The sequence below is a fragment of the Streptomyces sp. NBC_00019 genome, from assembly GCF_045041015.1.
Taxonomy (GTDB): Bacteria; Actinomycetota; Actinomycetes; order Streptomycetales; family Streptomycetaceae; genus Streptomyces.
The window spans coordinates 172347-230017 of sequence record NZ_CP108303.1 but is presented as its reverse complement, the minus strand read 5'-3'; the positions used below and the strand labels follow the sequence as shown (position 1 = coordinate 230017).

Annotated in this window: 34 protein-coding genes (2 of these 34 cut by a window edge); 16 read left to right on the top strand and 18 right to left on the bottom strand. The window is 70.5% G+C overall.

The features are described 5' to 3' along the window. A protein-coding gene (locus OHU89_RS53640; RefSeq protein ID WP_405655263.1) for a BTAD domain-containing putative transcriptional regulator crosses the window boundary here: on the bottom strand, window positions 1–1338 show its 5' portion. Its footprint begins 741 nt before the window's first position; 1338 of the gene's 2079 nt are visible here — the first part of the coding sequence; its start codon is at window positions 1336–1338; its stop codon lies off the left edge, out of view. Between the two features lie 655 nt (window positions 1339–1993). Between OHU89_RS53640 and OHU89_RS53635 the strand changes: the two genes are divergently transcribed. Together OHU89_RS53635 and OHU89_RS53630 are read left to right on the top strand one after the other, a co-directional pair. Beyond that, the gene (locus OHU89_RS53635) at window positions 1994–2620 is read left to right on the top strand and encodes a hypothetical protein (protein ID WP_331737582.1); all 627 of its coding nucleotides are present in this window, start codon (window positions 1994–1996) and stop codon (window positions 2618–2620) included. A 427-nt stretch (window positions 2621–3047) separates the two neighbouring features. Beyond that, window positions 3048–3734, top strand: coding sequence for a hemerythrin domain-containing protein (locus tag OHU89_RS53630; protein WP_331737580.1), 687 nt, complete (start codon window positions 3048–3050; stop codon window positions 3732–3734). A 42-nt stretch (window positions 3735–3776) separates the two neighbouring features. Here the strand turns inward: OHU89_RS53630 and OHU89_RS53625 are convergent, their stop codons facing one another. The 3 genes from OHU89_RS53625 to abc-f form a co-directional block, all read right to left on the bottom strand. Further along, entirely contained in the window at window positions 3777–4340 is a 564-nt protein-coding gene (locus OHU89_RS53625; RefSeq protein WP_331737579.1) for a CGNR zinc finger domain-containing protein, read from the bottom strand. A 42-nt stretch (window positions 4341–4382) separates the two neighbouring features. Continuing rightward, window positions 4383–6074 carry an ABC-F family ATP-binding cassette domain-containing protein gene (locus tag OHU89_RS53620; protein WP_331737578.1) on the bottom strand — a complete coding sequence of 564 codons (1692 nt, stop codon included), beginning with the start codon at window positions 6072–6074 and terminating at the stop codon, window positions 4383–4385. 79 nt (window positions 6075–6153) lie between these two features. Continuing rightward, the gene (abc-f, locus tag OHU89_RS53615) at window positions 6154–7788 is read right to left on the bottom strand and encodes a ribosomal protection-like ABC-F family protein (RefSeq protein WP_331737577.1); all 1635 of its coding nucleotides are present in this window, start codon (window positions 7786–7788) and stop codon (window positions 6154–6156) included. Window positions 7789–8158: 370 nt separating this feature from the next. Between abc-f and OHU89_RS53610 the strand changes: the two genes are divergently transcribed. The 4 genes from OHU89_RS53610 (at window position 8159) to OHU89_RS53595 (ending at window position 12032) form a co-directional block, all read left to right on the top strand. Next, on the top strand, window positions 8159–8881 hold the full coding sequence (locus OHU89_RS53610; RefSeq protein ID WP_331737576.1) for a molybdopterin-dependent oxidoreductase: 723 nt from the start codon (window positions 8159–8161) through the stop codon (window positions 8879–8881). Further along, a complete protein-coding gene (locus OHU89_RS53605) occupies window positions 8829–9521 on the top strand; it encodes a cytochrome b/b6 domain-containing protein (RefSeq protein WP_331737575.1) in 693 nt (230 codons plus the stop codon). Before OHU89_RS53610 ends, OHU89_RS53605 begins: the two co-directional genes overlap by 53 nt. A gap of 259 nt (window positions 9522–9780) precedes the next feature. Then, complete coding sequence (locus OHU89_RS53600) at window positions 9781–11394, top strand: tannase/feruloyl esterase family alpha/beta hydrolase (RefSeq protein WP_331737574.1); 1614 nt, start codon at window positions 9781–9783, stop codon at window positions 11392–11394. Between the two features lie 44 nt (window positions 11395–11438). Further along, window positions 11439–12032: a DUF308 domain-containing protein gene (locus tag OHU89_RS53595; RefSeq protein ID WP_331737573.1), complete on the top strand. Its 594-nt coding sequence runs from the start codon at window positions 11439–11441 to the stop codon at window positions 12030–12032. A 92-nt stretch (window positions 12033–12124) separates the two neighbouring features. Here OHU89_RS53595 and OHU89_RS53590 read toward each other — a convergent pair whose 3' ends face one another. Together OHU89_RS53590 and OHU89_RS53585 are read right to left on the bottom strand one after the other, a co-directional pair. Continuing rightward, entirely contained in the window at window positions 12125–12628 is a 504-nt protein-coding gene (locus OHU89_RS53590) for a flavin reductase family protein (RefSeq protein WP_331737572.1), read from the bottom strand. A 47-nt stretch (window positions 12629–12675) separates the two neighbouring features. After that, window positions 12676–13878, bottom strand: coding sequence for an acyl-CoA dehydrogenase family protein (locus tag OHU89_RS53585; RefSeq protein ID WP_331737571.1), 1203 nt, complete (start codon window positions 13876–13878; stop codon window positions 12676–12678). 210 nt (window positions 13879–14088) lie between these two features. Here OHU89_RS53585 and OHU89_RS53580 point away from each other — a divergent pair, with 210 nt between their 5' ends. After that, entirely contained in the window at window positions 14089–14658 is a 570-nt protein-coding gene (locus tag OHU89_RS53580) for a helix-turn-helix domain-containing protein (RefSeq protein ID WP_331737569.1), read from the top strand. 101 nt (window positions 14659–14759) lie between these two features. On the opposite strand, the gene OHU89_RS53575 is transcribed toward OHU89_RS53580, so the two are convergent. From OHU89_RS53575 to OHU89_RS53560, 4 genes are all read right to left on the bottom strand, one after another. Continuing rightward, the gene (locus OHU89_RS53575; RefSeq protein ID WP_331737567.1) at window positions 14760–15614 is read right to left on the bottom strand and encodes a Bax inhibitor-1/YccA family protein; all 855 of its coding nucleotides are present in this window, start codon (window positions 15612–15614) and stop codon (window positions 14760–14762) included. 181 nt (window positions 15615–15795) lie between these two features. Next, window positions 15796–16263: an SsgA family sporulation/cell division regulator gene (locus OHU89_RS53570; RefSeq protein WP_331737566.1), complete on the bottom strand. Its 468-nt coding sequence runs from the start codon at window positions 16261–16263 to the stop codon at window positions 15796–15798. Between the two features lie 225 nt (window positions 16264–16488). Further along, window positions 16489–18186, bottom strand: a complete 1698-nt coding sequence (locus OHU89_RS53565) for a peptidase dimerization domain-containing protein (protein WP_331737565.1) — start codon at window positions 18184–18186, stop codon at window positions 16489–16491. A 120-nt stretch (window positions 18187–18306) separates the two neighbouring features. Beyond that, window positions 18307–19041 carry a pyrimidine reductase family protein gene (locus tag OHU89_RS53560; protein WP_331737564.1) on the bottom strand — a complete coding sequence of 245 codons (735 nt, stop codon included), beginning with the start codon at window positions 19039–19041 and terminating at the stop codon, window positions 18307–18309. A gap of 202 nt (window positions 19042–19243) precedes the next feature. Here OHU89_RS53560 and OHU89_RS53555 point away from each other — a divergent pair, with 202 nt between their 5' ends. Next, on the top strand, window positions 19244–20761 hold the full coding sequence (locus tag OHU89_RS53555; protein WP_405655255.1) for a hypothetical protein: 1518 nt from the start codon (window positions 19244–19246) through the stop codon (window positions 20759–20761). Continuing rightward, on the top strand, window positions 20758–25413 hold the full coding sequence (locus OHU89_RS53550; RefSeq protein WP_331737561.1) for an FtsK/SpoIIIE domain-containing protein: 4656 nt from the start codon (window positions 20758–20760) through the stop codon (window positions 25411–25413). Before OHU89_RS53555 ends, OHU89_RS53550 begins: the two co-directional genes overlap by 4 nt. 95 nt (window positions 25414–25508) lie before the next feature. Here the strand turns inward: OHU89_RS53550 and OHU89_RS53545 are convergent, their stop codons facing one another. Then, window positions 25509–25817, bottom strand: a complete 309-nt coding sequence (locus OHU89_RS53545) for a WXG100 family type VII secretion target (protein WP_331737560.1) — start codon at window positions 25815–25817, stop codon at window positions 25509–25511. Window positions 25818–25887: 70 nt separating this feature from the next. Continuing rightward, entirely contained in the window at window positions 25888–26802 is a 915-nt protein-coding gene (locus OHU89_RS53540) for a hypothetical protein (protein ID WP_405655252.1), read from the bottom strand. Between the two features lie 183 nt (window positions 26803–26985). On the opposite strand from OHU89_RS53540, the gene OHU89_RS53535 reads away from it, so the two are divergent. The 3 genes from OHU89_RS53535 to OHU89_RS53525 are packed head-to-tail and all read left to right on the top strand — an operon-like array spanning window position 26986 to window position 49832. Then, the gene (locus OHU89_RS53535; protein ID WP_331737557.1) at window positions 26986–46023 is read left to right on the top strand and encodes a hypothetical protein; all 19038 of its coding nucleotides are present in this window, start codon (window positions 26986–26988) and stop codon (window positions 46021–46023) included. After that, the gene (locus tag OHU89_RS53530) at window positions 46020–48707 is read left to right on the top strand and encodes a right-handed parallel beta-helix repeat-containing protein (RefSeq protein WP_331737556.1); all 2688 of its coding nucleotides are present in this window, start codon (window positions 46020–46022) and stop codon (window positions 48705–48707) included. Before OHU89_RS53535 ends, OHU89_RS53530 begins: the two co-directional genes overlap by 4 nt. A gap of 54 nt (window positions 48708–48761) precedes the next feature. Continuing rightward, a complete protein-coding gene (locus tag OHU89_RS53525; protein WP_331737555.1) occupies window positions 48762–49832 on the top strand; it encodes an RICIN domain-containing protein in 1071 nt (356 codons plus the stop codon). A 71-nt stretch (window positions 49833–49903) separates the two neighbouring features. Here OHU89_RS53525 and OHU89_RS53520 read toward each other — a convergent pair whose 3' ends face one another. Next, window positions 49904–51310, bottom strand: coding sequence for a hypothetical protein (locus OHU89_RS53520; protein ID WP_331737554.1), 1407 nt, complete (start codon window positions 51308–51310; stop codon window positions 49904–49906). 226 nt (window positions 51311–51536) lie between these two features. Here OHU89_RS53520 and OHU89_RS53515 point away from each other — a divergent pair, with 226 nt between their 5' ends. Genes OHU89_RS53515 through OHU89_RS53505 form a run of 3 tightly spaced genes read left to right on the top strand, consistent with a single transcriptional unit; the run spans window position 51537 to window position 53121 of the window. Continuing rightward, window positions 51537–51914, top strand: a complete 378-nt coding sequence (locus tag OHU89_RS53515; protein WP_331737552.1) for a nuclear transport factor 2 family protein — start codon at window positions 51537–51539, stop codon at window positions 51912–51914. Between the two features lie 24 nt (window positions 51915–51938). Continuing rightward, the gene (locus tag OHU89_RS53510; protein WP_331737549.1) at window positions 51939–52487 is read left to right on the top strand and encodes a hypothetical protein; all 549 of its coding nucleotides are present in this window, start codon (window positions 51939–51941) and stop codon (window positions 52485–52487) included. 7 nt (window positions 52488–52494) lie between these two features. After that, complete coding sequence (locus tag OHU89_RS53505) at window positions 52495–53121, top strand: alpha/beta hydrolase (RefSeq protein WP_331737801.1); 627 nt, start codon at window positions 52495–52497, stop codon at window positions 53119–53121. A 118-nt stretch (window positions 53122–53239) separates the two neighbouring features. On the opposite strand, the gene OHU89_RS53500 is transcribed toward OHU89_RS53505, so the two are convergent. Further along, a complete protein-coding gene (locus OHU89_RS53500) occupies window positions 53240–53668 on the bottom strand; it encodes a hypothetical protein (protein WP_331737548.1) in 429 nt (142 codons plus the stop codon). Window positions 53669–53786: 118 nt separating this feature from the next. Here OHU89_RS53500 and OHU89_RS53495 point away from each other — a divergent pair, with 118 nt between their 5' ends. Then, window positions 53787–54326 carry an ABATE domain-containing protein gene (locus tag OHU89_RS53495; protein ID WP_331737546.1) on the top strand — a complete coding sequence of 180 codons (540 nt, stop codon included), beginning with the start codon at window positions 53787–53789 and terminating at the stop codon, window positions 54324–54326. Between the two features lie 76 nt (window positions 54327–54402). On the opposite strand, the gene OHU89_RS53490 is transcribed toward OHU89_RS53495, so the two are convergent. The 4 genes from OHU89_RS53490 to OHU89_RS53475 all read right to left on the bottom strand — a co-directional run. Beyond that, entirely contained in the window at window positions 54403–54876 is a 474-nt protein-coding gene (locus tag OHU89_RS53490) for a DNA starvation/stationary phase protection protein (RefSeq protein ID WP_331737543.1), read from the bottom strand. Window positions 54877–55112: 236 nt separating this feature from the next. Next, window positions 55113–56267, bottom strand: coding sequence for an acyl-CoA dehydrogenase family protein (locus OHU89_RS53485; protein WP_331737541.1), 1155 nt, complete (start codon window positions 56265–56267; stop codon window positions 55113–55115). Window positions 56268–56381: 114 nt separating this feature from the next. Then, window positions 56382–57365, bottom strand: coding sequence for a transcriptional regulator (locus OHU89_RS53480; RefSeq protein ID WP_331737538.1), 984 nt, complete (start codon window positions 57363–57365; stop codon window positions 56382–56384). A 59-nt stretch (window positions 57366–57424) separates the two neighbouring features. Then, window positions 57425–57671: the end of an RICIN domain-containing protein gene (locus OHU89_RS53475; RefSeq protein ID WP_331737535.1), read on the bottom strand. 734 nt of this gene lie beyond the right edge of the window; 247 of the gene's 981 nt are visible here — the last part of the coding sequence; its start codon lies beyond the right edge, outside the window; the stop codon is at window positions 57425–57427.

Genomic DNA, 57671 nt, shown 5'->3' with positions numbered 1-57671 from the left:
CCGGTCGGTGCCCAGGCGCCGGTCGAGCAGTTCGAGGCCCTCCTCGCGGGTCATGGGATCCAGCGTGATGATCCGGGCGTTGTCCGTGACGGCCAGGCCCTCCAGCTGCCGTCGGCTCGTGACGATGGCGAGGCAGCCCGGCGCGGCGGGGAGCAGGGGACGTACCTGTTCGCTGTCCTCGGCGTCGTCCAGGACGAGGAGCAGCCGACGCCCGTCCAGGGCACTGCGGTAGGCGGCGGCGAGTGCGGCGTCGCTCGCGTGCGAACGGTCGTGCTCCACGCCCAGCGCGCCGAGCACCTCGGCGATGGCCTCGGCTGGGTCGAGCGGAGGGCGGGAGGTGTGGTGGCCCTGGAGGTCGATGTGGATCTGTCCGTCGGGGAAGTGGTCGGCGACCAGGTGGCCCCAGTGCACGGCCAGCGTCGTCTTGCCGACTCCCGCCATGCCGCAGATGGCCGCGGTCATCGTCGCGGGCCGGCTCTCGTCCTTGAGTGGCAGCAGCTCCAGGCACTGGCTCAGTGTCTGCCGACGGCCGGCGAAGGAGGCGCAGTCCGCAGGAAGTTGGGCCGGTCTGCCGACTTCCACGAGACGGCGCGGGCGAGCGTCCGGGGCCCGGGAGACCCTGCGCTGGAGCAGGTGCTGCTGGGCGGCGCGCAGTTCGGGGCCGGGCTCGACGCCCAGCTCCTCGGTCAGCGCCCCGCGGATGGTCTCGAACTGCTGCAAGGCCTCGGCCTGTCGGCCGGTGGCGGCCAGGGCGGCGATCACCCGGGAGTGCAGTGCCTCGTCGAAAGGGTGGCACTCCACGGCGCGCCGCAGCACGGTGAGCATCTCCTCCGTCAGCGCGGGCGCCGCAGTCAGGACGGCGTCGGCGGCTTCCTTCACCGTCGCGACGAACTCGTGGCCGACCGAGGTGAACACCGGATGCCGGGCCACCGAGGTGCCGGCGGCGACGACGGGACCGCGCCACAGCCGGAGTGCTTCGACGAAGTCCTCCGCGGCCTGTGCGGAAGCGCCGCCCCTGACGGCCAGCTGTGCCTGGGCGCGCAGGTCGCGAAAGCGGAGCAGATCCGAGGTCGAGGTGTCGGCCAGCAGGCGGTAGCCGTCGGCGGCGCGGACGAGGTGTTCGGCGTGGGTGCGGCTGCGCAGTTCTGGTTCGAGGGTCCTGCGCAGCGCGCCGATGTGCCGGTGCACCACGTTGACGGCGCTGGCCGGCGGTTCCTCGTCCCACAGGATGTCGACCGCCTCGCTCAGGGTGAGCGGGCCGGGGGCGCGGAGCAGCAGCAGGGCGAGCAGGGCCAGTCTCTTCGGGGGCCCCAGGTCGATCTCGGTGTCCCCGCGCATCGCCCGCACGGTACCGAGGATTGAGTAGCGCACTGTCGCGTCCATCTCGCGGCTGACCTCGCCATTTCTCATGAGGTGCTGTTGGTCGCCTGTCGTCACCGCGCCGCCGGGGGACCCAAGCCGTCTCCGCCCGAGGGGCTTGCGGCCAAGACCGCGAAGTGTAGCCACGATTTGTGACACGTTTGCGCAGCCGCGGAGGGCTCGAGGTGTGTCATCGCGGCGGTGGTGTCCGGATGGAACCGTCTCTCCTGGGCGGTCGCAGCCAGGGCGACTCCCCAGGGTGTCGGGTGCCGCATCGAGCCTGGCAGCCGGCGACGGTCGGCGGATCCGTCAACTGATTCCTCCTGCCGTGCCCGCAAGCACGTCGCACGACCGACATGTGTGCCTCCGAGGGATGGGAAGTAACCGGCTTGACAGGTGACGACATTTTCATGAAGTTGCGTCACCTGTCAAGATGGTTACTATCGATGAACCTCGTGATGGCCCGTTCCGTTCGTTTTCATGGCAGGCTCCTGTCCGGCTGGGCGAGTGCTGTGAAAGCCTGTTCACTGGCGGGCCGGTCCGAGCGGTGCCGCCGGGCGGTGGCACATGTGTCCCGCACGACGGCCGTACCGCTGTCGGCTTCGAGTCGTCATGCTGGTGAGAGGAGCAGCTCTTGTACGCCCTGGTCCCTGACGATGCCGTGTTCTTCGCGAAGTTCCAGAGCCTGGAAGAACCGCTTCTGCGCCACCTCTACCGACTGCACAGCGCAGGCCTGGAGTCCGACGACGAGCGGGTCGTCTCGGATGCCTACGACAGCTGGGTGCAGGTGCTGCTGAAGCTGCCGCTGTGGTCCCGGTGGCACAGCGAAGAGGCGTCCGCCGACCCCGCTCCGGCCGAGCAGCGGTACATCCTGCACAGCGTGGGCGGCGACCAGTTGACGAGTCTGTACCCGATCGAGCTGACCGCGGTCGACCTCGGGCATCTGGCGGCCGGCCTCGACCTGTTCGTCGAGGCCGACAGGGTCTGGCGTCCGGTGCCGGAACAGGCGTGTGCCGAACCGCCGGATCGGGAGGAGATCCTCACCGATGTCTTCCGACGCGTCATGGACGTGCTGCTGCTGCCGCCCCCGCAAGGCCTTCTGGGCACCCTGCGGCATATCGTGCCCCAAGGGCCCGCCGTCTCCGTGACCCTGCCGGCCGAGCAGGAGGCGGAGTACCGGCGCTACTGCGAGGAGATCGTGACCATCCTCAGCTCGGGTGACACGTTCGCCCTCTGCAGCCACCGAGCCATGTATCTCTGAGACACCTCGAAGTGGCGACCGGACGCGCATGCCGAGGTGAACCTTTTCGGCCGTCGGCTGCGTTCTTCAGATGGAAGGCCCTGCCGCCGGACGCGCGGGCGGCGGAGCCGTGACGGGACATTCGGAGTCCACCCACGATCCCGTGGTCCGTTCCCGTCCCCGCACTGGCGGCCGAGTCCCGTTTGAGGCCGCCAGTGCGCACCTGCCGCGAGGACGGCTGTGGGTTCAGGCCCTCGTCCCAAGGGCCCGTTCCGACAGCACGCTGAGCACCGCGTTCAAATGTGTCATGAGGACTTCACCACGGATGCGCTAACACGTGTGCCTCGTGATACATTCCGTGATCCGCCGGCCCGCGGACGCCTTTCGGCGGTCCGCCCGGTCGTCGTCTTCGCCTCGCGGCACGGAAACAGGGATGAGGGGTCCACGGATGTCCGCCACGCAGGCGTCGGAAACGGAAGGCGCCCCTCTCTTCAAGGAATTCCTCGCCGTCCACGCCGTCATGACCCGGGGCGCGGAACTCGTCGTCAGGTCCTTCACCGAACTGGCGGGCGGTGCGGCCGTCGACACGAGGACCCTGGTGACGACCGTGCAGTGGTTTGTCGACTTCGTACGCCATCACCGCCTCAGCGAGGACGAGCTGCTCTGGCCGGTGCTGCGGGAGCGGTGTCCCGAGGCGGTCCGCAGCCTCGACCTGCTAGCCGAAGCGGACGACGCGCTGGCCGACGGGCTCGACGAGCTGGAGAGCGTCATCGCGCGGATCGCCGAGGAGCGCCGGGCCGGCGGATCGGTGAGCTGGGGGCACGCGATGAAGGAGGGGACGCTCGCCTCCCGCCGGATCCGGGACGGGCTGGCCGAGCGCTTCGCCGTCATGGAACCGCTGCTCAGGGGGATGCTCCGCAAGGCTCTGGACGAGGATGTCCCGAAGCTCCGCGAGGCGGTGGCCGACGGAGTCCGGCGCGGTGAGCCGCACCTGGTCCTCGGCCTCCTGGAGCACCCCGAGCCCGTTCCTGGCCGGGAACGGGTCCACGCCGCCTTCCCGCTGCCCGTGCGCTGGGCACGGGGCATGCTGCTGAGCAGGTTCCGCAAGACCCTCAAGGACCTCGCCGCCGACTGAGCCCCGCGTTCGCCGGGACCGTGCGCCGCCCGGGTGAGGGGGTCAGTGTGTGGTCGCGGCGGGCGCGGTCTTCTTCCGTGCGCGGTATGCGGCCGCCTTGATCTTGTTGCCGCAGGACTCCATGCCGCACCACTGGCGCCGCATGCCCCGGGAGCGGTCGATGTAGACCCGGGTGCACTCGGGGTTGCCGCACTCCTTGATCAAGGGGACGTCCGGGCCGCTGAGCAGTTCCACGGCCTGCCGGGCGACGGTCGCCAGCGCCTGCTCGGGCGTCGCTTCGGTGAGCCGCCCGATCAGGGTGAGCTGCGGCGTCACCGGGGTCTTGCGCGCGGCGGCGTTGACCGCGTCGAGCGCCTCCCGGTCGAAGTCCTCGCCGAGGCGGCGGTTGGTGACGAGCTGGTAGACGGCCTCGCGTACGGTCGTGGCCTCCCGGACGTCGTCCTCCGCGCCGGGAGTGATCGTGTCCACAAGGCCGGACTCCAGGTACCAGGCGTTCAGCCGTTCCGGTGTCACGAACATCTCGAACCGGGTCGAGCGCCGGGCTCGGAGGGTGGCCGCGAAGTCGAGGGCCGGGTGCCCGCATACGAAGACATGGTCAAGATTCACATCACCATCTTGACAGGTGACTTATGTCGAGCGCAAGGAGTGTCACCGCTCCAGACGGTTCTCCCTGGTCACAGCGTGCTCGAGAGCGTACGGCACCGCCTCCTGTCGGTCGCGTCCCGGTTCCAGGCGGAGTTCGCGGCCCTGCCACCGCCGGCGCAGCCAGCGGTCGTGGCTCGCCACGACGATCGCGCCGTGGCCCGGGCCCAGGGCGTCCTCCAGCTCGTCGCACAGACGCGGGGAGAGGTGGTTGGTGGGCTCGTCGAGCAGGAGCAGCTGAGGTGGGCGGGCGACCAGGAGGGCCAGCGCCAGGCGGCGGCGCTGACCCACCGACAGATGCCCGACCGGTTTGCCCAGGTCCGCCTCGTGCATCAGTCCGAGCGAGCCCAGCGGCACCTTCTCGGCCCGCTGCGGGCCCAGCGACAGCTCGTAGGTGTCCCGGACCGTGCGCTCGGGCCGCTCGAACACGGTGTCCTGGGTGAGCAGCCCGACCGTCAGCCTGCGCCGCCGGTGCACCTCGCCCTCGGCCGGGAGACGTCCGGCGAGCACGGCGAGCAGCGTCGACTTGCCCGCCCCGTTGCCGCCCGTGATGAGCAGCCGGTCCGTCGTCGACACCTCCAGGCCGTCCAGTGCGAGCCGGCCCGGCACCCGCACCTCGTGCAGGGAGACCAGGGGCCGCGGGTCCTCCTCGGTACGTGCGGCCAGTTCCCCGGCCGCGAACCGCAGCGGGCGTGGCGGTTCGGCGGCCTGGGTGCGCTCGAGCTCCTCCAGCCGCCGGGTGGCGTTGCGGACCCGGCGGGAGATCTGGTTCTGCACCCGGCCGGCCCGGTGGCCGTAGCCCATCTTCTCGTTGTCGGTGCGGCCCCGGTCCGGCGCGACCCGGTGCGCGGTCACCCCCGCCGCGTGCCGCAACTCCGCCAGTTCCTCCTGTTCCTCGGCGTACCGCCGCTCCCAGCGCTCCCGCTCGGCGCGCTTCTCCGACAGATAGGCGCTGTAGTTGCCGCCGTAGCGGACCGGGCCGTCCACCGCCGGGTCGAGGTCGATCAGGTCGGTGCAGACGGCGTCGAGGAACGCCCGGTCGTGGCTGGCGACGACCACGGTCCCGGGCAGGCCGCGAACCTGCTCCTCCAGGAAGGCGGCGGCGCCGTCGTCGAGGTGGTTGGTCGGCTCGTCCAGCAGCAGCGCCGACGGCCGGCGTACGAGCAGCGCGGCCAGGGCCAGCCGGCCGCGCTGTCCGCCGGAGAGCGAACCGAGCGTGCGGGCGTGCCCGAACGCGCCGAGACCCAGGCCTTCGAGGACCAGGGCCGCACGGCGGTCGGCGTCCCAGGACTCCCGGTCCTGGGCCTGCTCGAGGCGTCTTCCGTAGGCGTCGAGGAGCTCCTGGTGGCCGGGGTCCTCCTCCGGGACGCGGGCGAGTTCCTCGCCGAGCCGGTCCAGCTCGGCGAGGTCCTCACGGGCCTCGCGCAGCGCCTCGTCCAGCACGTCGGCGATGGTCGAGTCGGCGTCGTACGGCATCTCCTGGTGGAGGAAGCCGAGGTCGGCGGGGCGGGTGACGCTTCCCGCGTCGGGTTCGTCCACGCAGGCGAGCACCCGCAGCAGGGTGGATTTGCCGACGCCGTTCTCCCCGATCAGGCCGATGCGGTGGCCGGGGGAGGCGGTCAGGGAGATGCCGTCGAGGACGCGACGGCCGCCCAGGTTGCGGACGAGGTCGTGGGCGAGCAGAGCGGGCTGGGGCATGGGGAACCGTCCGACGTGATCGGTATTCGGCCCGCGGGGCATGCCGCCTCGGACGCGGGCCACTGCACACGCTGGTGGCTCACACCGCGGGCGCTCCCGTCTCCGTGAGCGTGCCGTCGGCCAGCCGCAGCCAGCGGTTCACGCCGATCTCGGTGAGGAACCGCTCGTCGTGGCTGACCACCATGAAGGCGCCCTGGTAGGAGTTGAGCGCGCTCTCCAGCTGGCCCGCGCTGACCAGGTCGAGGTTGTTGGTCGGCTCGTCGAGCAGCAGCAGATGCGGGGCCGGTTCGGCGCACAGCACGCAGGCCAGGGTGGCGCGCAGCCGCTCGCCGCCGGAGAGCACCCTGACGGGCAGGTGCGCCCGCGCGCCCCGGAACAGGAAGCGGGCGAGCAGGTTCATCCGCTCCGCCTCGGGCCGCTCGGGGGCGAACGTGGCGAAGTTCTCCGCCACGGTGCGGTCCAGGTCCAGCAGGTCCAGACGCTGCGAGAGATACGCGATCCGGCCGTCGTTGCGCTTGATCTCCCCGCCCTCGGGGGCGAGTTCGCCGGTGATCAGACGCATCAGGGTGGTCTTTCCTGCGCCGTTGGGGCCGGTCAGCGCGATGCGCTCGGGGCCCCGGACGGACAGGTCGACGCCGCCGGGGGCGAACACGTCCTTCTCCCCGAGGCAGACCTGCATCCCCTCGCCGAGGAAGAGGTTGCGGCCGGCGGGCACCTGGGTGTCGGGCAGTTCGAGGGTGAGGCGCTGCTCGTCGCGCAGGGCGCGTCCGGCCTCGTCGAGCCGGGTCTTGGCCTCGCTGACCCGGGAGGCGTGCATCGTGCCGGACTTGCCCGCGGCCTCCTGCGCGCCCCGCTTCATATTGCCGGCGAAGATCTTGGGCAGACCCGCGTTCTTGAGGTTCTTGGAGGCGTTGCTCATCCGGCGCTCGGCGCGTTCGCGGGCCTGCTGCATCTCCCGCTTCTCCCGCTTGAGCTCCTGCTCGGCGTTGCGGACGTTCTTCTCGGCGACCTCCTGCTCGGCGCGCACGGCCTCCTCGTACTCGGTGAAGTTGCCGCCGTACAAGCGCAGTTCGTCGCTGCCGAGTTCGGCGATGCGTTCCATGCGGTCGAGCAGCGCACGGTCGTGGCTGACCAGCAGCAGGCAGCCGGTGAAGTCCGACAGTACGTCGTAGAGCTTGTGCCGGGCCTCGAGGTCGAGGTTGTTGGTGGGCTCGTCGAGCAGCAGTACGTCGGGGCGCCTGAGCAGCTGGGCGGCGAGTCCGAGCGAGACGACCTGGCCGCCGCTAAGCGTGCTCAGGCTGCGGTCCAGGGTGAGGTCGGCGAGGCCCAGGCGGTCGAGCTGGGCGCGGGTGCGCTCCTCGATGTCCCAGTCGTCGCCGATGGTGGTGAAGTGCTCCTCGCTGACGTCCCCGGACTCCACGGCGTCCAGGGCGCGGATCACCGCGGCGACACCGAGCACCTCGGCGACCGTGAGGTTGCCGGTCAGGGGCAAGCTCTGCGGGAGGTAGCCGAGAGTGCCGCCGACGGACACCGAGCCGGTGGCGGGCTTGAGTTCACCGGCGATCAGTTTGAGCAGGGTGCTCTTGCCGGAGCCGTTGGGTGCGACCAGGCCGGTGCGGCCGGGGGTCACGGTGAAGGACAGGTCGTGGAAGACCGGGGTGTCGTCGTGCCAGGCGAAGGAGAGGTTCGAGCAGACGATCGCGGCGTCGGACATGGAGGCGACCTCAAAGGGACTGAGGGCAGAGCTTGGACTTCTGCCCTGGGCAGACGTGGGCAAAGGGGAACGACGATACGGACCACCTCGGCAGCGCTCCTGTGCGCCGGCCGGTGGCCGTCAGATCCGGGTCTCACCCGGAGATGTCGTCTTCACCCACCACGTCTGTGACTCCTCGATACACGGTCAACGTCACTCACAGCGTAGCAGTCGTGTTCCTTTCTGCCGCGGCGGTGGCGCGGCAGGCCCCGTCTCATACGTGTTGACAGCTCCGATATCTCCATGCAAGCATCGTCACCAGTTAAACCGGTGACGATGTTGTGGCCCACAGGTCCGGCAGAGGTCACACGTGTTGGAAGGAGCGCACACCATGGCGGAAGAGCCGAAGCCGAGGACCGGGGGCGCACCGGTGGGGCGGCGGGCGATGCTGGGCATGCTCGGCGCGGGCGCGGCGGGGCTCGCCACCGCGCCCTATCTCCAGCGCGGCTGGGAGGGGTTCCTCGCCAAGGCCTCGCAGGTCGACGCCACAGGCCTGACCGGTCTGCTGCCCAATCCGGGCGGCTTCCGCTACTACAGCGTCGTCGGCTCGGTGCCGCACAAGGACGAGACGAACTACGCACTCACGGTCGGCGGGCTGGTGGAGAAGCCGAAGACCTACACGCTCGACGCGTTGCGTGCGATGCCGCAGACCCGGGTCGTCCACGACGTCGTGTGCACCGACGGATGGCGCGTGGAGAAGACACCGTTCGAGGGGGTGAAGCTGGCCGACATCCTCGACGACGCAGGGGTGCGTTCCGCGGGCGCGGCGATCCGGTTCACGTGCTTCGACGGCGCCTACAGCGAGAGCCTCACCCTGGAACAGGCGCGCCGCTCGGACGTCCTGGTGGCGCTGAACATGCAGGACAAGCCCATCACCCACGCACACGGCGGACCGGTCCGCCTCTACGTGGCCCCCATGTACTTCTACAAGTCGGCCAAGTGGCTGTCCGGCATCTCGGTCACCGACGAGGTCGTTCCCGGCTACTGGGAGGAGCGCGGTTATGCGGTCGACGGCTGGCTCGACGGAGCCGACCGGCACAGCGACGCGGCCTGAACACGACGGCCGGGTCCGCCGGTTCAGCACCGCCGAGCGCATGGTCCACCGGGCCACGGGCTACTTGATGCTGCTGTGCCTGGTCACCGCCGCCTGTCTCTACCTCGGGCCGGTGGCCCAGCTCGTGGGACGGCGGCATCTGATGGTCACGGTCCACGAGTGGTCCGGTATCTCGCTGCCCCTGCCCCTTCTGCTGGGGCTGCTGTCTCCGGCCTTCCGCGCGGACCTGCGCAGGCTGAACCGTTTCGCGGTGTACGACCGGCAGTGGCTGCGCGCCGTCCGCAGGCGCCGGAGGTCACCCGAGGCCCGCCCGGCCGGCAAGTTCAACGCGGGCCAGAAGCTCTACGCGGGCTGGATCGCCGGGGCCGTGCTGGTGATGATGTTCACCGGCCTGCTGATGTGGTTCATGGGGCTGCTGCCCTTCATCTCCCGCACCAGCGCGATCTTCGTCCACGACATCCTGGCCTGGGCGATCACGTTTGTCGTGCTCGGGCATATGCGCAAGGCGTTCGAGGACCCCGAGGCGCGGCTGGGGATGCGCACCGGATACGTCAGCCGGTCGTGGGCGCAGCGGTATCACTCGCGGTGGCTGAAGGAGGAGCAGGTCAGTGACGTGTCCGAGCGACGGACCGTCGAATGACCTAACACGTCCGGCACGGCGCTCGGCCGGTCCTTCTGGGGATGGACCGTCAACTGACTGTGGTCGGGATGTGTGGTGTGCGGCCAGAGTGTGTCCCGGATGAAGGTGACGGCCCCACTCGTTCACCGGAGTTCGACCCAACTCTTTCGTCACCGGCTTAACCGGTGATAAAGTTCGGATCAGTCTTCGGCCCGCCTCATGTGGCGTGCATATGTGTCGCTGTGGCCAGGTACACACCTCCTTCTTCGATGGGAAACCAATGAGACGACTTCTGACTGTCCTCGCGGCCGGTGTGCCGCTGGCCGCGGCGGTGTACCTGCCGACCGCCTCGGCGGAGCCCCAGGACGGTTCCACCGCCACGACGTTCGCCTGCACGGCGCCCTCCGTGAAGGCCCCGACCGGGACCAGGGTGGAGTCCGTGACCGCGGTCAGCCAGGAGGGCGGCACCATCACCGGTACCGGCGTCCTGGGCGGTTCGGTCTCCGGCGTCCCGGCCTACTGCGAGGTGACGGTTACCCTCACCCACCCGGGTGCCGGCGACCACGCCACGGTGCGGACCTGGCTGCCCGCCAGCGGCTGGAACGGCCGTTTTCAGGGGATCGGCGGCGCCGCCTACCTGGCCGGCGACAACGGCGTCGGCCTGGGCACCGCGGTCAAGAACGGCTACGCAGCCGTCAGCACCGACGCCGGTGTCGGCGACGCCCTGGACACCAGCTGGGCGCTGAACAGCCAGGGCCAGGTCAACACCGCGCTGCTGAAGAACTTCGCCTCCCGCTCCCAGCACGAGGCGGCCGTCGTCGGCAAGCAGGTCGTCGACGAGGTCTACGGCAAGGGCCCCGCGTACTCCTACTTCACCGGCTGCTCCACCGGCGGACGCCAGGGCTACATGGAGGCCCAGCGCTACCCCGACGACTACGACGGCATCCTCGCGGATGCTCCCGCCGTCAACTGGGACGAGTTCGAGGTCGCCACCCTGTGGCCGCAGGTGGTCATGAACAACGAGAAGACCTTCCCGTCGAAGTGTGAGTTCGACGCCTTCACCAACGCCGCCGTCACGGCCTGTGACCCGCTCGACGGCGTCAAGGACGGCCTGGTCAACGACCCGTCCCGCTGCGACTTCGATCCCCGTCGGCTGATCGGCACCAAGGTCGTGTGCGAGGGCAAGGAGCTGACCATCACGGCGGCCGACGCGACCGTCGTGCGCAAGATCTGGGACGGTCCGCGCACCACTTCCGGCACGAAGCTGTGGCCCGGCGTCCCGGTCGGCGCCGACATCTCGGCCCTGGCCGGCGTCACCGAGGCCGACGGCAACGTCACGGGCGCGCCGTTCAAGGTGCCCGCCGACTGGGTCAAGCTCTGGGTGGCGAAGGATCCCTCCTTCGATATCTCGACGATCACCTACAGCCGGTTCACACAGCTGTTCAAGCAGTCCCAGGCCGAGTACGACACGGTCATCGGCACCGACGACCCGGACCTGTCCGGCTTCCGCGCGTCCGGCGGCAAGCTGCTGACCTGGCATGGCCAGGCCGACCAGTACATCCCCACCCAGGGCACCGTTAAGTACCGCCAGCAGGTCGAGCGGGAGATGGGCGGGACCAAGCGGGTCGACGACTTCTACCGTCTCTTCCTCGCTCCGGGTACCAACCACTGCGGCCTCAACGGCTTTGACGGATCGGCCGACGGCCTCGCCGCGCTGACCGCCTGGGTCGAGGACGGCAAGGCTCCCACGACGCTGCCCGCCACGCTGATCAACGACTCCCAGCAGAGCGTCACCCGCGACCTGTGCAGCTACCCGCAGGTGTCCCGCTACGACGGCCACGGCGACCCGGCCGTTGCCTCCAGCTTCACGTGCGTCTCGCCCTCCCGGTACTGACCGGGTCGGCGACTACCCCCTGACCTGAGAAAGGCCGAACCCACATGAGCACGCAGACATCGACGCCGGCGGATCCGGCGGCCACCACGGACGAACGCTCCTCCCTGCTGAGGCTGTACCTGGGCCGCGGTGTCCTGGCCGTGGCGTGGGCCCTGGCGTTCGCCGGAGCCCATGAGGACGTCGACGCCGTGGCGATCACGCTGCTGGTCGTCTACCCGCTGATCGACGCGGTGTCCTCGCTGATCGACTACCGGGCGACCCCGAACGGCTTCGAGCGCCGGGTCATCGCGTTCAACGGGGTCCTCAGCACGCTGGCCGGCATCGCGATCGGTATCGCCGGCGCCGGCGGCGTGGCAGCGGTGCTCCATGTGTTCGGCGCCTGGGCCGTCGTCTCCGGGGTCGCCCAGGTGATCGTCGGACTGCGGCGGCGCGGTCCCGAGCTGGGCAAGCAGTGGCCGACCCTGATCTCGGGCGGACTGTCCTTCCTCGTCGGAATCACCTACAACATCCAGGCCGCGGGCGACAACCCCTCCCTGGACGTGCTGTCGGTGTACGCCACGGGCGGCGGGGTCTGGTTCATCCTGCAGGCGCTGCTGCTGGGCTGGAAGTCCCGCCAGCTGCGCGCCCGGACCGTGTGACCCGCTCGCACATCGCACATCGCACATCGCACGTCGACCCGCGGCCTCGAAGGCCGCGGGTCGACGTGCGTGCGGACTCGTGGTTCCGCGGGTCAGACGGGATGGGTGAGAGCGCGATAGCGTCCGCGATGGAAGATCAGGGGTTCTCGTGACGAATCCGCCCGGAGGGCGGTGACCCGGCCGATGACGATGGTGTGGTCACCGCCGGCGTATTCATGGACCAGGTCGCAGGAGATCCATGCGCAGGCGCCCTCCAGCAGCGGAGCGCCGCCGTGTCCCGGGGACCACTGGACTCCCCTGAACCTGTCGGTGCCGGACTGGGCGAAGGCGGAGCCGAGGTCCTGCTGTTCCTCGGCCAGCACGTTGACGCAGAACGCGACAGAAGCGCGCATGAGCGGCCAGCTGCGGGAGGTCCGCGCCGGCGCGAAGGAGATCAGCGGCGGGTCCAGCGACAGGGACACGAAGGACTGGCAGGTGAACCCGAGTGGCCCCTCGGGTCCGGCCGCCGTCACGACGGCGACGCCGGACGCGAAGTGTCCGAGCACGTCACGGTGGGGGGCGTCGCGCACGGGGACGGGAGTGGGGAGATCGGCCATGGTGTGTGCCTCGATCCAGGCTTCTGCGGTACGGGTCGGGCGGCTCGTCAGACCATGGGGGTGACGGGTCGCTCGTCGCCCACCAGAGCGCGGCCGTACATCTCCCGGGCGAGGCCGGGGTTGAGGGTGGGGTGCCGGGCCGCCGTCTCCAGGTCGCGCCAGTAGCGCTGGACGGACGCGGTCCGCGCGAAGCTGCCCGCTCCGTTCACCGTGAGCAGCAGCTGTACCGCCTGTCGCAGACACGTGGAGGCGTGTCCCACGTCCATGCGCACCCTGGCCCGGTCCAGGAGAGGGGGAGCGGCCGACGACGCCGCCGCCGCGTCGACCGCCGCGGCGGAGCGCGCGAGGTGGAGGGAGGCGGAGTCGATCAGTGTGGCAGCGTCGGCGAGTGCCGCCTGGACACTGGGGGAGTCGGCCAGGCGGCGATGGAGGGACATGGCCATCGGCTTGCCGTTCTCGACAGCGTCGAGGGTCGTACGGAAGACGGCACGGGCCGCCCCGAGCAGCGGCGCCAGGGACGTCAGCGTCAGGGAGCCCGGAGGGACCCGGTACAGCGGTTCACCGGCCCGCGCGTCGAGTGCCACCACGTCGGAGAAGGTCCGGGTCCTGTGGTACGGGACGAAGACGCCGTCGGCCACGAGGGTGTCGCTGCCCGTGCCGCGCATGCCCGCCATGTCCCAGGTCGCCTCGATGGTCAGATCACTCGTCCGCAGGAGTGCGACCCCCGGCTCGGTCCCTCCCGCGGCCGGCCGGGGCAACGGCACACCGAGCACGCCCCACTCGGCCTGGTGGCAGCCGGAGGCCCACGCCCAGCGGCCCGAGACCAGAAGCCCGCCTTCGACCGGCTCGGCGGTAACCCCCACGCTGCTGAACACACCGCACATGGGGACGTCCGGACCGTCGCCCCAGAGTTCGAAGCGGGCCTTGTCCCCGAAGGACGCGGCGATCTGCTGGGCCACGTAGGAGACCATGACGACCCAGGCGCTGGACGGGCAGGCCAGGCCGATCTCGGCCAGGACGTCGACGCTGGTGGTGAGCGAGAGTTCGTGCCCGCCGAGGTGTCCGGGCGTGCCGAGACGGAACAGGCCGGCGTCCTGCAAGGCCCGCGCGGCTTCCGGGGCGAGCCGGCTGTTCCTCTCGGCGTCGTCGGCGTACCGGCGCAGCGCGGGCGAGGCGGCACGCGCCGCCTCGACGAGTGTGCGGGCCGCGTCGGCGGGCAGGGCGTGCTTCTCATGGTCCAACCGGTTCATCATTACTCCTGCACAGCCATCCGGACTCATGGGTCCACTTGTCGTTTCCGGGTACACGGATGCGGGAGTGCGAAAGGTTCACGGAGAGCCCGCGACGGACCGGCCCTCCGACCGCCCTGGCGCCGAGGGCCGCATCATCCGGCGACTTCCTCGCGTGCAGGGGGCGGCGGGCGAGCGCATGAGGGCGGGCACAATGAACAGGTGAAGCCCGTGGAGACGAGTCCGAGCCCTGCCGCGTCCGGCACCACCGTGCGCCGGGCGGACGCCCGTCGCAACCACGAGCGGGTCTTCGCGGCGGCGCTCGAGGTCTTCCAGGAGGCCGGCCTGCAGGGCACCGTGCCGCAGATAGCCGAACGGGCCGCGGTGGGCAAGGCCACCGTCTACCGCAGCTATCCCACCAAGGATGACCTTGTGGGGGCTGCCGTGAACCACCGGTTGGCCGAGCTCCAGCGGTTCACCGCTCCCGCACTGGACCAGGCGGACCCCTACCAGGCCTTCAGCGACTACGTGCTCCGTCTCTTCGAAGGCCTCGCCGGCGACCGGCTGTTGTCGGAGGTGCTCGCGGACGCGGGGTTCGGGAGCATCTCCGGCCTGCTCACCCAGCTGTCGGACCTGATGGAGGCGGCCAAGGCCACAGGCATGGTCCGCGCCGACGCCATGACGCTTGATCTGCGTGTGGTGCTGTGCGGTATGGCGGTCCAGCTCATCAGAATCGCCGAGCGGGACCCCGTGTTGTGGCGTCGGTACGGCGAGCTGGCGCTTCAGGCGTTGCGCCCCTGAGTGCCCTGCCCGTCAGGCCGAGGTGGGACTCGGCCGGACCGCCTTGCCGGACATGTGTGAGGGGCATGCGCATCGCGCATGCCCCTCGGACGCCGGAGAACTCAGTTGTCACTGTTGAAGATGGTCAGCACTTGCAGCACCTCCAGGTAGATCCACACCAGTGTCATGGTGAGACCGAAGGCGGCCAGCCACGCCTCCTCGCGCGGGGCACCGTAGGCGACGGCGTCCTCGACCTGCTTGAAGTCCATGGCGAGGAAGGCCGCGCCGAGCAGGATGCCGACGACGCCGAAGAGGATGCCGAGGCCGCCGCTGTGGAAGCCGAGGCCGTTGCCGGCGCCGAAGGCCGAGAACAGGAGGTCGGCGACGAGCAGCAGGACGAAGCCGGTCGCGGCGGCGGCGACGAACCCGGTGAACCTCTGGGTCACACGGATCCAGCGCATCCGGTAGGCGATGAGCACACCCGCGGACACCGCGAACGTGCCGAGCACCGCCTGTACGACCACACCCGGCGCGATGTAGGTCGAGATCGTGCTGGAGAGCACGCCGAGGAAGACCCCCTCGAACGCCGCGTACCCGAGGATCAGTGCCGGGGACGGCGTCCGCCTGAAGGCCTGGACCAGCGACAGGACGAAGGCGACGAGAGCGGCGCCCACGGCGATGCCGTAGGACCGGCCGAGGTTCGCGGCGTCGACGGGGAGCAGGAGCCAGGACAGTACGGCCGTCAGGACCACGGTGGCGAGGGTCGTCCCGGTGCGGACGATGACGTCGTCCATCGTCACCGCGGCCCCGTCGCTCCGCGATGACGTGTCGGCACCGGGGGCGTAGGGGTTGGTCGCGAAGTCGTCCGTAGGATGGCCGCCGACCGCGGCACCTACCGGCCGCTGCGCGTAGGCGTCTGCCGCGCCTGCGTCACGGGCGGCGCCCCAGCGGGAAAAGATCGGGTTGCTGGACCTCACGTCATTCCTCCTCGTCCGCCGCACACTCGCGGCCTGCGGCAAAGCGTTGTCATCGGGTGCCAGGGGCGGCATACGTGTGCCGCCGGCCACGCACCGGGCCAACGACGGCAACCCTGTGCGTCACCACTCTGACAGGTGACGCTACGAGACGCAAGCCATCCGTGCGCGCACCCGGTGACGGTCATTCGGGCGGTGTCGCTGGGCCCTCGAGCAGCTCCATGAGGAAGCCGTCCCAGTTCAGACCGTCCATCTCCGCCTCGGCCGGGGTGACCCGGTACGTCGTGTCGAGCCACAGCGCCAGCGGCGCGGCGGGCACCTCGAACAGGACCTCCACCTCCTGCGATTCGAGAAGCAGCCAGGACGAGGGCCGCTCCCTCGGCAGCGCCGGCCACATCCGTATGTCGCCGCAGCCGCTCATCGATGTCAGGCCGTGATGCAGGAGCTCGCGGCCGATGCGCCAGATGAGGCTCGGTCCCCGCTCCGACAGGAACTCGACCGTGATCACCGCGGGCATGTCCGGGTCGAAACGGAACTCCGCGCGGATCGGCAGCGGGGTGAACTCGTCGAGCATCTGATCGAGGTCCAGGAAGAGCGAGGGCACGAGCTCGGGCGCCGTACGCGCCTGCAGGGGTGACTGATCGCGGTGCATGACAGGAGTTCCCCTCCGTCGGACGAAGTCTGCGCCTCCTACTCTTCGCCGGGAACAGAACCCGCACATCGGTCACTTGACGGTCAAACCACGTCGCCCGTGAAGGGTGCGGCGGCTCCCCGGGGCCCAAGAAACGGCTCCGGGGAGCGTCGAACGCGCCGCGCGGGAGATGACGTAAGTCAATTGGCTGCGGCGGCCCAAAGCCGACGAGCGTAAACACGTTTGTCAGGTCACGGGTGGGAGGCCCGGGCCCGTGGTGCCCAGCTGCTCGGTGGACACGATGGGTGGCACCGGCCAGGTCACGCCCTTCGGCGGCCAGCTCTGCCCGGTGGCCTTCAGGAAGTCGGCCGGTGGCTCGTACAGCGGCGGCTGATTTCCGTCCGGGATCATCGAGGCCCACGCAAGGCCCTCGGTACGGTCCTTGAACTCCTGCTTCATCGAGTCCAGCAGGTCCGGCTGCTCGATCAGGTCGATCGCGCCCGCCGCCAGATAGCGGGCGGCGGACAGCAGCGCCTGGTGGCCGATGTTGGTGGCCGCGGTCGCGGTGACACCCCAGTTGTGGTTCGGAAGCCCGGGCGGGTAGGCCGCGGACAGCAGCACGGCGGTGGGTGCCTGCCAGCTGATGTCGGCGGTGTCGGTGGCCAGACCACCGGTGTAGGCCGCCGCCGGGGGAGCGAGCGGGGTCAGGTCGGTCGGCATGCCCACCTCGGGCTTGCCCAGCGACTTCTGGACCGCCTTCGCCAGGGTGTGGTCGGCGTCGGTGAACTTCGGGGCGCCGATCTGCCGCATGTTGTCGTTGAGCAGCTCCGCGCCGGCCTTGTTGGCCAGCAGGTTCCACGTCCCGGAGTGGAACTTGTGCACCAGGCGGGTCTGGCTGGCCTGGGCTGCGGCCTTGCCGCACTCCACGATCTTGTCGTAGAGCACCTTGGCGCGGGCCGGGCTGCCCTCGCGGACGAAGAACCAGATGGAGCACATGTCCGGGGTCACGTTCGGGGCGCCGCCGCCGTTGATGATCGCGTAGTGGAAGCGACCGGACGGGGCGACGTTCTTCTCCCGCAGGTACTCCGACATGGTCGCCATCAGCAGGGCGCCGTCCAGGCCGCTCTTGTTGCCGAGCGGGGTGCCGCCGTGGCCGGACGCGCCGAGGAAGGTGAAGGTGGCCGATATCAGCGCGCTGGTGGTGTTCCAGAACGGCACCGTGATGTTGAACGGGTGCCAGTCCAGGAAGGCGTCCAGGCCGTCGTAGACGCCCTCCTTGACCGCGTACGCCTTGCCGACAAGCTGTTCCTCGCCCGCGCTGCCGAACAGCTTGACCCGGGCCTTGAGCCCATGGGTACGGATGGCCCGCGCGACCGCGATCGCAGCGGCGGTGCCGCCCGCGCCCAAGGTGTTGTGGGCGTCGCCATGGCCCGCGCCGTACGTGGGGCCGTAGGCGTCGTAGTTGTAGACCAGCGGGTCGTGGGTGCCCACGCCCTTCTTCTGGGACAGGCCCGGCAGAGCGTCGTATTCGGCGTTGAAGCCGAGGACGGGGCCCTCGGTGCCGTAGGTGGCGACGAACGCGGTCGGGAAGCCGGCCGGGCCCCACTCGACGGTGAAGCCGTTGTCCTTCAGCAGCCTGGCGTGGGCGAGGGAGGACTTCCACTCGCGCAGCGACAGCTCTGCGTGCTGCCACACCTCGTCGCTGAGCTCGGTGATCGCGCCCTCGTTGGCCCCGATCCAGTCGAGCGCGGTCTGCTTGGCCGCGGTGCTCTTCGCCAGCCCCTCGGGGGCCCGGTAGGTGGCGGGGGAGACCCCGGTCCGCTCGTCGTACCCGAGGGTCGCGGCGAGTACCGGGTCGGCCTGGAGGATGGCCGCGGTGGTCGCGGTGGCGCCCAGTCCGAACATCTTCAGGATGCGTCGGCGGCCGGGGTGTAATTCGTTCACGTCAGTCTCGTTCCTCGGAGCGTGGGAGAGGGGCCGGATGGCCGATGGGGTGGCGGGCACTGCTCATGGCGACACAGTCGTGACTCACACGTATCTACCGCGCCGGAGCAACATCATGCATCACCCCGCGTTGCCCGACTCGGCATCACAAAGACGGCGATATCTCACGAACAGGGACCCCTCGGCCTGCAGGACCGCCTCCAGGGCCATGGGGCGTGGTGTCGCGGGCAAGGGGTGTGTGGCGATCCGTCCGCCGAGTCCGCCGACGAGGACCGGCGCCACGGTCAGGCACAGGGCGTCGACCAGATCCTCGCTGATCAGCCCGCCGAACAGCGTCGGTCCGCCTTCGCAGTCGACTCTGCGCAGCCCGCGCTCCGCGAGCGCGCCAAGCGCGGCGCGCAGGTCCACCGCGCTGTCCCCGGCTCTCACCAGGTCCACGCCGGCCGCGATCAGGTTCCGCTGCGCCGCGCGCGGGGCGTCGTGGCATGTGATCACTATGGGCGGCTCGGGGCAGTCCGCGATCTGCGGTGAGTCGGGAGGGAGCGAGCACCGGTTGGTGACCAGGGCTAGGGACGGCCGGAGGCGCAGGCCGTGTGCGGCGCGCCGTGCGGGATCGACGCGGATCTTCTCGTACGCCCCCGCGACGGCAGTGGTGACACCCACCATGACGACGTCCGCGAGGTCCCTGGCCAGCCCCAGGACACTGCGATCGGCAGGCCCGGACAGGGAGTCGGACGCTCCGTCGACCGTTGCCGCGCCGTCCGCGCTGGCGACGAAGTTCACCTGCACCCAGGGTCGGTCCAGGGCGGCGGGATAGTCGTACAGCTCCGCCAACTTCCGTTCACTCACGGGCATCACAGGTGCGGGAAACAGACTGTGCACGGTCGGTCGCTCATCTCTGTGGGAGGTGATCCTGCTCTGCACAGTCGTCGTCGACATGTGTGCTGTCCGGTCAGGGTCCGCGCGTGTGAGTGACATGTTTCCGTCTTACACTCACCTTGGTCAACACATACCTGGCACTTGTGCCGTACGGTCCGTGACATACCGAGGGGTTCTCGTGCACATCCATCAGGCGGGCCCGGTGGAAGGCTGGATATCCGTGGCGCAAGCCGACAGCACCCTCGCTCTCTCCTGGAACTCGGGTGTGAGCGCACTGATCCTGGCGCTTGCCGAACTCCTGCTCCTGCTGTGGCTGTTGCTGCGCTGGCTGGTGCGCAGGCAAGGAGGCCGGCGCCGGGCCTGGCGCCGGCTGACCCGCCAGGTGCGCCTGACGCGCCAGGCCTTCTCCGAGCCCGTGCGGGAGTTTCTGCGTTTCCGCGCGGCCGTACGGCAACTGACCCGGCTGCTGACCTCTGCGTCCACCGCTGCCGCCGCCCAGCACGCCCTGGACGGCGCCGACACCGCCGTACACCGCACCGCCTCCCAGGCCTTCGGCTTCGCGGTCACGGTCCGGCCCGCCACCCGGCGCGATGACGGCGAGGTCGCCGTACGCCTCGCGGGCCGGGACGTGCCGCCGCCCGGGGAACCGTGGGAGACCGACGACGACCCGCTCATCTGGCACGCCTCCGCCGCCGACGCCGAGAACCTTGCCGTGCCGGACGAGGACGGGGCGGCACAGCCGCCCGGCACGCCCAGGGTGCTGGTTCCGCTGGGTCTGAGCAACGACGGCGTCGTCTTCCTCGACCTGCTGCGCGGCCCGCGCGTCCTGAGCACCTACGGTGACCGCAAGGCCATCCGCGCGTTCGTCCAGGCGGCGGCGGCCTATCTCGACCTGCCCGGCCAACCGGCCGAGGTGCTGGTGGCCCGCGGGGTGCACCCGCGCTTCGACGGCCCCGGCCTGGACACACTGCTGGACTCCCTGGCGGCCGACCAGGCGCCCGAGCGCACCCGGCCGGTGGTCGTGGTGTGCGCGGCCCCCGACGACGAGCAGGCGGCACGGCTGTCGGAACTGGCCGGCGCCGGACTGCTGTGCGCGCTGGTCGTCGGCCCGATGCCCGTCCACCGCTGGGAGATCCGGGTCAACTCGCGCGGCCGGACCGAGACACCCGGCCTGGGGATCGAGACCGACGCCGCACCGCTCGGCCCCGCGGTCGCCCGCACCGCCCGCAGGAGCGGCACGCGCAGACAGCGGCCACAGCCGAAGGGCGGACCGGCGCGGCCGCCGGGGCCGCGGCCTCCCGCCGGGGGTACCGAACCGCGCCCGCCCGTGCCGGAGGCCTCCGGCACGGGCGGGTCCCGGCCAGGCGTCGGTGGCCCGGAGCCTCGTCATCCCATGGCGCAGACGCCTGCGCCCGGACCTTCGCCACGACTGTCCTCGGCACCCGTACCCGGCGCGGCCGCCGTCCCAGGGGCGGGACCGGCCACGGGCGGCCCTGTCCTGTCCGGCCGGTCCGCGGCCCCGGGCGCGCGGCCCACCGTCCCCCGCGGTGCACCGCCCGCCCCAGCCCCGGAACCCCTGGCCCCGGCCGTCCGTGACCTGTTCGCCGAACCGGAGATCACCGGCGTCTCGGCAGCCGGAACTCCTGACGCCGAGTCCTTCGAGAACCCCCGAGCCGAAAGGCGGAACGAGTCGTGAAGCTCCTCGTCACCACGGTCGACGGCGAGCGGCGGGAGCAACGTGACGTACTCGTCAACGCGGCCGCCGCGACGCCGGTGCGCAGACTGGCCCCGCAGCTGCTGGCCGCGCACCGGGGCACCGCGCCCGAGAAGCCGGACGGTGCCTCCGAGAAGCCGGACGGCGCCCACGAGACCGAGGACGTACCGCTCTACCTCGGCGGACGGCTGCTCGACCCCGACACCGTCCTGGCCTCCTCCGGCATCCGGGACGGCAGCACCCTCGGCCTGGGCGGGCCCGCGACCGAGACGGAGAAGGAATCGGTCTACGGACCCGCCCGCGACAAGATGCCCACGCCCAAGGCACCCGGTTCCGCCCCCGTGGTCGAGATCCAGGTGATCGGCGGCCCCAAGGCCGGACAGGTGCACCTGCTCGGCGTCGGCAGCCACCTGATCGGCCCGCGGGCAGGCAGCTCCGTACGGCTGGCCGGCAGGGGAGTGCCCGAGGAGGGACTGCGCCTGACGGTGCGTCCGGACGGCACGGTCCTCACCGTGCTCCCCGAGGACGACGGACAAACCCGGCTCTCCCTTCCCGAGGCGCCGCCACCGCGCCCGCGCGTGGACGAGGCGGCGCTGCCGCCCGAGCCCGACCCGCAGCCCGACGAAGAAGAGGACCCCGACGGACTGCCCCGCGGCTGGACGCCGTGGGAACTGGACGGTGAACTCGTCGTGGGCGAGCACCTGTTGCGTGCCGTGCGGCCCACCCGGGCCGACGCCGCGGTGGTGGCGTCGCCGAAGGCCAGCCTGGACTTCAACCGGCCGCCGCGGCTGCTGCCACCGCTCCAGCCGGAGACCTTCCGGCTGCCCGGCCCGCCCGCACCCCCCAAGCGCCGGCCCCTGCCCTTCCTGGTGATCATCGCGCCGATGTTCATGGGCGTGGCCATGGTCTGGCTTTTCAACTCCTACCTCTACCTGATGTTCATGTTGCTCAGCCCGGTCCTGGGCATCGGCAACTGGATCAGCGGACGGCGCGGCGGCCGCAAGGAGTATCTGGAGGGCGTCGCCAACTACCGGCTGCGCCGCGCCTCCCTGGAAGCGGATGTCCGGGCCAAGGTCGAGCACGAGCGGCGCGTGCGGATCGCCTCCGCCCCGGATCCGGCGGTCGTCGGGCTGATGGCCGTCGGTCCCGGCGCCCGGCTGTGGGAACGCCGCCCGTCCGACCCCGACAACCTCGTCCTGCGCATCGGCACCACCCGGCAGCAGTCGCTGCTCCAGATCGAGGACGGCGCCCGCGAGGACAACCACCGCAACGTCTGCTGGCAGATCCCCGACATGCCCATCGGCGTGGACCTCGCCGGCAGTCAGGTCGTCGGTGTCGCCGGCCCCGAGGAACCCGCCCGCGCGCTCGCCCGCTGGGCGGTCGCCCAGGCCGCCGTGCTGCACAGCCCCCGAGACCTGAAGATCTGCGTCCTCACCGACAGCAGGACCGCCGACGCGTGGGAGTGGGCCCGCTGGCTGCCGCACGCCCGGTCCGGGCTGTCCGCCTCCCAGGACAACGCCCCCGTCATCCTGCTCGGCAACGACCCCGAGACCGTCGCCAACCGGGTCACCGAGCTGATCAACGTCATCCGCAACCGCAACCAGGCGCAGCAGGCCACCCTGCGCGGCGCGCTGCTCAGCGAGCCCGACGTCCTGGTCGTCCTGGACGGGGCGCGCGAACTGCGCGACGTCCCCGGCATGGTCCAGGTCCTCAAGGAGGGCCCGTTGTGCGGCATCCACCTGCTGTGCCTGGACCGCGAGGAGCGGATGCTCCCCGAGGAGGCCAGCGCGGTCGTGTCCATCGCCAAGGACACGCTGACGCTGCGCCGCACCGGGCTGCCGGACATCACCGGCATCCGCCCGGACTACGTCACCTCCGAGTGGGCCGACCGCCTGGCCCGCGGCATCGCCCCGGTGCACGACGTCACCCCGGACGCCGGCGGCGGACTGCCCGACAGCGTCTCCCTGCTGGACCTCCTGAACCTGGAGCCCCCCACCGCCGAGGAGGTGGTCCAGCGCTGGAACCGCCGTCCGGCCTCCACCTCCGCGCTGGTCGGCCAGGGCTTCGACCGCCCCGTCGCCTTCGACCTGGTCAAGGACGGCCCGCACGCGCTGATCGCGGGCACCACCGGCTCCGGCAAGTCCGAGCTGCTCCAGACCTTCGTCGCCTCGCTGGCCGCGGTCAACCGCCCCGACGAAATCACCTTCGTGCTGGTCGACTACAAGGGCGGCAGCGCCTTCAAGGACTGCGTACGGCTGCCGCACACCCTCGGCATGGTCACCGACCTCGACAGCCACCTCGTCCAGCGGGCACTGGCCTCGCTGACCGCGGAACTGATGCGCCGCGAGCACATGCTCGCCGCGGCCGGCGCGAAGGACCACCCCGAGTACCGGGCACTGCGCCGCCGCGACCCGGATCTGCCGCCGATGCCGCGTCTGCTGCTGGTCATCGACGAGTTCGCCACCCTGGCCCGGGAGATCCCCGACTTCATCCCCGGCCTGGTCGGCATCGCCCAGCGCGGCCGCTCGCTCGGCCTGCACATGGTGCTGGCCACCCAGCGGCCCGCCGGCGTGGTCACCAGCGACATCCGCGCCAACACCAACCTGCGGATCTCGCTGCGCGTCACCGACGCCACCGAGAGCACCGACGTACTGGACGTGCCGGACGCGGCGAGCATCTCCGCGGCCACCCCGGGGCGCGCCCTGGTACGGCTCGGGCACCGTTCGGCGATGAGCTTCCAGACCGCCTACGTCGGTGCCCCGCGCCCGCAGGGCGAGGTGGACCCGGCCGGTTCGACGGAGGGGGAGGAGCCTGAGGAGCATCGGGCCCAACTCCCCGACGACGACACCGGAGTGTGGATGACCCCGCTGTCCTGGCAGGGCCTCGGCCGCCATGTGAAGGCACCCGAGGAAGCCGAGGACGAGTTCGCCTTCCTGGCGGACGAGGAGGGGCCGACCGACCTGATGGCGCTGGTCGACGCGCTCGTGGAGGCGGCGCGGATGTCCGGCCACCAGCCGCAGCCCAGTCCCTGGCTGCCCCCGCTGGCCGACAGCCTGACCCTGTCCGACCTGCCGGAGCCGGCGGCCCCCACCGGCGACGGACGGCTCGTCCCGGCCGCCTGGGCCCGCGAGGACCTGCCGCAACTCCAGGCGCAGCCGCCGGTGTTCCTCGACCCGAACACCGTCTCGCACCTGTTCGTCCTGGGGATGCCGCGCTCGGGCCGGTCGCAGGCGCTGCGCACCATGGCCAGCGCGCTGGCCCGCGCCAACTCCTGTGCGGACCTGCACTTCTACGCCATCGACGCGGGCGGCGGCGCGCTGTCGGCGCTCTCCGCGCTGCCGCACACCGGCGCCGTGGTGCCGCGGGCCGACCTGGAACGCATGGGCCGGCTCCTCAACCGGCTCACCGCCGAACTCGTACGCCGCCAGGAGCTGATGACCGCGCACTCGGCCGGCAACATCACCGAGCTGCGAGCGGCGCTGCCCCCGAACCGGCGTCCGGCGCACCTCGTGCTGTTCATCGACGGCTGGGACACGCTGAGCGCGCTGGTCGGCGAGATCGAGGAAGGCCGCATGATCAGCCAGGTCGGGGCGCTGCTGCGGGAGGGCGCGGCGGTCGGCGTGCACGTCGTCGCCACCTCCGAACGGGCCCTGATGGCCGGGCGGATCGCGTCGCTGAACGACAACAGGCTGCTGCTGCGCATGAACGACACCAACGACTACACCATGTGCGGCATCCCCCGCGAACAGATTCCCTCCGTGATCCCGGCCGGCCGCGGCTTCCGCACCGACACCGGCAGCGAGCTGCAGGTCGCCGTGTTGCCGGGCGGGCTCAGCGGCCCGGAACAGGCCGAGGCACTGCGGAAGATCGGCACCGAGGCGGCCGCCCGGGACCTGGGCGTGCCGGCCTCGTCGCGGCCCTTCCGCATCGAATCACTGCCGATGACGATCGGCTTCAAGGAGGCGTACGAGCGCGTCGGGACGACACCGCGCGGCCCGCTGACCGCGATGCAGGGAATCGGCGGCGACGACGTGGCCCCCGTATGGGTCGACTTCGCCGGTGTCGCCTCGACCTACACGATCGTGGGCCCGCCCGGATCCGGCCGCAGCACCGCGCTGCTGTCGCTTGCGGCGTCCCTGCTGCGCTCCGGGACCGGCGTGGTGGCCATCACCCCCCGTGAGTCGCCGCTGCGCGGGCTGGAAGGCCACCCCAAGGCGGTCGTGCTGACCTCGCCCAGCCCGAGCGAGCAGGACCTGGTGGCAGCACTGGAGAAGGCCGGCGCAGCCGCTGTCGTCATGGTGGACGACGCCGACCTGCTGTCCATGTCACCGGTGGACACCATGCTGCGGGACATCGCCTCCACCGGCCGCGACCGATCCCTGGGCCTGGCCATCGCCGGTCCCGCCGAGGCGTTGGTGTCGCCGCTCAGCACCTGGATCGGCCAGGTGCGGCGCTCGCGCCAGGGCCTGCTGCTGTCGCCGCAGACCATGGGCGAGGGAGACATCCTGGGCCTGCGGCTGCCGCACAACGTGATCCGGGTGAACCGGGTCCCGGGACGGGCCTTCACCGTCGGCGACGACGGGTCCCTGATGACCGTTCTGGTGCCGGAGACCGGGGCTGCCGACGCGCGCTGAGGCCCTGCGGGGAGAGAGTGCGGAAGAGAACGCGCAACAGGCAGGGGCGCCGCTCGACGCGGCGCCCCTGCCTGTTGCCCGGCGGGCGGGCGGCGTTACTTGTTGCCCCCGATCTGCGCGGCCATCGTCCGGTCCATGTCGTCGATCTGGGTCTTGATCGCCGTGAACTGCTTGGCGAAGTCCTCGATCTTGGTGACGATCGACGTGAGCTGGCCGGTGAACTGCGTGTAGGCGTTCTGCATCGCCGGGCTGGTCTGCTGCAGCCACAGACCGTCGTTGAGAAGGTTGTCCACTGCCGCCTTCAAGTCCATCAGCTGAGGGTTGATGGTCGTCACGGCGTGCTGCAGCCGCGTGGAGACGGTGTCGATCTGGCCGTACTGGAGCTGCACGTTGTTGCTGGGCATGTGGAGTCCTTCAACCTTGTCGCCGATGGGTTCGGCTGTGGGTGTGCCGTGGGCGTGTGCTGTGGGTGTGTCAGGCCTGGCTGCCGACGCCGGTGCTCGAGTGCTGGCTGCCACCGGGGTCGTTCTTGTCGTCCTTGCCGTCACCGTCGGTGTCGGTGGCGTCCGGGTCGTTGTTCGTCCACTTCGGGTCGGTTTTGAGGCCGGAACCGGTGTAGCTCGACGAGTCGACGGTCTTGCCGTCCTTGTCGATGTTGGTCACGTTTCTGGTGCCGTTGCCGTTGTCGTCGCCGTGTACCTCGATGACCGTCTTCGACCCGTCGAGGTGGGTGACCGTCGTCGTGTAGCTGTTGTCGTCCCAGTGATCGGTGTGCTCGTGGTACTTCAGGCCACCGTTCATGTCGTCGATCGTGGTGTCGGACGACTTCATGTGGCCGTCGGAGTCGAAGGTCGTCTGCGTCGAGTTGTGGACCTTGTTGGTGCCGTCGCCGTCGTGGTAGTACTCGAAGCCGCTGGGTTCGATACCCGGATCCTTCGGCGCGTTCGGGTCGTTGGGGTCGGCCAGCCTCTGCTGCTTCAGGTATTCGTTGCCGTGCTCGTCCCAGGCGTGGACGAGGATGGTCTCCCCCGACAGCTTCTTCCAGTTGTCGTAGGCCTTCTTGTTCATGTCCCAGTGGTTGTGATACCAGTACGCGGCCAGGGTGTTGGCCTGGGTGGCGAAGCTCGCGTCCAGCTCGAACCACTTCTCGGACGCGTACTTGTAGGTGCCGCTCAGGCTCTCCAGCAGCTCCCTGGCGTTCTCCCAGGGGCCCGTCCACTTCAAGAGGAAAAAGTTGGCGGAGCCGTACGCCCCGCCGAGTTCGGCCCTGCTGAAGAAGGATTCGCGGCCCATCAGCCGGGAGTCCGCGAGCTGGTCCTGGAGTCTCTTCGTGTCAGCGGCCAGCTGCCTCAGCAACTCGTAGTCGATCGCTACGTCGTAGTCCGGCATGTACTCTCCCTCCGGTCCTCTGACCGACACCTGACCGTCGAATGAAACGTGTGTGGGCGGCATAGGTGTCCCGCTCTCCGCGAAGGAACGGCGGTTCCCACATTACGATGGAGTGATACGTGTGAGCCAACCACCCGTGTGTGCCCTGCGGCACGGGGTCGTTCGACTGTACGGAGAGTGCGCATGCCACGGCCGGAGGACTGGAGCGCGCTGGGGATGCACGGCGACCCCACACCTGGCGATCCGACCATCATGGCGAGCTTCCAGTCAGCTCTGCACGACACCGAGGAACTGGGCAACGAGATCACCAGCGGCCTGAACCGCATCCTCGACAAGTCGGGCACGGGCAACGGCTTCATCGGCAAGGCCTCGGAGGCCCTGCGCGAGAAGATCGACGGGCACCTCAAGCAGTTCATCGACGCCATCGGCCAGTCCTTCGGTCTCGCGGCGGACGCGACCTCGGTCTACAAGGCCGCGGTCGAGGAGGCCCAGGCGAAGACGGAACACGCGCTGAACGCCGCTCAGGGGCTGACGAAGGACGACCCGCAGCTGGCCGGCCTCAAGGCCCAGGCACATGCCGCACAGGACGAATACAACGACGCCGTCAGGACGTACCAGCACAGGCTCACGGAAGCCGAGCACCTGATCCGTCAGCCGCTCAGCGGCTGGCAGCTGTTCCTCAATGCCATAGGCGTCCTGGAGATCATCCTGGCCATCCTGGGCGCGATCTTCGGCGGCTGGCTCGGCCTGCTCGCCTTCGGCCTCGGCATGGTCATCTTCATCGGCACACTCGTCGAGTTCGTCGAGGGCAAGGCGGGCGTCCTGGACGTCGTGCTCGCCTTCGTCGGCATCCTCTTCCCCTCCACCAAGGGCCTCAACGTCGGCGCGCTGGCCAAGGGTGTGTTCAACGCGCTGAAGAACCTGCCCAAGTCGCTCTCCGCGGGTATGACCAATCTGGGCGGCAGCCTGGGCCACATCCTCACCAGCGGCATCACCTTCAGGGGCATCTACAGCGGGGTGACGGCGCTGCCCGGGCTGGTCCTGCGTGGGCTGAACGGCCTGGCCGACCTGGCCATGAAGGGTGTCAAGATCACCGCCGCCGGCCTGAAGATGCTGGCCCAGACCTTCCGCACCGACTTCCAGGTCGCCACCGCCGGCATCAGCACCACGTTCGGCAAGGTGGCCGTCTATCCCATCAGCTTCGGCGGACGCTTCCTGCTCGGCGCCGTGCTGCCGGTGGACTTCTTCGAACTCGGTGTCGGCCTCAAGGGCGCCTTCAGGATGGGCTTCGGCACCCGGCTGCTGACCCCCACCGCCCACCTGTCACAGGCGGCCCTCGGCGGTGCCCTGCACGTCGGCGCTCTGACCGGGGGACATGGCGGACTCAGTGGGCTGCCGACCGGTGCCTCCTTCGACGGCCTCGGTCATGGCGGCCTGCAGGGCTTCGGCCCAGGCGGGTTCCAGGGTCTGAACACCGGAATCGATTCCCAGCTGGGCGGCCTGCACGGCATCACCCTCGGAACCGACATCGGCGGCATGAACAGCGGCCTCACGTCCCTGCATTCGCTGGACGGGGGTGCCCAACCCGGCTCCGTCGGCAACGTGATGGCGAACGCCGGCGGTCTGGACGCCGTCGACCACCTGGCCGCCTTCGACCTCTCCACCGGCTTCCAGCGCACCGCCGGCGGACTGCTGGAGCCGCTGCCCACCCACCTGGGCGGGACGAACCTCGCCGGCGCGCACAGCTTCTCCGACCTCGGCTCCAACGGCCTGCACACCCTGCGGGGCGACTTGACGGCCTCCGGCTCCGGCCTGCACACGTCGTTCAGCGACGCCCTGTCCTCGGTGCGCGTCGCGACCGGCCACGTCGAGGACTTCCACGCGCTGGGCATCCCCGAGCTGCGCAGCATCGTGGACGGCGACATCTCCCACATCCGCATGACGCAAGACGGCATCAGCATGCAGGTCGGCGCCCAGAACGGCGCGCCGACCACGCTGCACGTCGACTACCGCGGCTCGGGCCTCACCAACGGCGAGGGCAAGCAGGTCGTCGTCGCCCCCGAGGCGCACGAGGCCATCGGCACGGCCGACATCATGGCGGCCCACGGAGCCGCCCACGGCCTTCAGACGCCTCCTCCCGCGGCGGCGGGCCACGTCACCCCTGACGTCAAGACCGGTGCGGCGCCCACGACTTCGGTCACGGCCGACGTCAAGGCGGGTTCGGCTTCGGTCGCCCCTGACGTCAAGACGGGTGCGGTGGTCTCGTCGCCCACCGCCGACGTTAAGGCGGGTTCCGCGGGCACCGCTTCGGTCACCGCCGACGTCAAGGCCGGTTCGGTGGGCACCGCGTCCAGCGGTGGTATCAGGACCGGCAGCGCGACCGGGCAGTCCGTCGGCGGCGGCGCCATGACGGCCGTACGCGATCTCGACGGCCTCTCCGGCGGCACCAAGGGGCTGGATTCCCCGGAGCGGCTGGCCGAGGAACCCGCGCCCCCCTCGGTCACCGCACAGGGCGACCACCTCGGGGTGTCGGCCCGCGAGGACCTCGACCTGCTCGGTCAGCGTGAAGGTACCGGCGACACCGCCGGCGCGGCCGCCACGCCCCATGTCGCGACCGGACCCGAGGCACACCTGACCGGTGCCGACCGCGCGCTGGACGACGGCTCGGGCGCGGTCGTGATCGGCGAGCACGTCGCCCTGCGTCCGACCCCCACCCCGGCTCCGAAGCCGCGCCCGCACGCAGCCGATGGCAAGCCGGCGCCGATGAGCAAGTTCGAGGCGGTGACCGGCGGCGTCACCGGCAAGACCGGCCAGGAGCGGCTGGCCACCTGGGACGACTACGAGCTGGCGAGCGTCAAACTCGCCGGCGCCAAGCGGGAACTCGACCTGGCGGGCGGGAAGGTCGACCAGCCCTCCGAGACCGTCGACCAGGCCGCCGCCAAGCTCGACGTACAGGGAGCCGAGGCCGCCCTGGACATCGCCAAGGGCAAGATGTCCCGGCTCGGTATGGACGCCGAAACGATCAACGGTCACCTCGACGCACTGGGCATACCCGGACCGCGTCCGAGCCGTGTGTCCGACACCCCGTCCGGGCACGGGACGGAGGCGGCCGGCAAGGCCGGAGCGGACGGGACGGGCTCCGGCACGAAGACCGGCGCCGGCGCTGTTCCCGCCGCCGTCGGGAAGTCCCTGCCGTTCTCGCCGGGGGAGATCGAACGGTTCTGGAGGCTGGACGGGGAACGCGTCGACGCGCTGTTCGGCGGCCCGCACGATCCGCTGAGCGGTGACCGCCGGGAGTTGTGGCGGGAGTTCACACAGGCGCGTTACGACGTGGGCCGGCTCGAGGGGCAGACGCGGGGCGATCAGCCGCACGCCGGCGGATCGAGCGGGCCGAGCGCACACGAGCTGAAACTCCAGCAGGAGCTGTCCGCGGCCAAGGCGAACCTCGACGACCTGGAGCGTCAGCTGGGCGAACTGGGCGTCGACGGCGCGCACATGGACCGGCAGCTCTGGGATCTGCACAGCCAGGGCCTGAAGGAGCGGCCGCGTCTGGACGGTGCCGGTGTGCAGGGATCGATGTCGTCGCATGCGGCGGGGGCGATGCCGAAGCTGGACGACCTGATGACGGAGCACCAGGCGGCCGTGAAGGCCATGCCGAAGGCCGAGTCGAAGGCGGGCCAGGCTCAGGAGTCGTACGACGCGAAGGCCGCCAAGCTCAAGCTCCAGCGGGAGAAACTCGCTCAGCTGCCGGAGGGCACCAATGAGCGTGCGCTGCGGAAGGCGGAGAAGGACGTCGAGAAGGCCCAGGCCGATGTGGCCAAGGTCAAGCCGGGCCTCGACGCTGCTCTGACCGAGCTGAAGAAGGCTCAGAGCGCCCTGCAGAAGGCCGCGGACGACCTGGCCGCCGGCGTGGATCTCCATGTGGCCGCTCGTGACTTCACACAGCGGGATGTGCACCGATATGTCGAGAAGTTCACCGGCGACGGATATCTCGACCTCGCGGGTGTGTTGCGCACACATGCGGAGGAGCTCAGCCGTCCCATGCGGGCCGAGCTGGAGCGGGGTGGTCCGGTCCGCTGGGACCAGATCGCGCTGACGGGCCAGGACGTGAAGCTCCACGCCGAGCAGGTGCTGGCGCAGGCCAAGAACTTGGAGGGGCTGCTCGGGCCGGTGACGAAGTCGGGTCACATGGACTTCGTCGAGGTGAAGGTGACCTCGGAGCTCAAGAATGCCGCGCGGGGGCTGGGAGAGTCGGCGGACAGCCTCGGGTCGATGCTGGAGAAGGGGTTCATCAAGGACGCGGCTTCGGTGGGCGGCGTGTACGGGCTGCGCGCGGAGCACGGGCCGCTGTCCTTCACGGCGGGCAAGCTCGCGCAGCGGGTGAACCATGCGCTCGAGAACGCGTCGCCGGGTGACGTGGTGCGTGTCGAGGGTGTCTTCAACACGGAGAAGGCCGTCGCCGACTTCCATGAACTGGGGCAGGTGGTGCGGAAGTTCCGTTCGGACAAGGCGTACGAGGACGTCCCGAACGGGACGCAGTGGAAGACCGTGCTGCCGGGCCAGGAAGAGGACTGGAAGAAGCTGTTCGGCAGCCTGGACAAGCTGGAGCCCGAGCAGCAGAAGAAGTTCGTACGCGATCTTTCCCAGAGGAACCTGGAGAAGCTGGAGTCCGATGTCGGGGACCTGCTCAAGCAGCATCCCGGTCGGGAACAGGATTTCCGCAGGCTGCTGAAGGACCTGAAGGGTCTGGACTATCGGATCAAGCACGCGACGCCCGCCTATCACGCGATCGCGAACAGCGGTCTGATGTCCTCGCAGGGCGACCTGGCACGTCGGGATGTGAAGTTCCTGGCGTCCGGGAAGAGTTCGGCGAAGAACACGTCGAATCTCGGCAACGACGATTTCGTGTTCTTCCGGATGGATGTCGGCGATGCGCCGATGGCGACCCGTTACGGGCCGACCACGCTGGTCTTCGACGCGAAGGTCCTGAAGGAGCACGGGGGCTGGGTCTCCCTGCACGACCAGCTGCACCCGTTGGACCGTCCGGCGATGCAGAAGCTCGAGGTGAAGCAGACGGCAGCGCCGGGAGCCGACCCGACGTCCAAGGTTTTCCGCAGCGCGCAGTACGACCCCGGTTTCCAGAAGGTCGGCGAGCATGCGCAGTGGACGTACAAGTATCCGCAGAACGGCGATCTGACGCGGACGGTCAGCTTCGAGAAGGAGGTGTTCCACGGCGAGCACGTGACGGACGCTCTCGCGCTGTCGGTGGTGCGCGAGGTCATTCTCATGGGCTCCGAATACACCGAGCTCGCGCTGAAGATGTCGGCGGATGATCTCGGCCGGTTGGTGTCGAAACTGTTCCGTCCCGAGGCGAAGTTCGGTTCGGGTCTTCCGATCACGCCGAAGGCCGTGGACGGGCTTGCGCAGGGAGAGCGGAACCTTCTGGGTGTCGGCCCGGAGCCCTTGCATGTTCACGATCCGGACGGCGATGGCCGTTACTTCCCCGATGGGACGATGGACCCGATCGGGCGGTGGGCCGGAAAGCACTCCGATGCGGCGGAGGACGCGTTCCGGTCGGCCGAGCACGGTGTGCAGGACAACAACACCGTGAAAATCGACACGTATGTGAAGGAAGCGAAGGCTTCCATTGAGCAGTCCATCGAGCTGACGGAGAAGTGGAAGCTCGAGACCCCGGAACGCAAGGACCTGATCGAAAGACTCCTCGGGCAACGGAAGGAACTCCTCGGGAAGATCGAGGACCTTCAGGACAACTGGAAGTCGCAGGTCGAGGAAGTCCACGGCGACAAGTCCGCGAAGGGGGAGGCCGCCAAGCCGAAGGGCGGGAATCCCAAGGGCGGTGCCGTTAAGGCACCCAGGCCGCCGCAGGCTTCCGGCGCGAAGGTCTCCGGAAAGCCCAAGGCGCCGGCTGGGCATGCCGGTGTGCCGCCGATGTCCGGCGACGCGCAGGTGAAGGCGGTGGACGCGCAGGTGAAGGCGGCGCCGGGGACGGGTGAGAGCCGTCCGGCCGCCGACACGAAGTTGCCCGAGCCGGCGCGCTCCGGGTCGGTGGTTGCGGAGCCGAAGGTCTCGGGAGCCGAGGCTTCGACGTCCGGGGTTTCGGAGCCGAAGGGCTCCGGAGCTGAGGTCTCGATGTCCGGGGTCTCCGGGCCCAAGGCGTCCGCGTCCGTGGTTCAGAAGGCCGATGTCTCCGCTGGGCATGTGCTGCCGGAGCGCCCAGTGGTGACGGAAACCCATGGCGTGCCTGGGGCGCATCACATCCCTGAGCCGCAGCACATGGCTGAGGTGCATGCCGCGCCCGACGTGACCGCGACGGGTTCCAAGGCCGCGGCGTCGGATGCCGGACCCGGCCGGGTCGAGCAGTCGGCGGGCGTGAAGGGCGAGCGTCGGCCCGACATGTTGGACCCCGCCGTCTTCAAGCAGCAGACGTCGACGCTGATGGGTGTTCGGCCCTGGTCGGACATCCGGTACCTTGACGAGCTGCTGCACGAGTACCAGGCCGTTCCGGAACCGGACTTCGCGCAGCGCGTGAAGGTGCTGCGGGAACTGGAGTCGAAGGCCCAGCGGTATCTGGCGGGTGAGCCGGATCCGCAGCGGGTTCCCGGGGTGGAACTGCTGGCGGTCCAGGTCGGCTTCGAGATGGACTCCCTGGCGCACGCGGTTCGCGGTGTCGAGCCGTCGAGGACGGAACGGCTGACGGCGGGTGAGATCGCGCGTCTTTGGGATGAGGACGCCAAGCGGGTCGACGCGTTGTTCGGTGGTCCGCAGCATCCGTTGTACGACGAGCGGGTGGCGGCGTGGGGCAAGCTCACGCAGGCGCGCTACGACGTGGGCCGGATCCAGGACCAGATGAGGGGCGAGCAGCCGCATGCCGGTGGGTCGAGCGGGCCGAGCGCGCACGACGTGAAGGTTCAGCAGGACCTGTCCGCCGCGCAGGCCGATCTCGACGCGGCGAAGCAGGACCTGGTGAGACTCGGTCTTGATCCCGGCCGGGTCGACCGGGACCTGTCGGCCCTCTATGGCCAGAGCCTGAAGGAGCGTCCGCGCGCGGTCGCCGGCGGGCATCAGCCGGCCCCGCACCCCGCGGGCGAGCCGCATGTCTTGGACAACCTGCTGACCGAGCACATCAAGGCGACGGGCCAGGTGCCGTCGGCAAAGGTGCGCCTGGAGGACGCCACCGTCGCGCGGGACAGTGCGCTGGCCAAGTCGCAGACCGCCAAGGAGAAGTTCGAGACCCTCAAGGCTGAGTACGACCAGCTCGCCGAGCCGACCAAGCAGCAGACCAGGCAGTACCAGAAAGTGCAGAAGGAAGCCGATTCGGAGAAGAAGAACTACCTGGCACAGCAAGCCAAGTTCGACGCGAAGCAGGTCGAGCTGGACGCGGCCGAGGCGAAGGTGTCGCAGGCCTGGCGTGCGCTGGACGGCGCCGTGGACGACCTCATCACCGCGGGCACGCATTCCCAGCAGGAACTGAGCCGCCTCGTCGACACGTTCGCCGGCGCGGCCGACGTCGAGCACGCCGTTCGTCTGCAACAGCACGCCCGCGCACTCGACATCAGGGCACGCGGCGGGCTCGACGGCCCCGACCCGCGCCCGGACCAGGTCCTGTGGACCGGCAAGGACATCGAGGACCAGGCGAAGCAGATACGTGTCCAGGCCGCGAAGCTGGAAGGAGAACTGGCGGGCAACGGCAAGGCGACGCCGGCGGAGGTCCAGGTCCATGTCGACCAGCTGCGTGTGTCCGTCGGCACACTCGACGGGATGCTCGACGGGTTCATCACGGACGCCGCGCCGCACGGCGGTGTCTACGCCCTGCGCAACACCCACGGACCTCTGGCCCTCGCGGCCGGTCACCTCGTCGGGCTCGCGGACGACGCCATCAAGAAGGCCGGTCCGGACACGGCGGTACGGCTCACGGAACCCTTCAACACGTACAAGGCGGCCGAAGGCCTGCGCAACGGGGCCACGCACTGGCTCCGCGAGTTCCGCACGGGCAAGGCGTACGCCGACGTCCCGACGGGAACGCAGTGGCAGGCGGTGCTGCCCGGCAGCGAGGGCCAGTGGAAGGCGGTCCTCGGCGACATCGACAAGCTGATGTCCCGGCAGCCGACGCCCGCACACGATCTCTCGCAAGCCGAACTGAAGAGCCTGCGCGAGGAGACCGCGCAGAAGGAGGCGTTCGTCCAGAACCTGTCGCAGCAGAACATCGGGAATCTGCGCCAGGAGATCGACACCCTCATCGAGAACATGCCGCCCGAACGGCAGGACGCCTTCCGCGCCTTGAAGCAGCAGCTGCTGGAGCTGCCGTACCGCGTCAAACACGCCACACCGGCCTACCACGCCATCGCCAACAGCGGTGTGATGTCGTCCCAGGGCGACCTGGCCCGCCGGAACGTGAAACACCTCGCCTCCGGCAAGAGCTCGGTCAACAACACCACCAATCTCGGCAACGACGACTTCGTCTTCTTCCGCATGGAGGTCGGAGACGGGGCCATGGCCAGTCGCTACGGACCGACCACCCTCGTCTTCGACGCCAAGGTGCTCGAAGAGCACGGCGGCTGGGTGTCGCTCCACGACCAGCTTCATCCGCTGGACCGGCAGACGATGCGGGAACTGTCCCTGAACGAAAAGATGGCGCCGACCCAGGGACCCGGGACGAAGGTCTTCCGGACCGGGCAGTACGACGAGGGCTTCACGGACATCGGCAAGCGGGCCCAGTGGACCCACACCTATCCCCAGAACAGCGGCGCCACCCGTACCGTCACCTTCGAGCGGGAGGTCTTCCACGGGAAGGACGTGGTGGAGGCTCTCGCACTGTCGGTCATCCGTGAGGTGGACAGCATCGGCGGCGCCTTCCCGGCCCATGTCCTCGGACTCGACATGGACGGGCTGGGCAAGGTCGTCTCCCAGCTCTTCCGGCCCGAGGCCAAGTTCGGCTCCGGGCTGCCCATCACCCCGATGAACGCGGCGATCCAGCACGGGATGCCGCAACCCCTGCGCGTCGTCAACCAGCACGGTGACGGGCGCTACTTCCCCGACGGCACCATCGACCCCGTGGCGCGCGCCGCCGGCAAGCAGCACGACCTGGCGTCGGACGCGCTGCGCCAGGCCGACAACAGCAAGGCGACCGGCCATGACGGCAAGGCCAAGGACCACCTGAAGGACGCGAAGGCGCACGCTCAGCAGTCGGTCGACCTGACGAAGAAGTTCCAGGAGGGCTCGACGGGCGAACGGCAGGAGCTGGCGACCAAGCTGCTCGAAGAGCGGCAGGAGCTCTTCAAGCAGATCGATACCAAGCTGACGAACTGGCAGAGCCCGGACCAAGGACCCGCTGCGAAGGGTTCCGGCCCCAAGACTGCCGCCCCCAAGACAGCCGGGCCGAAAACCGCCGGACCCAAGGCATCCGGGTCCAAGACGCCCGCCGTCCAGAGTCTCGGAGGCACGCTGCCCGATGCCGAGGGCACACGTCTGCACACCGCGCTCTCCTCGGTCTTCGGGGACAAGACCACGCACGAGCAGGTGTCGGTGGCCCGGGGCCTGGTCGAGCACGGCGACCTCAGCGCACCGACCGAGGCGGGGAAGACCTTCGGCCTCAGCAAGCGGGCCTACGACAAGGTGTCCAAGGAACTGGAGGGCAAGGGCCTCGTCCGACGGGTGAACGCAGGGCTGCTCCTGACCGAACAGGGCGGCCATCTCCTCCTGCCGCCCGGAGCCCGCCCGGAACCGAGCACCCACGGCACTGCACCCACACCGGGTCACACCGGCTCACCCGCGACCCGCGACGCTGACACGTCGCCTCCAGACGGCGGCGCGCCGCAAGAGGCTCACGCCTCCACCACTCCCGACGCCCACACACCGCCACCCAAGCCTTCAGGGAGCCAGGCCGCCGAGCCCAAGGCTGTCGGGTCCCAGGTCTCCCAGGCTCTTGAACCTCACGTCTCCGCGGCTCCCGAGCCGAAGCCCGCGACGGTCTTTGACTCTGCGGATTCGAAGGCCCCCGAGCCCGAGGCTGCGAAGACCCCCGAGCCACCCCGGTCGCCGTCCCGGGACGATCTCGCCGTACCCCCCGTGCGCGGAGCCGAGGCGGCCGGTGCGGGTGGACGCGACATGCTGGACCCGGTCGGGTTCAAGAAGCACACCGTGAACCCGACCGGGATCCGGTCCCGGTCTCGTATCCATGTCTTCGACGAGCTGTTGCGGGACTATCAGGCCACCGCGGAGTCCCAGATCGCCGAGCGGACCGGGATTCTGCGCCAACTTGCCCAGGAGGCCCGCCAATACCTGGACAACGCGCCCAATCCCAGGCGCGCCCCCGGCGTCGAGCGGCTGCTCGCTCAGGTCGAGGGGGAGATCAACGCGCTGTCGGCGAACACCGGTTCGACGGTCGGCCGTTCCGGTCTCGACGTGCCCTGGGCGGGGCAGTACGCCGAGGTCGAGAGGGTGCTCGGTCCTGCGGGCGCGCCGCTCCGGGAGGCGTGGGCCGAGTTGACCCAGGCGCGGCAAGTCCTCGGCGACGCACGGAAGGTGGGTCGCGAACCCGGCGCTGCCAGTACGTCGCAGGGCGTGAGCGCGCTCGATGTCGAGTTCAGAAGGCGGGTCGAGTCGGCGCAGGCGGACTTCGACAGCGCCTTCCACAAGGTCCAGGCGCTCGGTGTGGAGCCGAAGGAGATCGAGGGGCTGTTGGGGCGTCTCGATCAGGACGCCGTCGTCGGGCGAGGGGCGACTGTGGGTGCGGGGCCGCTGGAGGACCTGCCCGAGTCGGTTCCCGTCTCGACGGACATGGTCAGGCTGAGCGATTCGGGTGTCGCCAGTGACAACGGCCTCAGCATCCGTGCCGCCAGGGAAGCCGACGGCACGATCAGTCATCAGGTGTTCGGCCTGTCCGGGCAGCCCGTGCCGGATCGGACAGTCACCGCCCTGGAGGGCGGCAATTACCGCGTCCACGACACCCGTTCCGGTGTCGCGACCACCTACAACGGCAGTGGTGTCCGCATCGCCGACGAGATCCCGCTCACCGGAGGTCACGGCCTGCCGGACGGTCTGAAGCTGCACATCGACCTCGACGGACGAGGCCGCCCCGAGGATGTCCGTGTCGTCGGTGACGCGGACGCCGACCGCTTCTCGGCCACCCTGTCCGAGTCCGATCACACGGTGCGCGTCACCGACCACCACTCCGGTGGCGTCACGCACGTCGACGCCCAGGGCCACCGCCTCGACGACACACTCCACGGCACCGACAGCGGCGAGAAGAAGCGCGGCATGGCGCCGAAGGGCAAAACCTCGCCGGAGACGCAAGAGGCCAAGGAGGCCAAGAAGTCACAGCACACGAAGGTCCTCGACTCGCACCTCGTGCCGTCCCGCCTCGACGTGCCGGAACCACTTTCGGCCACCCGCCCGCAACCGTCCGGGACCGGTGGGAAGGTTGCGGAGACCCCTCCCTCTCCGCAGCCGGTCCCGGCCCCCGGGTCGCCGTTGCCGCCTCCCGCCCGTATGACCGTCGGTGGCCAGATCGGCGGGGCCGACCGTGTGCTGCCGTCCCAGGAGGCCGCCACCGCCGTCACCCGGGACCTCGTTGCGCGCTTCGACGGCGTGCTCACCCCGGCCCAGCGCGACACGCTCCGCGCCGACCTGCAGGCACAGCTCAGCCGGGAGGTCTGGCCGTCGCTGTCGGCCATGACCCGCGGTGAGACCCGCACCCTCACCATGGACGTGGCCGGCTTCAGCGGCGACATCACGGTCCGGGCCGAGGTGACGAAGGCGGAGACGGCCGGCGCCTTCAAGAGCCTGGAGTTCGAGGACGGCAGTGAATCCCTCGTCCGCGACGGCTTCCAGCGCGAGACACGGTCGGTCGTCACCGCCGGTGCGCTCGTGAAGGGCAAGGCCGCCGCACAGACCGAGCTGACGGGACACCTGTCCTCGAACTGGTTCCGTTCCGAATCGCACCGCATGACCTCCAGCGGGCGCCTGTTCAGCCGTACCAAGACCCCGGAGCCGGCGCTGAGGCTCGACGTCGAGGTCCGGCTGGAGTTCGACTTCTCCGCGGTCGGCGGCACCTTCGGCAGGCACCTCACCCCGGACACCGCCGACGGGGCGCGCGCCGGCCGGGTCGAGGTGTCGGCGAAGGTGCCCGTGGCCGCCGCCGAGGGGGACGTCAGCCCGCCGTCCGCGATGCGGCACTACCTGCCGCCGGCGCGTATCGAGCAGACCCTCGCGCTGGGCGGCATGGACACCGTCCGCGATCTGTTCCTCGTCGACGCCGACGGGGAACGGGTTTCCGGCACCCTGCACAAGGCCCTGCTCGGCAGGTCCGAGGACCCCCACTCGCTGGAGTCGTACGGCACACGGGCCTTCGGCGACCGCTGGCACGAGGTCCGGGAGCTGGTCCTCGACCGCATCGGCTCCCTGGACTCCCTGCAGTACCGGCTCAAGGGAATGACGGCGGGCGAGGCGCTGGAGATCGACCTCGGTCCGGACGCGGGCAGCCTGCTGGTCACCGCCGAGGTGACGGCGATGAAGCACCTGCGCAACACCGACAAGACCGAGTTCAACACCGGCTCGGACGTCACCCGGGTCTACACCCACACGCGGAGCTCCGAGCACGGGGTGCGGGCGACGATGCAGGTACAGAGCGCCGACCTGCACGCCGGGCCGACCACGGTCACCGGAGTCGGGCACGGCGAGTTCGACCGCGAGGGCGCCCTGACCGTCCAGGAGTCGGTCCGGACCGGTACCGCGGTCAAGATGAAGGTGCCCGGCGCCGTCTTCGACGGCGTGGCCACGCTCTCCTTCGTCCACCGCGCCGACCCCCTCGGCGCCCCGATGCCGATACCGGCATCGGCATCGGCATCGGCATCGGCATCGGCATCGGGTCACGGTGCCACGTCCGCCACGGGCGCCGACAGCGCGCGCCCGGCGACGGACAACCCGCCCGGCGGACGGGCCCGACTCGGCTTCCAGGTCCTGGTGGACGGCGCGGACGCCCGCCCGGTCGCCGAGCCGGGCGCCTTCTCCGCCGCCACCCGGCCCCAGGGCCCGCGCCGGATGGCGGCCCCCGCCCTCCAGGAGGGCGACCACGCCTGGCGGCCCTCGGCCGGGGTGTGGGACGGGATGCCGTCCCACACTGTCGTCCTCGACGTCCTCTCCGGCGAGGAACGCGCCCTGGGCGCCCCGCAGTCGCCCCGGCTGGCCGATCTCGTGGACGGCGTCGGCCGCGACTACTTCGGTGCCGACTGGGCCGGTGTACGCCCGGCCGCGCACGACATAGCCACCCGTGAGCAACTCGCGGCGACGCTGCCCCAGATCACCCGGGGCACCACCGCCCGCAGCACCCCGCTGCCCATGCCGCTGCGCTCCAACGCACAGTTCAGTCTGACCGGGCGGCTGGAGTCGCTGGAGTACGTGCGGACCCTGGACGCCGCCGAGCTCAACCTGCTCAGCGACGTCGCGGACGAACGGGGCGGCCGGCTGGGCTCGGCCTTCAGCCACGGCCAGTTGGCGCAGGGCGGCGTACAACCGGAACTCGGCAGCGGCTTCACCCTCGCCGTGCACGCCCCCGGTGGCGGTATCGCGCACCGGTACCGCACCGGCAGCGGGGTGTCCGGCGGCCACAGCAGCGTGGCCGGTGCCAAATTCCCCGAGCCGATGGCGGTGTACATCGCCACGGCCGGGGTCGACGCCCACGTCGGACGTGTCGGGGAGACGGCGGCGCACGGCGGCGGGACCGACGTGCGCTTCGTCGTGGCCATCCCGAAGAGCCACACTCAGCGGTACGAGGTCACACAGGAAGGCGCGGGCACACAGGTCTTCCACCGTCCGGCCTCCGTCGCGCCCGCGCCCGCCGCGCCCGCCGCCCGGACCGACCTCACCGTCCAGCCCCCGCTCCGGGTGTCCGACGCCGGACGGATCGGCAACGGCGACGTCGTGGTCGAACTGCCCGGCGACAGCGTCGTCAAGGAGCTGAGGCAGCAGCTCTCCGGCACGTTCGGGGAACGCTGGGACCAGGTCGAGGGCGAGGTGGGCCAGTTCTTCGACTCGATCGCGCTGCAGCCCAGGACCGCCGGACTCACCTCGGGCGACACCTGGGGCGGTACCTTCCGCGCTGGTCCGGTGACCGCAGACATCCGCATCACCGCGGCCGACGCCAGGATGACCGAGTACCTGCGGGTCGAGAAGGACTTCGAGTTCGAACAGGGCACGGAGTCCGCCACCTCCGCGGCCGTACAGAAGGACGCACACCTACGGCGCACCCTGTGGGAGCGTGCCGGGTTCAAGGCCCCGCACGTCTCGTTCACCCTCGGCCACGTGCACCACAAGGAGTCCGTCGACGGCCACGGCGTCGACGTCCGCGGCGGTGTCGTCGCCAAAAACAAGACCGTCGAACCGGCGGCCCTGTTCAAGGGCGAGGTGACCTACACAGTTCAGGTGAAGGTGTCCCACACGCTGCCGGGCCGCGGCGGCGAGCGGACGTTCACCGTCACCAACGACGGGCAGTTCGCCTTCCCGGTCCGTGACCTGCCCGCCGACCCCGCGACCGGCGCGGCCCACCGGCCCGACCAGTACTACCGGGTTCCCGCCCGCATCGCCGACTCGCTGCGCCTCGGCGCCGAGGACGTCGTGCTCGACACCCACCCGGCGCGAGGGAACCGCGGACCGGGCGCGGACGGGCCCGCCGCCACCCTGGTGGAGGACGTGTTGCGCCAGTTGGACGCGACGGGACCGAGGGTGTTCGGCTCCGCCGGCAACTGGCGGGTGGCACGGGCGAAGCTCATGGAACGGCTGCCCGCGTCGGAGTTCCAGCGCCGACTCAGGCCGATGATGTCCGGACAGCCCTGGGTGGTCCGGGTGAACGGCCGTGAGCTGGCCATCCGCGCCAGCGTGAAGGAGATGACCCACACCGCCAACACCAAGGCGACCGAGTTCAATTCGGCCACCTTGGACATCGCGGGCGGCGCACGTACGGAGACCGGTCCGAACGGGCCGCAGATCACCTCCGACGGAACCAACGTGACCGTCGTCGGCACCTCCGATCCGATCGGCGCCTCGCCGGCCGAGGTCTTCGGCGGCGGCACCCTGGCTCACACCACCCAGTCCGAGCACCTCGCCGACTTCTCCTCCGGCATCCGCTCCGCCACCGGGACCAAGACCAAGGCTCCCGGCAGCGTCTTCGACGGTGTGGCCCGACTGCACTTCGAGTTCCGCGACCGCTGGCGGCCCTTGGGGCGGGGCGTCGACACCCACGTACCGAAGGAAGCCGTCGACGAGCAGATCCGCTTCAAGGAACTGCGCCAAAAGGTCGTCGACCTCGAGAAGCAGCTCGACGACGCCCCGGGGGCCGGCCGTCCGCAGAGCGCGGTCGATGACCTGCAGACGCGGCTCGACCAGGCGAAGGCGGACTTCGAGAAGGCGCTGTCGGACCAGAGTGTGCGCATCCGGACGGCGGTCGGGGACAAGCGGACCGGCCACGGGCCGCTCGGCTTCTCGCCGATGACCAAGAGGGCCTTCGGCGTGCGGGTGCGCAGCGTCGGCGAGGCCGAGATCGGCTTCCAGGCCCTGCTGCAGAGCGCCGACGCCGTCAAGGTCTCCGGCCCCGACCAGGCACGCTTCGCAGCTCCCGAGCCGGGCGTCGCACGACCGCAGCCCCCGAGGCGGCCGGGCGGGGAACCACCGAAGGCCGAGGTGCCCAGGCCGCCGGAGTCGTTGTTGACCGATGGCATGTCCGACGGACAGCTCGTGCGCGACCTGCCCGACGTCCAGTCCCTGCGCGGTCTGCTCGACAACGAGGGCGGCCAGGTGTTCGGCGGCGCCTGGTCGGACGTCACCCGTGCCGGCAGGCGGCGGAGCGAACTGGTCATGGGCGAGTTCACCAAGGACCGTCTGATGGCCGCGCTCCCGCAGTTGACCCGCGGGGGCGAGCTGAGGTGCGAGTTGTTCCGGGTGAACGGCCGTGAGGCGTGGGTGTCGGCCAAGGCGGAGATGGTCGACCTGACGCACGCCCGTCCCGAGCCCGGGGCCGAGGTGGCCCTGGCCGGCGAGAAGTTCTACGTGTTCAGCCGACGCGGCCTGCATTCGCGGCAGTTCTTCCTGCTGGGGCAGGTCGGTGCGATCACCAGCGCCCTGGAGAACAAGCTGGGGGCGGCGCTGACCTTCGGCGGCGGTTTCCGGCGACGGACCCGCGGCGATCAGGTCACGGGCGGCCGTACCTTCACCAACGCCAAGATCCCGACGCCGCTCGAACACTACGACGGCCACGTCAAGTTCACGTTCACCTTCCACCACGGCAGTACGGACACCGAGGTCGCGGGCGTCGTCCCGATCGGCGTCTCGGTGCCGTCGTCGCAGATCACCGAACACGTCCTGGTCGAGCAGGGCCATGTCTTCACCCGGCCGGGGACTCCCGGCCACGCGGACCACGTGCCGACCACCATCGGCACCGGGAACGCGGACACGTCCGTCCATGAGGACACGTCCGTCCATGAGGACCCGTCCGTCCGTGCGGACCCGTCCGCGCACACCGACGTCCACACCGGCGCCGGTCCGATCGACAAGGGCAAGCAGCGTGCCGAAACGCCGGTGGACGAACACGAGGCGATCGACGCGGGTGCGGCGCTCACCGACGCCCGGCGTCTGCGGGCGGAGGCCGAGCGGGCCTTGCGCGAGATGACCGAGCGGCACACCACCGGTGTGGGAGGCGCCGACGACGGCCATGGCATCCGGCGCGCCCTCGCCGAGGAACGGCTCGAGCGGGCCAGAGCGGCCGAGACCCTGGCCGAGGCCCACTGGTCCGAGGTGACGGGCGGGAGGCCGCTTCCGTTCGCCCGCAGTCGCGAGGGATCCGGACCCGGACTCGGCGGCGGTGCGCCGCACTGGTCGCGGTCGCCGAAAAGCGGCAGGGGCGGCGCCTCCGCGAGTGCCCTGCCGTCAGCCCCCGAAGGCTTCGTGGTCTCCGTGGACCGCATTCCGTCGGCGAGCCACGTCGTCTTCGACACCGAGGACGCAGAGGGCTACGCGTTGGTCCCCAGCGGCCCGGACCTGAGGGTGGCGCACTGGCTGAGCGACCCGGCGTCCGCCCACGGCCGGCCCGCGGACCAGGCCACCGGCAAGGAGGCCTACGAGGGGGACATCGCCGCGGAACAGGAACTGCTGACCAAGGCCCTGGCCGCCGCCGAGGACACGCCTCAGCTGAGGAACGTGCTTCAGCGGCAGGTGAGGTCCTTCCAAGAGGACGTCCGGCTGTTCCGCGCCCTCGAGGAGCGGACGGTGCTGCAGAAGCTGGAGCCCGCGCAGCTCGTGGCGGTCGTACTGGCCGAACGGCGGGCTCTGCGCACCCTGTCGTCCGACTGGGACATGCTGACCGACAACCTGCTGCAGGGCAGGAAGGCATGGCGTTGGGCCCGGTCCTATCCGTTCGACGAGCAGAACATCGACCGGTTCGTCCAGCGAGTGCGGCGGCATCTGCTGGAGGACCTCTCGCTGACGGTCAACATGGACCTCGGCACACGGGTGGGTGACGGAACGCTGCTGGACACGATGACCGGGGACGAGCGGCTGCTGCGCAACGTGTGGGAGGTCGTCCCCGGCTACACGCGGTACTTCGAGCGGCGCGGTGCCGCCGAGGAGACGATGGGATACCCCGCGAGCGTCAAACGGACCACCCATGCCTCCGGTGTCTACCGCCCCCGGCCCGGTCAGGACGCAGGGGAGGAGTCCTTCGCACCGACCCCCGCGGACCGCGCGGACCTGCCGAACTACGCCGCGCTCACCTCGCGGTACCGGCCGCGCGGCCTGACTCTGTACGGAAACGCGGTCTTCCACCTCAAACACGACCTGATACGGCGGGCCACGTTCACACCCGGGGACAGCTTCAGCCCCGGACGTCAGGGCGCCCGCGGCATCACCGGCTCGGGCAACATGCTGCCGCTGCTGAACCACGGCCCCGACCGTCTGGTCCGGCTCGCCTTCGCCGAGGCGACCGACTTCCGCTACGACGATGAGTTCCGGCTGTTGCGGGACACAGGGGAACTGGAGCACCGACTCGTCGGGTTCTTCGAGGCCCAGCTCCATGGCGGGGTGAGCTGGACGGACGTGGAGCGGGTCGTCCTCGTACGGGAAGGCGGTACGCCGGCGCACGAGCAGAAGCTCCGGCTCGAGCGGTTCGCCCATGACCGGGGCCTCGGGTTCACCGTGGAGATACATGAGCCCGGACGGGATGGCACACTTGTGTCAGCACACACCGTGGCGACCGAACCGGTCGACGTGTTCGCAGCGCACACCTCACCGACAGGGTCGACACCTGCCCGGGGTATGGTCGCGGACGGAACACATGTCACTGTCGAGGAGAGGGCCGTGCTGGTCAGGACACCCGAGCCGTCCGGTCCGGTACACCCGGCACCGGTCGCGGCATTCGAGGCCGTCCGGCAGCGGTTCCCGGACCCGCTCGTCCACACCGGGCGCTGGACCATGTGGGGCCGCGACGGGGACACACCTCACACATCCGCGTACGCGATCGAGAACGCCGCGCTCGGGCTGAGGGGCGTCTTCGTCCCCCCTGCCGTGGACGGGGATCTCGGAACCTGGCACTGGCTGCTGCCCGGTGAGACCCGGCCGGTGGCCGTCACGCCCCTGACGCTGCCGACGTCGGCGACACCGAACAGCGCCACTCAGACACCTGCGCGGATCGCCACCGAGGCGGCCGCCCCCGTCGTAGCGGCGCTCGACGCCGCGCCCTGGAGCACCGGTCTGCACTGGCGCGCCGACGACGACGAGCTCTACGTCTTCGGCCCCGCCGGACCCGAGCGCCCGGCCGCCGTGTTCGCCGGCGGTCTGCGTCCCGCGGGCAACGAGCTGGTCCACGTAGCGGCCCATGTGAGCGAGCCGGACGGGCCCGGCAGCGGCTGGCTCACAGCCACCCGGAAGATCGGCTGGCTGCGCGAGCGGGCCGCTGCCGGGGCCACCGAGCTGCTGGACCGGTACGGCTGGCGGTACGACGTCTCCGCCCCCGGCGGAGTCGACGTCGACGAGACACTCGATCTGGCCGTTCCGCACCCCGGACGCGCGGAGGTGCTCTACCCGGGCGGGGTGGACAGCCGGTACATCCGTGGCGCGCAGCGTCTGCAAGGAGGCCGCCCGGTCGGCCCTTATCTGCCCCATCCCGGGTTCGTCGAGCCCGGCGTCCACTCCACACCGACCGAGGGGACCGCAGGATGAGTCCCGCCATCCATCACGTACGGCCGAACGCGCGCCGCGGCGCGTTCCGCACCATCGGCGACGCGGTGCGCGCGGCGGACCACCAGGACGAGATCCGCATCGCCCCCGGCGAGTACGCGGAGCGGTTGCTGATCATCCGCGAGGTGACGCTCGTCGCCGAGGAGGGCCCCGGCACGGTACGGCTGACGGCGGTCACCCCGGGACTGCCGGCGCTGGAACTGTTCGCGTCCGCTTCCCTGAACGGCCTCACCGTGCTGAGCGCGGACCCGTCCCGGCCCCTGGTGCTGGTCACCGCGGGCACCGCCGAACTCCAGGACTGCGACATCGCGGGCGGCCGGGTCGAGGTCGTCCGGTCGTCCTCGCTGCGCCTCACCCGCAGCGTGGTCCGGGAGGCCGCCCTGGCCGGGGTGCACGCCGACACCACCGGAACGGTGTGGCTGACCCACACCCTCGTCACGGACGTAGAGGGCACCGGCGTCGTCGTGTCCGGTGCCGCGACCGCGCACCTGACGGATTCCACGGTGCGCTCGGTCAGCGGCTCCGGTGTCCGGGTCCGGGGCGAGGCCACGGCCGTGCTCCAGCGCTGCGCGGTCGACGGGCCGGGCCGTAACGGGCTGCTCGTGGAGGAGCGGGCGGCCGTGGTCCTGGCCGAGTGCCGGCTCAAGGACGCGGCGGCCGAGGCGGTACGGGTGCTGGGTTCCTCGCCCCGCGCCGAGGACGACGGCAGAGGCGGTGTGCGCATCAGCGGTGGCGAGGTGACGGGCGCCGGCGCCGCCGGGATTCTCGCCGCCGGTACCGGGGACGTCCTGGTGTCGATGTGTGCCGTCCGGGACAGCGGCGCGGCGGGCGTCTCGGCCGACGGCAGCGCGCGGCTGGAGCTGGTCGACTGCCGGATCAACGACTCCCGTGCCTCCGGAGTGGTCGTGCGCGGGTCCGCCCGGGCGGTCGTCGCCGACACCACCGTGCGGGGCGCTCAGGGCAACGGCATTCTGGTCGGCGAGCGGGCCGAGGTACAGGTCACCGGCGGAACCGTGCGGGAATCGGCCTTCAGCGCCGTCCATGTGGCCGGCGAGGCCAGTGCCCGGCTGACCGCCCTGCGGGTGGAGGACACCCCGGAGCACGGCATCGGGGTCACCGAGCGCGCCCGACTGACCCTGGAGGACTGCCGGGTGACCGGCTGCGGGCTGTCGGGCCTGCATCTGGACGGATACGCGGCGGTCACCGTGGACGGCCTGCGGGTACGCCGCGGCCGCAACGGCATCACCGCCCACTCGCAGGGCGAGGTCAGGGTCCAGGACGCCCGCGTCGTCGACGTCGAGCGTGCCGGACTCACCTGCGGCCCCGCCACCACCCCGGAGTTCACCGACTGCCGGATCGGCGGAGCAGGCACCGCCGGTGTCGTCGTCGACGAGAAGGCGGCACCGACGCTGCGCGACTGTGTGGTGTCCGGCACCGCGGGCTCCGGGCTCGTGGTGGCCCGCGACGGCGACCCGACGGCGGTGCGCGTCACCGTCAAGGACACCGGGAAGAACGGCCTGTTCATCGGCGAGGGCGGCAGGGGACGATACGAGGACTGCGTGCTGTCGGCCACCACGTATCCGGCCGTCCATGTCGCCGGCGAGGCCCGGCCGGTGTTGCGCAACCTGCTGGTGACGGACACCGACGAGGACCTCAGCCTGGACGAGGGCGCCGAACCCGAGGTGGACGGCTGTGCCTCACGGGACGTCAAGAAGCCGGTGTGGCCCGCCTCCGGCACGTCCGCGTCCGCGCCCTTCGCCGGCGCGCAGACCGCGGTCGCGGGCCCGCAGCCGCCAGTGGCCACCACAGCGAAGCAGGACGGCGGATCCGGCGACGGCGTGGAGGAGGTGCCCGAGGAGAGCCTGGAGGACCTGCTCGCCGAACTGGACGTGCTCGTCGGCCTGGAGCGGGTCAAGCACGATGTGGCGTCGCTGGTGAAGCTCATGCAGATGGTCCGGCGCCGCGAGGAGGCCGGGCTGGCGGCTCCTCCGCTCAGCCGGCACCTGGTCTTCGCCGGCAACCCCGGCACCGGCAAGACGACGGTGGCCCGGCTCTATGGCCGCATCCTCGCGGCGGTCGGCCTCCTCTCCCGCGGACACCTCGTCGAGGCGGACCGGTCCTCCCTGGTCGGCGAGTACGTCGGCCACACCGGGCCGAAGACCCAGCGGGTCTTCGAGGAGGCGATGGGCGGGGTGCTGTTCATCGACGAGGCGTACTCGCTGACCCCCGCCGCCGGCTCCAACGACTTCGGGCACGAGGCCATCGCCACCCTGGTGAAGCTGATGGAGGACCACCGGGACTCGGTGGTGGTCATCGTCGCCGGCTACCCCGAGGAGATGGAGCACTTCATCGACTCCAACCCGGGCCTGGCCTCCCGTTTCAGCCGCACCCTGCTCTTCGAGGACTACGACACCCCGGAGCTGGTGAGCATCGTCGAGCATCACGCCGAACGCCACCAGTACGGGCTGACGGACTCCGCCCGCGAGGCGCTCGGCGCGTACTTCGAGGCGACGCCCCGCGGCGAGCGGTTCGGCAACGGCCGTACCGCCCGCCAGACCTTCCAGGCCATGACCGAACGCCAGGCGTACCGGGTGGCGGAGTTGACGGCTCCCGGCGAGACGGACCTGATCACTCTGCGCCCGCAGGACCTCCCCGAGTGGCCCTGACACGTCGGCACCGCCCCTGTCCGTCCACGACTTCTGGTATCCGGAGAGAGTTATATGACGACACCCTCCCCCTTCGACGGGCCCGACCCCACGAGGCCGCCATCGCCCGCGGCCGACGAGGAGCCGCTGCCGCCGTCCGGTGACGACGGCAGCGCGGCGCGGACCGGGAACGAGCCCTCGCCGGACGGCGAGGACCGAACCGAGGACGAGACGCCGCTGATCCGCCTCTCCGCCAAGCCCTCCGCGCCGGGTGGTCTGTCCTTCGCGGCCGGCTTCGCCCGTCGCCACTACTTCTCCGGCGCCCGTCTGCTCAAGCCCGGCCGCCGGGTGGCGATCGCCCTGGCCGGGGTGACCGGCCTCGCGGTCGTGGGCGCCGGCACGGTCGCCGGAATCGCGCGGCTCGGCGGGAACGACACCGCACAGGCCGCGGCCACGGTCCGGACCACCGACGAGCCGTCCACCCCGTCGGCGCACCACCCTTCCGCGGGCTCCGCGACCCCTTCCCAGCGCCCTTCCGGCAAAGCCAAGGGCCACCACTCCCCGGGCGAGAAGGACGGATCGTCGGCACAGGACGTCGTCCCCGGGCCGCCCGTGGAAGCGGCGCCGCCGCCGGTCTACGGGAGCGGAGCCGGCGGCACCGCGCAGGGCGGCGGCACCGGCGGCGGTACGACGAACAGCGGCGGGCAGTCGACCCCGCAGACGCCCAAGCCGGCCGCCGGGTCCGGCTTCACCGGCAAGCTCCTGTTCAACTTCGCTTCCAGCCGCTGCCTGGCCACGCAGGGCGGTTCCAAGGCGGCCGGCACGCAGACGGTGCTCGCCGACTGCAACAGCAGTGACCCGTCGCAGGGCTGGACGTTCCCCTCCGACGGCACCGTCCGCGACTTCGCCGGCACGATGTGCCTGGACGTCTCCGGCCTGGACGACGGCGCCCTGGTACGGCTGGCGAAGTGCTCCTCCTCGCGCGCCGCGAACCAGCGGCTCGTCCTCAAGAGCTCCTACGACATCGTGGTCAACGCCGACCCTGATCTGTGCGTCGACGCCAAGGACAAGAACACCGCGGCCGGAACCGTTCTCCAGCTGTGGAGCTGTGCCGGTACCGCGAACCAGAAGTGGCGCAAGGCCTGACGCACCGCACCGCACGCGTCCGCCCGCCGAAGCCTGAACACCGGCTTCGGCGGGCGCAGTTCGTGTGGACCCTAGGAAGTCCCCAGCCAGGCAAGGAGCCCGGACCGGTCCGAGCCGCTGCCGGCGCCGTCCGGAGCCGTCGTACCGAATCCGTGCCGTACGGAGAGTTCGAGCAGACGCTCCCGGTCCCGCATACCCAGGTCACCGTGGACGTGGACCACGGCATGGTGCCGCACGTCGGGCTCCAGCTGTCCGAACAGGGTGTCCAGACCCGGCCACAGGCCATCGGGGAGTGCCTGGTGCGGCGCCCCGAGGTCGACGGCGACGGCTTCGGGGGTGAGGGGACGGGCCGCGGCGAGGAGCGGCGGCTCCCCGTCGCGCGGTCCGATCCACAGGCCCGCCGGGGTCACGACCGCCTTGCAGTCCTTGCCGAGTGACAGTTCGTCGGGTGCCGTGGTCCCGCGTAAGGCCGCGGGCACCTGCCACTCCGTCACGCGCGGGGGCCGGTCGGGCGAGCAGACCACGGTCCGGGCGAAGGGACGCCACGACGGTCGGCCGACGGAGTCGACCATGCGCGGCTCCACGGTGGCGTCGCCCGCCGAGGCACCGTCCGGGATGCCGCCGTCCGTGGCCACGGGTGCCCCCACGGCCACGCGGACCTCGCTGTCCAGCAGATCCGCCAGTGCCTGCCCGATCCGCAGCAGCGGCCGTCCGTCCAGCGACAGCAGCCGGAGTGCCGCGCGAACGTGCTCGGGCAGGGCGGCCATCACCACGGCGAGGGCGGCGGCGGGCAGGTGAGAGGAAGCGAGGATCAGCTGCGGCCTGTCACGCTCCGGCGGGACGGCGTGCGGCTGGGTGTGGGCGGTGACGGGCGCCGGGCCCGCGGGCCGGACGGCGAGTCCGGCCGGGACGGGCTCGACCACATGACCGGCCACCGTCTGCCGGCCCACCTGCTTCACGGCCCTCTCCCAGTCCGGGATCGGCAGATGGCTGCTCACGCGCCGGGCGTCCGCGCCGGGGGAGAAGTGCCACCAGCCGCCGGAGGCGCCCGGAAGGTCGGGGGAGAAGAGGTCACCGTCGGACGTGACGAGCGCGGTCCCGGCGGTCGCCAGGACGTCGAGCCCCCACCGTTCGCAGATCAGCCCGGCCGCCGACGGCCCCCCGCCGGTTTCATCGGCGCCCGTGGACATCACCAGCAGCAGCAGCCGTACGTGCGCGTCCCGGCTCGCGTCCAGGGCCGGTGCCAGCAGCTCGCACAGCCCCTCGGCGCCGTCCTCGTGCAGGGGCGTACCGACCACGACGACGGCCTCGCTCGGACGGGCGGGAGCAAGCCGCCCGGCGAGCCCGGTGAGCCACTCCGGCGGCCGGCTCCCGGCGTGCACCAGGTGTATGTGGTCGCCGGCCCGCGAGACCGTCGGCGACGCAGCGGTGTCGGGACGGACATGGCTCGGATCCCGGCCGGGATCGTGTTCGGTCACCGTATTGCTCCCGCGGGGATGACGGTCACATGTGAGGTGCCGGACTCGGCCTCTGGCCACACATGTCTCAGTACGGGCGCGAGTCTACCTGTCTCGGCGAGGGCGGCCCGACCCACTCGATAACGCACACGTATTCAGACGAACGCCGAAGGTGTCGGTACGGTACGATGGTTACCGGACCCTAGGGTCCGCTTATGCGGTCCCTCCGCACCGAAGGACACACACGATGAGTCATGTACGTATCTCCGACGCCCTCCGCGCCCTGGTCTTCGAGCCCGATCCCGCGGTGGAACTGCACGAGGTCCTCGACCACTACTACGCCCCGGACTACACCCACCGCAGCGACGGGAAGACGCTGGACCGCGACGAGTTCACGCAGATGGTCGCGAACATCCGCGGCCAGGTCACCGAAGGCACGGTCACCGTGCTCGACGAGGTGACCGACGGCGACACCTACGCCGAACGGCACGTCTTCCGCATCACCCTGCGAAACGGCACCACCCAGACCCGGGAGATCGCGATCTTCGGCACCTTCGCCGAGGACGGCCGCTTCCGGCACCTGAGCGAGACGGGTTTCGACGTCGAGCCCGCCCGGACCGTCTGAACCACCCACGACCGGAGGACCACCATGCCCCGTCTCACCGACCCGGACCCCGCCTCGTTCCCGGACGAGATCGCCACGTTTCTCGGCAAGCTGCCGCCCGACCCGATGGTCAAGATGATGTCCCACTCGGCGGGCACCGTGAAGCCGTTCGTCGAGTTCGCCAGGACGCTGTTCACCGCGCTCGAACTGCCGGCCCGCGCGCGTGAACTGGTGATCCTCACCGTCGCCGCCCACACCGACGGCACGTTCGTCGAGGCCCAGCACGACCCCATGGCACAGTCGGCCGGCGTCGACGAGCGGACCCGCCGGCTCGTCCGCGAACGGCAGACCGACAGCCCCGAGCTCTCCGACGCCGACCGCGCCCTCGTCCGGTTCACCGCCGAGGTGGTGTGCCATCCGCGCGTCTCCGACGAGGTCTTCGCCGAGGCCCGCCGGTTCCTCAGCGACCGCGAACTGGTCGAGGTGCTGCAAGTGGCCGGTTACTACTGGTCGTTCGGGCGGATCGCCACCGTGCTGAACGTCGAGGTGACCAAGGTCTACGACGACGAACCGGTGCTCAACACCGGCGCCTGACTTCCCCCTGCCGAATGCCGCGGACTGGGCGCTGGTGGTCGGACACCCCGGGACCGGGGTGAAGGAGCAGACCTCCGGTACCTACGCGCAGCTGATGGCCGAGCGTGGGTCCGTCACCCTCGCCTTCGACGCCGCCTACCAGGGCGAGTCCGGTGGTCTGCCCCGCGGGCTGGAGGACCCCGCCCAGCGTGTGGAGGACTTCAAGGCCGCCGTCTCCTACCTCACCACCCGCGACGAGGACCCCGGCGTGCTGACGATGTTCCCCGACACCGTCGAACAGGCGGGCGCCCTCGGCGGCGAACACGGATTCGAGGGCTGGGAGTACTACTGCGGTCCCCGCGGCCACCACGAGCGCTCCGCGAAGTACCTCGCCTGGGACAGCGTCGACAAGATGGCCTCCAGCGACGTCTTCCGCGCCCTCCCCCTCATCGGCCCCCGTCCCATGCTGCAGATCATCGGCGAGCGCGCCGTCACCGCCTGGATGGCCATCGAGGCCCACCAGGCCGGCACCGGCCCCAAGGAACTCCACCGCATCCCCGGCGCCAGCCACGTCGACCTCTACGACAAGCGCGAATACATCGACCCCGCCGTCGAGAAGCTCACCGACTACTTCACGACCAACCTCGGCAAGTGACCGACTGAGGCCACGTACGGGGGGACATGGCGAAGGGGCCGACAGCTCAGGCTGTCGGCCCCTCATCGTGTGGGCCGTGCCGCGGCGTTGGCCCCCCGGGCCAAGGGCAGGGAGCGGGTCACTTCGCCTGCAGGGGCCCCGCGAAGGACTTGCGCAGGGACGCGGGGGCGGCCAGGGGGAGGAGCGCGGCGAGCATCTTGCCCTTGACCGTGCTCGGCTGCCGCGTCAGTTCGACGTCGACCCGGGTGCCGTCGCCCTCGGGGGTCATCCGGAAGACCCAGCCGCCGCCGGCTCCGAAGAGCTTGGAGTCGAGCGTGGTGATGGTGACCGTGTCACCGGCCGGCTCCCACTCGTAGCGTGCGCGTTCCCAGGCGGCCGCGGTCCCCTCGGTGACCTCGGCCCAGGTGTCGCCGAGGTCGTGGACCTCGAAGTGTGCGGCGTCGATGGTGGGCCAGGCCTCGGTGCGTGAGGGGCCGAAGTCGGTCAGCACCTCCAGCACTTCCTTCGGGCCGAGCTGGGAGACGAGATGGAACCGTACGACTGCCATGGGATGTCCTCACCGAGAAGTAACCGTTCTGACCGGTGACGAAAGATTCCCATGAGGCCTCGTCACCTGTCAAGATGGTTACTCTGGAGAGAGTTCAGTCACCTGTCAGGAGGGCCACGTGAGACATGTGTTTCCGTGCGGGACACCCACGCTCGACTTCGCGGGCACCCTGCAGGAGCGGCGGGCGCCGGTTCCGATCGAGCGGATCGGCTCCCCCGGACTGCTCGACTCCTGGTTCGTCGAGTCCGGGCTTCTCGACGAGAGGCCCGGATCCGACCAGGCGGACCTTCGCGCGGCGAGGGAGCTGCGAGAGGCGATCTACTCCCTGGTCAGGGCGCGTCTGGCCTACCGTCCTCTGCCTGCTGGCGCGGTCGACGCGGTGAACCGGCAGGCCGCCGGGGTGCCAGTGGCGATGCGCCTGGGCTCCGCGGGCAGCAGCCGTTCCGGCGGGGCCTCCCAGGCGCTCACCGAGCTCGCCCGTGAGGCGGTCGAGATTATCGCCGGCGGGGATGCGGCGCTGCTGCGTGAGTGCGGACACCCCGACTGCACGCACGTCTATCTCGACCGCTCCCGGGGCCGCCGACGGGAGTGGTGCGCGATGCAGACGTGCGGGAACCGCATCAAGGCGGCCGCCCTGCGGGCCCGCCGCCGAAGCTGAACGCCCCTGTCCCGGGGCCCCGCGCACATATGTCCAACGGGGACGGCCCCCTCGTACGGAACCGTCCCCGTCTCCCTCAACTGCGGTTCTCGGCCTGGAACATCCAGCTCTGCTTCTCCAGGTCGGCGGTCAGGCCGATCAGCAGATCCTGTGTCACGGCGTCCGCCGGACCGGTCACCTCGATGCGCTCCCGCACGCGTGCGGTGACGGCGGAGAACGTCCGCACCAGAGCGTCGATGGCGTCGACGTCCTTGGTCCAGCCCGCCGCGAAGTCGGGCACACCGCTGGTGGCGGCGATGGTGGCGGCCCGTCCGTCCGGACTGACCCCCAGCGCGGCGGCGCGTTCGGCCACCGTGTCGGCGTAGTCGCGCGCGGTGGTGACCACCTCGTCGAGCTGCAGATGGACGGAGCGGAAGCGCGGCCCGTAGAGATTCCAGTGCGCCTGCTTGGCCACCAGGGACAGGTCGAGCAGGTCGACCAGGGTCGCTTGCAGTGCGCTCCCTGCGATCTCGCGCTCTTTGTCCGGCAGTGGGCTGTTGATGACCGTCATGGGTATGCGGTTCCTTTCCGAATTGTCTCCAGCATCCCCATTGTCGAAGCCACCGGTCTGTCATGGATCAGTCGTTTGACTGCAGGCTGCTGGAGGAGGGTGGTCCACCAGGCGCTGATCCGCGCGGCACCGTGGCACGCACCCCGGGAGTCGGTCCCTGCTCGGTGAGGGGTTCGACCGGCCGGCCGGTCGATGCGACGGACGGCGACTGACGTTGTAGGTGGCGGCAGCGGTGCTCAGAAGAGGGGGATACCCGGCTCGAACCCGAAGCGCACGCGTCCGGCGGCCTCCAGGTATGGGGAGAAGTGGTTGGCGTGCTGGAGCGCCAGCATGCCGTCGCGGAAGAGCCGCGCGACGGGGTTGGCGTGGTCGGTGGAGGCGGAGCCACCGAGTTCATGCATGGCCACGAGCACCTCACGGCTGACGTCTGTTGCGTGACACATCGCGGCGTGGAGAGCAGCCCGCTGGTCGAGGGTGACGGGCTCGCCCTTCTCCGTGGCGGCGTCCACGGCTGCCGCCGTGGACAGCAAAAGCAGCCGCGCCGCATGCAGGGCCGCCTCGGACCGGGCGACTGCCACATGGGCGCGGGCAGATTCCGCGAGCGTGCCATCGGTGGGCGTGCTCCTGTTCGTGGCGAGAACGACGACCTCGTCGATGGCGCTTTGCGCGACACCGAGCACCACTGCGGAGCAGCCGGGGAAGACGAGCGTCGGGATGAAGCCCTGGGAGCGGGGGTGCTGGGCATGGTCCGGCTCGTCGAAACGGGCGACCAGCTCGTCGGGGACGAGGACGTCGTCGACGGCCACCGTGTTGCTGCCGGTGCCCGGCATGCCGCTCACGTCTCCGCTGTCCTGGACCGAGAGCTGGTCCCGGCTCAGGGTGAAGAGCCGTACGTCCGGTGTGCCCGCCTGCGTCAGTCGAGGGTCGCCGTTCTCCACGACGACGGCGACCACGACGAGCCAGTCCGCCCGGTCGACACCGCCGACGTGTTTCCAAGTGCCCGAGAGACGGTAGCCGCCTTCGGTCACCACCGCAGTGCCGGGCTGACTGGCGTTGGCGAAGACCGGATCGGGGCCGTCCGCCCAGATTCGAGCAGTGCCGGCGTTGCCGAGCAGCGCAGCGAGGAACCCCCAGTTGGTGTTCCACACCACCCACGCCACCGAGACTTCGAGACGGCCGAAGCCCTCGTACACCTTCAGCACTGTCTCCAGAGGTGCCTCGAACCCGCCCAGCTCACGCGGGGTGAGCAGCCGGAAGGCACCGCTGTCGCGCAGCTCCTGCATCAGTTTGTCGGGCAGGTCGCGACCGGCCTCCACGTCCTCGGCAGCGGCCTTGACGGAGGCCGAGAGCAGCTCGGGGAGACGCAACGGGCTGGACTCATATCTGCTCATGGGTTCTCCAACGTGGGGAATCGGCGAGGGTGAATACCCGCATACGCTGAGGGAACGTGTTTCGATCACCATGAGGTTCAGTGGCAGCCGCAACCCGGCCTTTCCGAAGTCGGGTCAGACGAGTCCCTGAGCGGCCGCCCTGACTCCTGCCTGGAAACGGGTGTCGGCTCCCAGCCTGCTCAGGACGGCGGCGACACGCCGGGTGGCGGTCCGGGTGCTGCACCCCAGCTGGCGGGCGATGGCCTGGTCCTTCAGCCCGGCTTTGAGCATGCCGAGGAGCAGGATGTCGTCCGCGCCGAAGGTGTCGTCCTCGACGGGTGCCGTGCCGGAGATCGGCTCGGCGCGGGCCCAGTAGGCCTCGTAGAGTTCCATCAGGGCGTCGAGCATGGCGGACGGGTGGATGACGACGAGGTCGTCGTAGACCGGGCCGGACAGCGGGACCAGGGCGACCCGCTTGTCGATGATGTGCAGTTTGAACGGCAGGGACGGCAACAGCCTGGACCGCTCGCCCAGTTCGGCGAGTCTGAGCAGCGTGGCGAACCGTCCGGGGCGCTCCATCGACTGCGGGCAGTAGATCGAGCGCACCTCGATGCCCCGTCCCAGCCAGGCCGCCGTGATGGCGAACTCGTCCTCGTTGCTGTGGTGTTGGCCATCGGGCCGTCCCACGTAGGGCGGCCGGTCGAGGGCCCACATGTGGCTGGTCGCGGAGTTGCTCAGTTCCTCGACCCGTTCCCGGATCAGCTCGCGGTCCGACAGGACCTCCAGCAGGTTGCGCGGATCGGCCCGCAGCCGTCCGTCCCGGTAGCGCTCGGCGATCCGGTCGATCTCCGTCCGCGCCGAGGCCAGCGCCGTCTCCACCTCGAATTGCCGCCTGGCCAACAGGGGCAGCAGCGCGGCCTGGGGGTTCGTCGCCTGGTGGCGGCCGCGGCCGGCGGCGCGCAGGAGTCCGAGTTCCGTGAGCCGGGCGATGGACCGACGGACGTGGTCCACCGATGTTCCCAGCGATACGGCGAGGTCCGAGACGAGCACGGGTCCCTGGTCCAGGAAACACCGGTAGATCCGTTCGTCGGACTCGGATATGCCCAGTGCCGTGAGCATGTGTACGTACCTCCGTCGAGTCGGCGTGTGTCTTCCGCGGCGCAGTGGTCCGCGTGCGCTCAGGACGTGGACCACTTCTGGTTGACTCCGCCGGAACAGGACCACAGCTGGAGCCGGGTCCCGTTCTCCGTACCGTTGTCCCGTACGTCCGTGCACTTGTCGGCGAGTGTGCTCACCAGGTCGTGGCGGTAGTTCAGTACGAACCGCTGTGCCGGACTCCCGTCGCAGGAAGCGAGTTCGAGGTCGGCGCCGTCAGCTGTCGAGCCGCCCGCGAGCTGTACGCACATGTCGAGCGCGCGCATGGTC

Coding starts and splice junctions, on each gene's coding strand:
- OHU89_RS53630 (WP_331737580.1), top strand. CDS start 3,048: ATGTCCGCCACGCAGGCGTCGGAAACGGAAGGCGCCCCTCTCTTCAAG.
- OHU89_RS53620 (WP_331737578.1), bottom strand. CDS start 6,074: ATGCCCCAGCCCGCTCTGCTCGCCCACGACCTCGTCCGCAACCTGGGC.
- abc-f (WP_331737577.1), bottom strand. CDS start 7,788: ATGTCCGACGCCGCGATCGTCTGCTCGAACCTCTCCTTCGCCTGGCAC.
- OHU89_RS53610 (WP_331737576.1), top strand. CDS start 8,159: ATGGCGGAAGAGCCGAAGCCGAGGACCGGGGGCGCACCGGTGGGGCGG.
- OHU89_RS53605 (WP_331737575.1), top strand. CDS start 8,829: ATGCGGTCGACGGCTGGCTCGACGGAGCCGACCGGCACAGCGACGCGG.
- OHU89_RS53600 (WP_331737574.1), top strand. CDS start 9,781: ATGAGACGACTTCTGACTGTCCTCGCGGCCGGTGTGCCGCTGGCCGCG.
- OHU89_RS53595 (WP_331737573.1), top strand. CDS start 11,439: ATGAGCACGCAGACATCGACGCCGGCGGATCCGGCGGCCACCACGGAC.
- OHU89_RS53590 (WP_331737572.1), bottom strand. CDS start 12,628: ATGGCCGATCTCCCCACTCCCGTCCCCGTGCGCGACGCCCCCCACCGT.
- OHU89_RS53585 (WP_331737571.1), bottom strand. CDS start 13,878: ATGAACCGGTTGGACCATGAGAAGCACGCCCTGCCCGCCGACGCGGCC.
- OHU89_RS53570 (WP_331737566.1), bottom strand. CDS start 16,263: ATGCACCGCGATCAGTCACCCCTGCAGGCGCGTACGGCGCCCGAGCTC.
- OHU89_RS53560 (WP_331737564.1), bottom strand. CDS start 19,041: ATGCCCGTGAGTGAACGGAAGTTGGCGGAGCTGTACGACTATCCCGCC.
- OHU89_RS53545 (WP_331737560.1), bottom strand. CDS start 25,817: ATGCCCAGCAACAACGTGCAGCTCCAGTACGGCCAGATCGACACCGTC.
- OHU89_RS53540 (WP_405655252.1), bottom strand. CDS start 26,802: ATGCCGGACTACGACGTAGCGATCGACTACGAGTTGCTGAGGCAGCTG.
- OHU89_RS53535 (WP_331737557.1), top strand. CDS start 26,986: ATGCCACGGCCGGAGGACTGGAGCGCGCTGGGGATGCACGGCGACCCC.
- OHU89_RS53530 (WP_331737556.1), top strand. CDS start 46,020: ATGAGTCCCGCCATCCATCACGTACGGCCGAACGCGCGCCGCGGCGCG.
- OHU89_RS53525 (WP_331737555.1), top strand. CDS start 48,762: ATGACGACACCCTCCCCCTTCGACGGGCCCGACCCCACGAGGCCGCCA.
- OHU89_RS53515 (WP_331737552.1), top strand. CDS start 51,537: ATGAGTCATGTACGTATCTCCGACGCCCTCCGCGCCCTGGTCTTCGAG.
- OHU89_RS53510 (WP_331737549.1), top strand. CDS start 51,939: ATGCCCCGTCTCACCGACCCGGACCCCGCCTCGTTCCCGGACGAGATC.
- OHU89_RS53500 (WP_331737548.1), bottom strand. CDS start 53,668: ATGGCAGTCGTACGGTTCCATCTCGTCTCCCAGCTCGGCCCGAAGGAA.
- OHU89_RS53490 (WP_331737543.1), bottom strand. CDS start 54,876: ATGACGGTCATCAACAGCCCACTGCCGGACAAAGAGCGCGAGATCGCA.
- OHU89_RS53485 (WP_331737541.1), bottom strand. CDS start 56,267: ATGAGCAGATATGAGTCCAGCCCGTTGCGTCTCCCCGAGCTGCTCTCG.
- OHU89_RS53480 (WP_331737538.1), bottom strand. CDS start 57,365: ATGCTCACGGCACTGGGCATATCCGAGTCCGACGAACGGATCTACCGG.